Source organism: Pseudomonas sp. PLB05 (assembly GCF_021106615.1).
Classification (GTDB): domain Bacteria; phylum Pseudomonadota; class Gammaproteobacteria; order Pseudomonadales; family Pseudomonadaceae; genus Chryseomonas; species Chryseomonas benzopyrenica.
This window is the reverse complement of sequence record NZ_JAJOHO010000005.1, coordinates 112581-166693: the sequence shown is the minus strand read 5'-3', so window position 1 is coordinate 166693 and position 54113 is coordinate 112581. Positions and strand designations below refer to the sequence as shown.

The 54113-nt window shown below is 66.7% G+C and carries 56 protein-coding genes, 1 tRNA gene and 2 pseudogenes (2 of these 59 cut by a window edge); 24 read left to right on the top strand and 35 right to left on the bottom strand.

All coding sequences use genetic code 11. The features are described from left to right. From LRS53_RS24060 to LRS53_RS20840, 6 genes and pseudogenes are all read right to left on the bottom strand, one after another. A protein-coding gene (locus LRS53_RS24060; RefSeq protein ID WP_371099774.1) for a methyl-accepting chemotaxis protein crosses the window boundary here: on the bottom strand, positions 1-587 show its 5' portion. 139 nt of this gene lie to the left of the window's left edge; 587 of the gene's 726 nt are visible here — the first part of the coding sequence; it begins with the start codon at positions 585-587; its stop codon lies beyond the left edge, outside the window. Then, positions 561-1706: pseudogene (locus LRS53_RS24055) on the bottom strand (methyl-accepting chemotaxis protein); the annotation flags it as partial. The pseudogene LRS53_RS24055 and the gene LRS53_RS24060, both read right to left, overlap by 27 nt. Positions 1707-1922: 216 nt before the next feature. Next, the gene (locus LRS53_RS20855; protein WP_231357181.1) at positions 1923-2252 is read right to left on the bottom strand and encodes an Arc family DNA-binding protein; all 330 of its coding nucleotides are present in this window, start codon (positions 2250-2252) and stop codon (positions 1923-1925) included. A gap of 31 nt (positions 2253-2283) precedes the next feature. Beyond that, positions 2284-2925: a LysE family translocator gene (locus tag LRS53_RS20850; protein ID WP_231357180.1), complete on the bottom strand. Its 642-nt coding sequence runs from the start codon at positions 2923-2925 to the stop codon at positions 2284-2286. A 1-nt stretch (position 2926) separates the two neighbouring features. After that, entirely contained in the window at positions 2927-3697 is a 771-nt protein-coding gene (locus tag LRS53_RS20845; protein ID WP_231357179.1) for a 2OG-Fe(II) oxygenase, read from the bottom strand. Positions 3698-3732: 35 nt separating this feature from the next. Beyond that, positions 3733-4371: a hypothetical protein gene (locus LRS53_RS20840; protein ID WP_064306870.1), complete on the bottom strand. Its 639-nt coding sequence runs from the start codon at positions 4369-4371 to the stop codon at positions 3733-3735. A 95-nt stretch (positions 4372-4466) separates the two neighbouring features. Between LRS53_RS20840 and LRS53_RS20835 the strand changes: the two genes are divergently transcribed. The 3 genes from LRS53_RS20835 to LRS53_RS20825 all read left to right on the top strand — a co-directional run bounded on the left by LRS53_RS20835 (position 4467) and on the right by LRS53_RS20825 (position 7618). Continuing rightward, positions 4467-5450, top strand: a complete 984-nt coding sequence (locus LRS53_RS20835) for a LysR family transcriptional regulator (RefSeq protein WP_231357178.1) — start codon at positions 4467-4469, stop codon at positions 5448-5450. A gap of 200 nt (positions 5451-5650) precedes the next feature. Beyond that, positions 5651-7051, top strand: coding sequence for a sugar porter family MFS transporter (locus LRS53_RS20830; RefSeq protein WP_231357177.1), 1401 nt, complete (start codon positions 5651-5653; stop codon positions 7049-7051). A 78-nt stretch (positions 7052-7129) separates the two neighbouring features. Further along, positions 7130-7618, top strand: a complete 489-nt coding sequence (locus tag LRS53_RS20825) for a UPF0158 family protein (protein ID WP_231357176.1) — start codon at positions 7130-7132, stop codon at positions 7616-7618. A gap of 32 nt (positions 7619-7650) precedes the next feature. On the opposite strand, the gene LRS53_RS20820 is transcribed toward LRS53_RS20825, so the two are convergent. From LRS53_RS20820 to LRS53_RS20795, 6 genes are all read right to left on the bottom strand, one after another. Continuing rightward, positions 7651-8808 (bottom strand): ATP-binding protein, encoded by a 1158-nt coding sequence (locus LRS53_RS20820; RefSeq protein ID WP_231357175.1) that lies wholly within the window; start codon positions 8806-8808, stop codon positions 7651-7653. An 80-nt stretch (positions 8809-8888) separates the two neighbouring features. Then, a complete protein-coding gene (locus LRS53_RS20815) occupies positions 8889-9419 on the bottom strand; it encodes a glycine cleavage system protein R (RefSeq protein ID WP_017639869.1) in 531 nt (176 codons plus the stop codon). Between the two features lie 58 nt (positions 9420-9477). Further along, entirely contained in the window at positions 9478-10536 is a 1059-nt protein-coding gene (locus LRS53_RS20810) for a haloacid dehalogenase-like hydrolase (protein ID WP_231357174.1), read from the bottom strand. Positions 10537-10671: 135 nt separating this feature from the next. Next, positions 10672-11952, bottom strand: coding sequence for an MFS transporter (locus LRS53_RS20805; RefSeq protein ID WP_231357173.1), 1281 nt, complete (start codon positions 11950-11952; stop codon positions 10672-10674). A gap of 219 nt (positions 11953-12171) precedes the next feature. After that, positions 12172-13905, bottom strand: coding sequence for an OPT/YSL family transporter (locus tag LRS53_RS20800; RefSeq protein ID WP_231357172.1), 1734 nt, complete (start codon positions 13903-13905; stop codon positions 12172-12174). Positions 13906-13975: 70 nt separating this feature from the next. Next, the gene (locus LRS53_RS20795) at positions 13976-14890 is read right to left on the bottom strand and encodes a LysR family transcriptional regulator (RefSeq protein WP_173149785.1); all 915 of its coding nucleotides are present in this window, start codon (positions 14888-14890) and stop codon (positions 13976-13978) included. A gap of 112 nt (positions 14891-15002) precedes the next feature. Between LRS53_RS20795 and LRS53_RS20790 the strand changes: the two genes are divergently transcribed. Next, positions 15003-15983 carry an aldo/keto reductase gene (locus LRS53_RS20790; RefSeq protein ID WP_231357171.1) on the top strand — a complete coding sequence of 327 codons (981 nt, stop codon included), beginning with the start codon at positions 15003-15005 and terminating at the stop codon, positions 15981-15983. A gap of 67 nt (positions 15984-16050) precedes the next feature. Continuing rightward, entirely contained in the window at positions 16051-16203 is a 153-nt protein-coding gene (locus LRS53_RS20785) for a hypothetical protein (RefSeq protein WP_017639863.1), read from the top strand. Between the two features lie 97 nt (positions 16204-16300). Here the strand turns inward: LRS53_RS20785 and LRS53_RS20780 are convergent, their stop codons facing one another. From LRS53_RS20780 to LRS53_RS20770, 3 genes are read right to left on the bottom strand one after another with little or no spacing between them, the layout of a single operon-like run. After that, entirely contained in the window at positions 16301-17275 is a 975-nt protein-coding gene (locus LRS53_RS20780) for a DUF3618 domain-containing protein (RefSeq protein WP_231357170.1), read from the bottom strand. Then, entirely contained in the window at positions 17272-17685 is a 414-nt protein-coding gene (locus LRS53_RS20775) for a phage holin family protein (protein WP_093255052.1), read from the bottom strand. Before LRS53_RS20775 ends, LRS53_RS20780 begins: the two co-directional genes overlap by 4 nt. After that, positions 17682-18395, bottom strand: a complete 714-nt coding sequence (locus LRS53_RS20770) for a hypothetical protein (protein WP_231357169.1) — start codon at positions 18393-18395, stop codon at positions 17682-17684. Before LRS53_RS20770 ends, LRS53_RS20775 begins: the two co-directional genes overlap by 4 nt. 373 nt (positions 18396-18768) lie before the next feature. On the opposite strand from LRS53_RS20770, the gene LRS53_RS20765 reads away from it, so the two are divergent. After that, positions 18769-19299 (top strand): Dps family protein, encoded by a 531-nt coding sequence (locus LRS53_RS20765; protein WP_017639603.1) that lies wholly within the window; start codon positions 18769-18771, stop codon positions 19297-19299. On the opposite strand, the gene LRS53_RS20760 is transcribed toward LRS53_RS20765, so the two are convergent. Next, a complete protein-coding gene (locus LRS53_RS20760; protein WP_231357168.1) occupies positions 19281-20534 on the bottom strand; it encodes a XylR family transcriptional regulator in 1254 nt (417 codons plus the stop codon). The genes LRS53_RS20765 and LRS53_RS20760 overlap by 19 nt on opposite strands. Positions 20535-20718: 184 nt before the next feature. On the opposite strand from LRS53_RS20760, the gene xylA reads away from it, so the two are divergent. The 4 genes from xylA (at position 20719) to LRS53_RS20740 (ending at position 25910) form a co-directional block, all read left to right on the top strand. Beyond that, positions 20719-22035: a xylose isomerase gene (gene xylA / locus LRS53_RS20755; RefSeq protein ID WP_231357167.1), complete on the top strand. Its 1317-nt coding sequence runs from the start codon at positions 20719-20721 to the stop codon at positions 22033-22035. Between the two features lie 117 nt (positions 22036-22152). Further along, entirely contained in the window at positions 22153-23154 is a 1002-nt protein-coding gene (gene xylF, locus LRS53_RS20750; protein ID WP_231357166.1) for a D-xylose ABC transporter substrate-binding protein, read from the top strand. Between the two features lie 63 nt (positions 23155-23217). Then, positions 23218-24774 (top strand): D-xylose ABC transporter ATP-binding protein, encoded by a 1557-nt coding sequence (gene xylG / locus LRS53_RS20745; protein ID WP_231357165.1) that lies wholly within the window; start codon positions 23218-23220, stop codon positions 24772-24774. Continuing rightward, positions 24774-25910, top strand: a complete 1137-nt coding sequence (locus LRS53_RS20740; RefSeq protein ID WP_093255041.1) for a sugar ABC transporter permease — start codon at positions 24774-24776, stop codon at positions 25908-25910. The genes xylG and LRS53_RS20740 overlap by 1 nt, the downstream gene beginning before the upstream one ends. Before the next feature lie 386 nt (positions 25911-26296). Here LRS53_RS20740 and LRS53_RS20735 read toward each other — a convergent pair whose 3' ends face one another. After that, complete coding sequence (locus tag LRS53_RS20735; protein ID WP_231357164.1) at positions 26297-26581, bottom strand: hypothetical protein; 285 nt, start codon at positions 26579-26581, stop codon at positions 26297-26299. A gap of 270 nt (positions 26582-26851) precedes the next feature. Between LRS53_RS20735 and LRS53_RS20730 the strand changes: the two genes are divergently transcribed. Continuing rightward, positions 26852-28171, top strand: coding sequence for a Na+/H+ antiporter family protein (locus LRS53_RS20730; RefSeq protein ID WP_160924216.1), 1320 nt, complete (start codon positions 26852-26854; stop codon positions 28169-28171). A gap of 69 nt (positions 28172-28240) precedes the next feature. Then, positions 28241-29182: a GNAT family N-acetyltransferase gene (locus tag LRS53_RS20725; protein ID WP_231357163.1), complete on the top strand. Its 942-nt coding sequence runs from the start codon at positions 28241-28243 to the stop codon at positions 29180-29182. Here the strand turns inward: LRS53_RS20725 and LRS53_RS20720 are convergent. The 5 genes from LRS53_RS20720 to LRS53_RS20700 form a co-directional block, all read right to left on the bottom strand. Further along, on the bottom strand, positions 29179-29409 hold the full coding sequence (locus LRS53_RS20720) for a DUF2934 domain-containing protein (protein ID WP_231357162.1): 231 nt from the start codon (positions 29407-29409) through the stop codon (positions 29179-29181). The two genes, LRS53_RS20725 and LRS53_RS20720, sit on opposite strands and share 4 nt — an antisense overlap. 177 nt (positions 29410-29586) lie before the next feature. Beyond that, a complete protein-coding gene (locus LRS53_RS20715; RefSeq protein WP_231357161.1) occupies positions 29587-30414 on the bottom strand; it encodes an AraC family transcriptional regulator in 828 nt (275 codons plus the stop codon). A gap of 44 nt (positions 30415-30458) precedes the next feature. Then, complete coding sequence (locus LRS53_RS20710; RefSeq protein WP_231357160.1) at positions 30459-30770, bottom strand: AzlD domain-containing protein; 312 nt, start codon at positions 30768-30770, stop codon at positions 30459-30461. After that, positions 30767-31459: an AzlC family ABC transporter permease gene (locus LRS53_RS20705; protein WP_231357159.1), complete on the bottom strand. Its 693-nt coding sequence runs from the start codon at positions 31457-31459 to the stop codon at positions 30767-30769. Before LRS53_RS20705 ends, LRS53_RS20710 begins: the two co-directional genes overlap by 4 nt. A 73-nt stretch (positions 31460-31532) precedes the next feature. Beyond that, entirely contained in the window at positions 31533-32291 is a 759-nt protein-coding gene (locus LRS53_RS20700) for a ParA family protein (protein WP_026083677.1), read from the bottom strand. Between the two features lie 229 nt (positions 32292-32520). On the opposite strand from LRS53_RS20700, the gene LRS53_RS20695 reads away from it, so the two are divergent. Together LRS53_RS20695 and LRS53_RS20690 are read left to right on the top strand one after the other, a co-directional pair. Then, positions 32521-33315 (top strand): OBAP family protein, encoded by a 795-nt coding sequence (locus LRS53_RS20695; protein WP_017639588.1) that lies wholly within the window; start codon positions 32521-32523, stop codon positions 33313-33315. 44 nt (positions 33316-33359) lie between these two features. Beyond that, complete coding sequence (locus tag LRS53_RS20690; RefSeq protein ID WP_231357158.1) at positions 33360-33905, top strand: GNAT family N-acetyltransferase; 546 nt, start codon at positions 33360-33362, stop codon at positions 33903-33905. Here LRS53_RS20690 and LRS53_RS20685 read toward each other — a convergent pair. Further along, positions 33871-34947 (bottom strand): serine endopeptidase, encoded by a 1077-nt coding sequence (locus LRS53_RS20685; protein ID WP_231357157.1) that lies wholly within the window; start codon positions 34945-34947, stop codon positions 33871-33873. The two genes, LRS53_RS20690 and LRS53_RS20685, sit on opposite strands and share 35 nt — an antisense overlap. An 81-nt stretch (positions 34948-35028) precedes the next feature. Then, a pseudogene (locus LRS53_RS20680) lies at positions 35029-35160 on the bottom strand (EamA family transporter); the annotation flags it as partial. Positions 35161-35269: 109 nt separating this feature from the next. Between LRS53_RS20680 and LRS53_RS20675 the strand changes: the two are divergent. After that, positions 35270-35959 (top strand): YoaK family protein, encoded by a 690-nt coding sequence (locus tag LRS53_RS20675; protein ID WP_231357156.1) that lies wholly within the window; start codon positions 35270-35272, stop codon positions 35957-35959. Beyond that, positions 35956-37587 (top strand): ATP-binding response regulator, encoded by a 1632-nt coding sequence (locus LRS53_RS20670; RefSeq protein ID WP_231357155.1) that lies wholly within the window; start codon positions 35956-35958, stop codon positions 37585-37587. Before LRS53_RS20675 ends, LRS53_RS20670 begins: the two co-directional genes overlap by 4 nt. On the opposite strand, the gene LRS53_RS20665 is transcribed toward LRS53_RS20670, so the two are convergent. Together LRS53_RS20665 and LRS53_RS20660 are read right to left on the bottom strand one after the other, a co-directional pair. After that, positions 37580-38221, bottom strand: a complete 642-nt coding sequence (locus LRS53_RS20665) for a LuxR C-terminal-related transcriptional regulator (RefSeq protein WP_231357154.1) — start codon at positions 38219-38221, stop codon at positions 37580-37582. The two genes, LRS53_RS20670 and LRS53_RS20665, sit on opposite strands and share 8 nt — an antisense overlap. 118 nt (positions 38222-38339) lie before the next feature. Then, a complete protein-coding gene (locus LRS53_RS20660; RefSeq protein WP_231357153.1) occupies positions 38340-39743 on the bottom strand; it encodes a NorM family multidrug efflux MATE transporter in 1404 nt (467 codons plus the stop codon). Positions 39744-39848: 105 nt separating this feature from the next. Between LRS53_RS20660 and LRS53_RS20655 the strand changes: the two genes are divergently transcribed. From LRS53_RS20655 to LRS53_RS20645, 3 genes are all read left to right on the top strand, one after another. Next, a complete protein-coding gene (locus tag LRS53_RS20655) occupies positions 39849-40778 on the top strand; it encodes a LysR substrate-binding domain-containing protein (RefSeq protein ID WP_231357152.1) in 930 nt (309 codons plus the stop codon). Positions 40779-40939: 161 nt separating this feature from the next. Continuing rightward, entirely contained in the window at positions 40940-42910 is a 1971-nt protein-coding gene (locus LRS53_RS20650) for a methyl-accepting chemotaxis protein (protein ID WP_231357151.1), read from the top strand. A gap of 128 nt (positions 42911-43038) precedes the next feature. Beyond that, positions 43039-43230, top strand: a complete 192-nt coding sequence (locus LRS53_RS20645) for a hypothetical protein (protein ID WP_027597468.1) — start codon at positions 43039-43041, stop codon at positions 43228-43230. Here the strand turns inward: LRS53_RS20645 and LRS53_RS20640 are convergent. Further along, positions 43227-44717 (bottom strand): YifB family Mg chelatase-like AAA ATPase, encoded by a 1491-nt coding sequence (locus tag LRS53_RS20640; protein WP_184288875.1) that lies wholly within the window; start codon positions 44715-44717, stop codon positions 43227-43229. The two genes, LRS53_RS20645 and LRS53_RS20640, sit on opposite strands and share 4 nt — an antisense overlap. A 62-nt stretch (positions 44718-44779) precedes the next feature. Continuing rightward, positions 44780-45079 (bottom strand): accessory factor UbiK family protein, encoded by a 300-nt coding sequence (locus LRS53_RS20635; protein WP_064306842.1) that lies wholly within the window; start codon positions 45077-45079, stop codon positions 44780-44782. A gap of 394 nt (positions 45080-45473) precedes the next feature. On the opposite strand from LRS53_RS20635, the gene glnK reads away from it, so the two are divergent. The 4 genes from glnK to sutA all read left to right on the top strand — a co-directional run bounded on the left by glnK (position 45474) and on the right by sutA (position 48197). Then, positions 45474-45812, top strand: a complete 339-nt coding sequence (gene glnK / locus LRS53_RS20630; protein WP_003096476.1) for a P-II family nitrogen regulator — start codon at positions 45474-45476, stop codon at positions 45810-45812. Between the two features lie 48 nt (positions 45813-45860). Then, positions 45861-47201 carry an ammonium transporter gene (locus tag LRS53_RS20625; protein WP_026083673.1) on the top strand — a complete coding sequence of 447 codons (1341 nt, stop codon included), beginning with the start codon at positions 45861-45863 and terminating at the stop codon, positions 47199-47201. 172 nt (positions 47202-47373) lie between these two features. After that, complete coding sequence (locus tag LRS53_RS20620) at positions 47374-47793, top strand: secondary thiamine-phosphate synthase enzyme YjbQ (protein ID WP_093255020.1); 420 nt, start codon at positions 47374-47376, stop codon at positions 47791-47793. 71 nt (positions 47794-47864) lie between these two features. Then, positions 47865-48197 (top strand): transcriptional regulator SutA, encoded by a 333-nt coding sequence (gene sutA / locus LRS53_RS20615; protein WP_017639573.1) that lies wholly within the window; start codon positions 47865-47867, stop codon positions 48195-48197. Between the two features lie 263 nt (positions 48198-48460). On the opposite strand, the gene LRS53_RS20610 is transcribed toward sutA, so the two are convergent. Together LRS53_RS20610 and LRS53_RS20605 are read right to left on the bottom strand one after the other, a co-directional pair. Beyond that, complete coding sequence (locus LRS53_RS20610; RefSeq protein ID WP_231357150.1) at positions 48461-48796, bottom strand: hypothetical protein; 336 nt, start codon at positions 48794-48796, stop codon at positions 48461-48463. A 210-nt stretch (positions 48797-49006) separates the two neighbouring features. Next, positions 49007-49219, bottom strand: a complete 213-nt coding sequence (locus tag LRS53_RS20605) for a hypothetical protein (RefSeq protein WP_231357149.1) — start codon at positions 49217-49219, stop codon at positions 49007-49009. Between the two features lie 307 nt (positions 49220-49526). Here LRS53_RS20605 and LRS53_RS20600 point away from each other — a divergent pair, with 307 nt between their 5' ends. Next, positions 49527-49865 carry a cupin domain-containing protein gene (locus LRS53_RS20600; protein ID WP_231357148.1) on the top strand — a complete coding sequence of 113 codons (339 nt, stop codon included), beginning with the start codon at positions 49527-49529 and terminating at the stop codon, positions 49863-49865. 36 nt (positions 49866-49901) lie between these two features. Here LRS53_RS20600 and LRS53_RS20595 read toward each other — a convergent pair whose 3' ends face one another. From LRS53_RS20595 to LRS53_RS20575, 5 genes are all read right to left on the bottom strand, one after another. Next, a complete protein-coding gene (locus LRS53_RS20595; protein WP_173149756.1) occupies positions 49902-50255 on the bottom strand; it encodes a hypothetical protein in 354 nt (117 codons plus the stop codon). Between the two features lie 291 nt (positions 50256-50546). Beyond that, a tRNA-Phe gene (locus tag LRS53_RS20590) sits at positions 50547-50622 on the bottom strand. Between the two features lie 86 nt (positions 50623-50708). Continuing rightward, positions 50709-50981, bottom strand: coding sequence for an oxidative damage protection protein (locus LRS53_RS20585; RefSeq protein ID WP_017639567.1), 273 nt, complete (start codon positions 50979-50981; stop codon positions 50709-50711). Then, positions 50978-52042, bottom strand: coding sequence for an A/G-specific adenine glycosylase (gene mutY, locus LRS53_RS20580; RefSeq protein ID WP_231357147.1), 1065 nt, complete (start codon positions 52040-52042; stop codon positions 50978-50980). The genes LRS53_RS20585 and mutY overlap by 4 nt, the downstream gene beginning before the upstream one ends. Then, on the bottom strand, positions 52039-54113 hold the 3' portion of the coding sequence (locus tag LRS53_RS20575; RefSeq protein ID WP_231357146.1) for an AsmA family protein. It continues 151 nt past the right edge of the window; 2075 of the gene's 2226 nt are visible here — the last part of the coding sequence; its start codon lies beyond the right edge, outside the window; its stop codon occupies positions 52039-52041. Before LRS53_RS20575 ends, mutY begins: the two co-directional genes overlap by 4 nt.

The window sequence follows — 54113 nt, the reverse complement described above, 5'->3', positions numbered from 1 at the left end:
TCCTCGGCTACCAGACTCTGCTCTTCCACCGCGGTGGCGATCTGCTGGTTGAGGCTCTGGATTTCCGCCACCGTCTGGTAGATGACGTCCAGGGCGCGCTCGGCGTCCTGGGCCAGGGTCACGGTGCCCAGGGTACGGTCACGGCTAGCCTGCATGCGCGCACTGGCCTCGGTGGTGCCCTGTTGCAGGGTGGCGATGAGTTCGCCGATCTCCTGGGTGGATTCCTGGGTCCGCTGCGCCAGGGACCTGACCTCGTCGGCCACCACGGCGAAGCCGCGGCCCTGTTCGCCGGCGCGGGCGGCTTCGATGGCGGCGTTGAGCGCCAGCAGGTTGGTCTGCTCGGCGATCGCCTTGATCACGTCGATGACGCTGCCGATGCGACCGCTGGCGGCGTCCAGACGCTCCATGGCAGCGCCCAGGCCCTGCACCTCTTCGGCGGCCAAGGTGATTTCCTGGGCCGCGCGCTTGACCGTACGGCTGCCTTCGCGCGCCATGTTGTCGGCGTTCTGCGCGGCGCTGGAGGCGTTGGCGGTGTTTTGCGCCACGTTGTGTACCGTGGCCGCCATCTCGTTCATGGCGGTGGCCACCTGGTGCATCTCGTCACGCTGCTGGGTGGCGCCACGGCTGGTCTGGACGCCAAAGGCCGAGAGTTCGTCGGCTGCGCTGCTAAGTTGCCCCACGCCGCTGGCGATGCCACCGACCAGCTGGCGCAGGTCAGCGGCCATGGCCTGGGTGGTGCGTTGCAATTCGCCCAGTTCGTCACGGCGGGTCACCGCGTCGCTTGGGGTCAGGTCGCCGGCGGCGACGCGCTTGAGCATGGCCATGGCGGTCGCCAGCGGCTGGGTGATCTGGCGGGCGATCAGCCAGGCGGCGGCGATGCCGATGAGCAGGGCGATCAGGCTGGTCAGCAACAGCTTGAACAGGGCGGCCTGGCGTTCGGCGGCGGCGGACTTGAGCTGGCCCTCGCCCAGTTGATCCAGCAACTGCACCAGCTTGTTGCCCTGCTCCTGCAGGCTGGCGACCGTGGCCTGGGCCTGGCGATTCTGCGCGACGATGGATTCGAAGAAGGCGCGATAGCGGGTCACGTCCTGGGTGGCGCTGTAGAGGCGGGCGGCGGTGTCGCCGTCGATCTGCTTCTGGGCGCTGGCCAGGGTCTGGAGCAAGCCGTCGATGACCTTGAGCGTCGCCTGGGACTTGCTGTCGTCGGGGGTGCCGAGGAAGCGGCGGATGGCCAGGCGCACGCCGACCATCTGCGCCTTCATCTCGGCCACGGCCTTGAGGTCGGCGGTGCTGTAGCTGCCACCCGGGGCGAAGACCAGGTCGAACAACTGGTCGAAGGTCTCAGTGACGTTATCGGAAACCCGGGTCAGCTCCTTCTGGGCCTCGGCGCTGGTCTGATTGGACTGCTGCAGGGCGGTGAAGCGCTCCTGGTAGGTCTTCATCTCCTGCTGAATGCTGTGCAGGATGGCGACGTTGGCCGGGTTGCTCAACAGGCTCAGGCCCTTGGCGACATCTTCCGCGACCACGGCCAGATCGGTCTGCTGCCGGGCGACGCTGGCGGCACTGGGATCGAGCAGGTAGTTCTTCTCGTCGATCCTGACGTCGAGAATGTGGGCCTTGAGCTCACCGCTGTAGCGCGTCTTGGTGATGCGATCGAGCAGGGTGTTGGCGGTGAGATAGCCGAACAGGGCCACCACCGTCACCATGACCAGCAGGGCGCCGAAGCCCAGGGCCAGCTTCTTGGAAATGCCGAGATTGCTCAGCCAGGAGGCTTTGGAAACAGACATGGGAGTACCGGAAGAGAGTGCGAAGACCCCTTTCATCGGCCGTCCCGATCGATACTTGAAGCCGCACGTCAGGGCCACCTGGGTGGTGGCCCCGCTACCGACAGCCGGCGCCAGCCACTGTGTCCCCGGCCCGCGTCAGGCGGTTTCGCGGCTGCTAACGGGTACTGGCAATTCCAGTTCCAGCACCGAGATCAGCGCCTTCTGCTGGCGCTCGTTGAGCTGGCGGAAGCGCTGCAGCAGCAGTTGCTCGCTGGCATTGAGCAGGTCGTCGTCCGCTTCGCTCTGCTGTTGCTCCAGGACCCCATCCTGCACCAGGCTGCGTTCCAGCCAGGCGACGATCTCGGTGTTCATGCTGTGGCGATGGGAGCGGGCCACGGCGGCGATGCGTTCACGCATGCCATCGGGCAGGCGAACGACGAATTTTTCCGTGGGGATTCCAGCGGGAGCGCGGTGGACGTAAGGCATGGCGGACCTCCAAAAAACGGGGTGGCTGACGTCAAAGCGCCGACAACAGCAGTCGACCGGCGAAGAAAACCAGCACCAGGCCCATGGTTCTCTCGAACCAGTGGCCCAGGCGCAGGAAGGTCTGGCGAACGCGTGGACTGGAAAACAGCAGGCTGACCAGGGCGAACCAAGCGGCGTTGACCGCGCACATCCACAGGCCATAGAGGCCCTGGACGGTCAGCGGCGTGCTGCCGCTGACCACGGTGGTGAAGATGGCCAGAAAGAACAGGGTGGCCTTGGGATTGGTGGCATTGGTCAGGAAGCCGGTCAGGAAGGCCCTGCCGGGTGACTGCCGCTGCAGGTCGGCCTGCTGCCACTGGCTGTCGTCCAGCGGTGCGGTGGTGGGCTTGCTGCGGATCAGATTGAAGCCCAGCCAGAGGATGTAGGCGCCGCCGACCACCTTGGCGACCCCCAGCAGCCAGGGCGTGGCGTGCATCAGGGCGCCGATGCCGAGCAGGGTGTAGAGCACGTGCACGGAGATGCCGGCGCCGATGCCCAGGGCGGTGCAGAGACCGATCAGGCGGCCGAATCTCACGCTCTGGCGCACGGTCACGGCGAAGTCCGGCCCCGGCGCCAGTACGGCGAGGAAGTGGATGGTGGCCAGGGCGAGGAATTCGCTCAGGTAGGGGGACATGTCAGCTCCAGTACGTGAGGGGTTTGGCAGCCCCGCGATAACCGACGAAGCACGACAGCGACAGGCGCGGCTGATCGTTGCCGGGGGTCACGGCGTGCATGCGGCGGGAATTGAAAAGGATCAGGTCGCCCGGTTCGGGGCGGATGGTCAGGCAGGGCGGACCAAGGCGATCGGGTTCGATGCCGTAGCTGTCGCCGCGCATGGCATCGAAAGCTTCCGGGGACAGTTCCCGCGACCAGAGTTGCAGTTCGCCGCCGCTGCTGGGCATGGTCAAGTAGACGTTGCAGGCCAGCTGGCTCACCAGGCTTTCGGCTTCCTCGCTGCCCGGCGCATCCTTGGCGAAGATGTCGTGGTGGGCGAGAAAGCGTACCCCGGGCTTCACCACCCGTGACAGGCCGACGTACATCTTGCGGCCCCAGAGGGTCTGCAGGTGGGCGCCGGCGGGCCAGACCTCGTCGAGGGTGCAGCGCACCAGGTCGATGGGATTGAGGTAGGGGCGGCAGCGACGGCGCAATTCTTCCAGGTTGCTGGCGACGCTGGCGAAATAGTCGTCCATCTGCGCGCGCTGGTGTTCCGCCTCATAGAAGGCCATGCCGATACGACCGATGCTGGGGGCATTGGTGTAGGTGGCGAAGCCGTTGCCGAGGATCTGCTGGCCGAGGTCGTCGGCCAGCGGGCGCGGCACGAAGCGGCGCACACGCACGGCCAGCAGGCGTTCTTCGGTGAGACGGAGCAGGCTCTCGGTGTCGAGAGCGTCGAGTTCGAGCAGCATGGCGCCTCCTTTCGACGGGTGAGGTGGGCGGTGGATCAAGCGCCAGCCATGTCGTAGCTCACCAGCAGGCGCCCCTTCTTTTCCTTGACGCCCAGGGCGCTCAAGGCCCCGACGCTGCGCAGGGAGCGCACATGGGTCCCGCCGCAGGCATAGCGCGCCACATCCTCGCCAAAGCGCACCTGGCGCTGGCCGTCGGCCTGCACCTCGATCTGCAGCGGCAGGTCTTCTTCCACCAGGGCGTCGAAGTGCGCCTGCAGGGATTCGGCGTCCAACGCGACGGTTTCCTCCCCCGGGACGAATTCGATGCGGCCTTCACCCGGCCAGTGATGGGCCTTGACCGGCTTCCAGCCATGGGTCTCGCCGATGTGGCCGAGCAGATGCCCGGCGGAATGCAGCCGCGAATGCAGCAGGCGGCGGCCTTCGTCGACCCGCGCCAGCACGCGGCCCGGCGCCAGGGGACGGTTGGTGTGGTGCAGAATGCGCTCGCCGTCCTGGACCACCCGGGTCACCTCGGCCGTGCCGATCCAGCCGGTGTCGCTGGGCTGGCCACCCCCCTGGGGATGGAAGGGCGTGGCCTGCAGTTCAACGACATAACCGTCCCCGTCGGCGGTACAAGCATGGACCTCGACCTCGGCGATCAGGCTGTCGCTCAGGAAATACAGGCGCTCGGTCATTCGTCTTACTACTCTTGGAGAACGAGAAACGTCCTCATTCTAAAGAGTGCGCGCAAGGGTGATAATCCACCCTCTCTCCAAAGGAATTTTGCGCTGTGAGCATAAATCTTCCCCTGCCACTGTTCAGCGAGATGGCCATCTTCGTGCGGGTGGTGGAGAGCGGCAGCTTTTCTGCGGCGGCCCGCCAGCTGGGTCTGACCCCGTCTTCCACCAGTCGCAGCGTGGCGCGCCTGGAGAAGGCCCTGGGCACCCGCTTGCTCAATCGCAGCACCCGCAAGCTGCGTCTGTCGGAGGCGGGGGAGGAGGTCTATCGGCGTTGCAGCGACATGGTTGGCGCCGCCCGGGCGGTGCTGGAGGTCAGCGGTCAGTTCAACCAGGCACCGGCCGGTATCGTCCGGCTGTCGGTGCCCAAGGCGGTGGGCAGCACGGTGATCCATCCGCACATGACCGAGTTCCTGCGCCGTTACCCGGCGGTGGACGTGCAACTGCTGCTGGAAGACCGCCAGGTCGACCTGATCGACGAGAACGTCGACCTGGCCATCCGCATCACCGACCGCCCGCCGCCCGGGCTGGTGGGTCGCCAGCTGCTCACCATCGAGCACCTGCTCTGCGCCACGCCGCAGTACCTGGCCGAGCACGGCCAGCCGGCGCACCCGCGCGACCTGGCCGGGCACAGCTGCATCTACCTGGCGGAAGAGCCGGCCGATTCGCGCTGGAAATTCCGCCAGGGCGCCAAGGTGGTTCACGTCAACGTGCGCGGGCGCTACGCCGCCAACCACACCGGGGTACGGCTGGACGCGGTGCTCAACCACATCGGTATCGGCAGCCTGCCGCTGTTCACCGCCCAGGCGGCCCTGGCCCGCGGCGAGATCGTCCAGGTGCTGCCGGAGTGGTCCTTTCTGCCGCACTACCAGGGTGGCGCCTGGCTGCTCTATCCGGCAACGCGCCACCTGCCGCCCAAGCTCAAGGTGTTCATCGACTTCCTGGTCGAGCGCCTGGGCGATCAGGCGCTGCGCCCGGGACAAGGGGCGGCCGCGCTGCCCGAACAGCGCTTCCAGGAATTGACCATCGGCAGCTAGGGCGCTGCCGATCCGACTTTCGTGATGCTTTTCACAAGTCCTGTTACAACTGGCATCATTAGGTGAAACGATTCACCTAACGTTTCTCTGCCTGCCACATCGCGCTTTTCCCTGGGCCATGCTCCCGACGGCCCGCCTGCGCGGGTGGATCTGGCCGCTGCCGCGATCCTTGCCCTGGCAAAACAAGAAAGGATTTCCCCATGCTCGCTTCATCACCCACGCTCGCCACTCCCGTGGCGGCCACCCCGCGCAAGGGGCTGGTCGTGCTCATCGCCGTGATCGCCGCCCTGGGCGGCCTGCTGTTCGGCTACGACACCGGCATCATCGGCGTCGCCCTGCTCGGCCTCGGCCGCGAATTCGCCATGGACGACACCGTCAAGCAGCTGGTGACCGGCGCCATCATCTTTGGCGCCCTGTTCGGCTGCCTCGGCACCGGGCCGATCTCCGACCGCCTCGGCCGGCGCAAGACCATCATTGGTGTGGCCCTGGTGTTCGCCCTGGGCTCGGTGCTCTCGGCGCTGTCGCCCAACGTCACCCTCTTGATTCTGTCGCGTTTCCTGCTCGGCCTGTCGGCCGGCAGTTCCACCCAGATCATCCCGGTGTACATCGCCGAGGTGGCGCCGCCGGAGCACCGTGGCAAGCTGGTGGTGCTGTTCCAGTTCATGGTGGTGTTCGGCATCACCGTGGCCTATTTCACCGGCTTCGCCCTGGACGAGCACTGGCGCTGGATGTTCGGCCTCGGCCTGGTGCCGGCGCTGATCCTGCTGGCGGGCATGGCGGTGCTGCCGGAGAGTCCGCGCTGGCTGCTGGTCAAGGGGCGTGAACAGGACGCCCTGGCGGTGCTGGAACGGGTGCGGGGTGGCAAGGCCGCGGCCGAGGCCGAACTGGCCGAGATCAAGACCGTGAGCAACGCGCCGGAAGGCAGCTGGAGCGATCTGTTCTCGCCCTGGGTGCGTCCGGCGCTGCTGGTGGGGGCGGGCATCGCCATGTTCTCGCAGATCACCGGCAACAACGCGCTGATCTATTACGCACCGACCATCCTCACCCAGGCCGGTTTCTCCGACCAGACCGCGGTGCTGGCCACCGGCTGCAGCACCATCCTGGTGGTGATCATGACCGTGGTCGGCAGCTTCCTGGTGGATCGCATCGGTCGTCGTCGCTACCTGCTGACGCTGATCCCCGGTTCCATCATCGCCCTGGCCATCATGGGCTATCTGTTCCAGGGTGCCGGTCCCCAGACCGAGGTCGAGCGCTGGACGGTGGTGGCCTGCCTGGCCGCCTACCTGATGCTCAACTGCGGCGGCTTCGGCGTCTGCATCTGGCTGATCAACGCCGAGGTCTATCCATTGTTCGTGCGCGGCAAGGGCGCCAGCGTCGGCGCCTTCAGCCACTGGGGCTTCGACCTGCTGGTGACCCTCACCACCCTGAGCCTGGTGACCCAGCTGGGCGCCGCCCACACCTTCTGGCTCTACGCCGGCATTTCCCTGGTGGCGCTGCTGTTCATCTGGCGCCTGGTACCGGAGACCAAGGGCAAGAGCCTGGAGCAGATCGAGCACGACCTGCGCGAACGGCGCTTCTTTCCCTATCAGCGGAAGGGCTGAACGCCAGCTCCGGTGCTAGGGTCGCAACAGGAGCGGAGCTCTATCTCCGCTCCTGTTCGCCTGTGCCGGAGTCCTGCCATGCGCCCCCTTACCCTTGACCTCGAGCTACTGGCTGCCGCCCTCGACAGCCGGGAGCGAGGTACTCACTTCCTCGATCTTGAAAGCGGCGCCCTGCGCCTGCTCGACCCGGACGACCTCAGTCTGGAAGAGCGCGAGGAGCTGGAAGATCCCGAACGCTACCTGCCGTTGCCGCGGCTGACCCAGGACGACCGCCTGGAACTGCGCGAAGCCTTTCTGCACCAGTTGCGCCATCCCCACGCCCAGCCACTCTTGCGCGCTGCCCTGGAGAGCCGGCGACCGATCCGCACCTTCGACTACGAACTGGAGCTCTTCCCCTCGGTACGCGAGGCCTGGCAGGCCTTCGCTCTGAGTCGGCTCAAGGAGGAGGTACTGGTGCTGCTGGACGAAGCGGGCCTGGAAGCCCTGCCGGCGGATGGCCGAATGCCGCTGCCGGACGACGTGCCCGAGGGCATCCGGCGGCGGTTGGAGAAGGGGCAGGGGCGATAGGGCTTGCCGCCCCGATGGTCAGCTGAACGCCCTTAGTTTGACGAAGCGTCCGGCAGCATGCCGGCGCTACGCATGAGGTCCGGCAGTCCTTGCTCTTCGATGGCGTAAACGCCGCGCTCAGCTTTCCAGATCAATGCCTTTTCCTGCAAAGCAGCCAGGGCCTGCTGTACGTTCTGCGCGTAGGCGGCCTCTTGGGCCTGGGCCTCGCTCATACCGGCGAGCTGTAGCATTTCTGCGTACTTGCCAAGAGTTGCCAATTCGAAAGGCGCATAGTCCTTGCCCTGGACCGCCATCACCTTCAGTACGGCCGCTTGAATCGGTGTGAGGCTGCGAATCACGGCTAGAGCGCTCTCGGACATCTCTCGCACGTGCTCGTCGACGGCTTCAGCAAAAGCGACATTGCCCACTGCAGCATCATCGATCATTGAGTATTCGAGTACCTCACGGGCCGCTTGCAATGCCTCGGGGCGATAGCCCGCTTCGACGAATTTACTCCAGACTACTTCTGGATCAAGGGTGAAATCGAGCCTGGACTGCGCGCAGAACCAGTCCACATAGCCTCTGTCAAGATGGGGAAAGTTGACCAGGGGCGCATTGAAGAAGGCTTGGTCGCGGCTGTTTCTGAGCATTGCCAGCTTGTCCCGGCTGGAACCGGTGCAGATAAGTCTCAGGCCGTGATGGTGTGAGCCGTTCAATTCGTCGCGAGCCGCCTTGAGGGCGAAGAGCGTGTTGCTGCCAGCCGCTGTGGTCACGGCATGCTGAGCTTCGTCGATAATGAGCACTATCGGCTTGCCGAGACTGTCGGAAAGCGCTGCCAGCGCAGCGGCCAGGGTTACGCCCTTGGCTTTGCCAATGCTGCCGGTATCTATCTCGACCCCACCCACCTTGAGTTTCACCACGCCGCTTTGCTTGGTCAGCTTGGCGATCAGACCAAGATTGCGCTCGATGGCAACCTGAACCGCTTGATTGATCAACTCAGCCGGATCAGTCTGTCGATTCGACCAGAGATCGACGTAGATCACCTCGGCACCTGCGAGCTGGAGTGCGGGCGCCAGATCTTCCCGCATGAAGGTGGTCTTGCCGGTTCGCCGTGGCGCCGCCAAAAACAGACCGGGATGCAGCGGGTCTGCCATGATCTTGGCAGCATAGGTAGTAGCCATGGCGTGTCGGTGATAGAAACGCTCGGGCATCGACAACTCCCAATTCAAGGCGATTAAAGTCGATTATAGATCTTTATAGATCTTTATAGATCGCTGCCCTGAAGCCTACTTTAGTGCTGGTCATGTCCGTGCCGATAGAGCTTGAGCTCCACCATCAGGTCGTCGGTGAGGGTTTCCAGATGGGCCTGCAGGGTTTCGAGGGCCAGGTCCGCCGGCAGTGCCAGCAGGGCGGTGGCATGGAACAGCACCTCGCTGCTCATGGGGGCCGGGCGCGTCTCGGTGGACAGCCGTTCGACGTTGACCCCGACCTGATGCAGCGCCCGGGTGATGTCGCGGACGATGCCGACGCGGTCGTTGCCCAGGAGGTCGAGCTGCACCAGCGGCGCACCCACCGCAGCCGGCTGGCCGGGTTCGCCGACCAGGATGCGCAGACCGGGAATGGCCAGCTGTTGCAGGGCCTCCACCAGGCCATTGCGCAATTCCGGCTCCACTTCCACCGAAAGGATCCCGGCGAACTGGCCGGCCAGATGGGCCATGCGGCTTTCCAGCCAGTTACCGCCCTGGGCGGCCACGCAGTCGGCCAGGGCTTCCACCAGACCGGGGCGATCGGGGGCGATGACGGTCAGGACCAGGTGTTCCATGGCGGGCTCCAGGGCGGTCAGAGAGAACCCCGAGTCTAGCCCGCCCTGGAGCGCGGGCCTACTGGATATCCTCGGGTTTGACGATCACCCAGTGCTGGTCGGCGTTGACCGCTACCCCGGCCTTGGCCTGGCCCTCGGCGTTGCTCTTCATCATCGCCTCGATCTGGGTACGGTACTTGGCCTTGCGGTCGATCCACAGGTGGATGCCACCCTTGGCGGCGTCCACGCCCTGGAACAGCATGGGACCGTCGCTGACCGGGGTGTCGCCGCCGACCAGGATGGGCTTCTTCCAGGGATCGATGTAGGTGAGGATGGCCGCGTACTTGCCGGCGAACCAGGTGGCCGGGGTCCAGAGGTAGGGGGTGACCTGCAGCCTCAGGTTGGCCTGGGGATCGTACTTGCCTTCGGCGATCTGCTTGCGGGCGGTGGTCAGGGCGCCGGTGGCCGGGTCCTTGAGCAGGGTGGTGACGCCAATGACATTTTCCGGCTTGACGCCATAGCCGTAGCGCAGATCGGCGGCCACCATGCGCACCAGCTCTTCGTGGGCGGCGCTGATCACATAGACCTCGATACCGTTCTCCATCAGCTTGCGATAGAGCTCCTGCTGGCCGGTGAAGGGCTTGGGTGGATTGATCTCCACCGTCTCGACCTTATCGTCCTTGCCGTAGTAGGTGGCGGGGATCGGCTTGCCGTAGGCCATCAGCTCGTCGACATAGCCCTTGAGCTGCTGCAGGGTGAAACCGGAAAACACCTGGGCGACCCAGGGATAGCAGACCAGGTCATCGATCTCGCAGAGCCGGTAGTAGTAGCTGTTGAGGCTTTCCTGGTGGCCGCCGACGTCCTTGAAGGGGATCAGCTTGAGCGAAGGATCAAGGGTCTCGCGGGTCAGCACGCCCTTCATTTCCAGGAAGGGCAGCAGGGCTTCCTCCAGGTCGTAGCGATAGCTGGTGTTGTCCATGTCGAACACCGCGTAGTTGCCCTTATTAGCATTGGCGGCGATCAGGGCATCGAGTTGGCGGGCGGCGTCGGCTGGCCAATGGGTCAGCTCGGTGGCAGCGGCGGTCAGCGACAGCAGACCACCGGCCAGACCGGCGAGAAGGCGGGGAAGGGTGGGCATCGGCGGGCTCCGGCACAGCGACCGCCCAGTGCGGTCGCCTGCCGCAACCCTAGCAAAAAGCTGTTACAGATCAGGGTGAGGGACGACCTGGCCAGATGCTAGAGCGGCACAACGTGCCGCTCTGCGACAACCTCCTCAGGCGGTAGCAGCCTTGAAGCGCGGCTGGGCGTTGCCCTTGAACAGCGTCAGGGTCGCGACCAGGCCGAGCACGGCGGCCAGGGTCAGCCACATGCCGGGGGCGGCCTTGTTGCCGGTCTCCTGGATCAGCCAGGTGCAGACCATGGGGGTGAAGCCGCCGAAGGTCGCGGTGGCCAAGCTGTAGGCCAGAGAGAAGCCGGTGGTGCGCACATGGGCTGGCATCACCTCGGTCAGGGCCACCACCATGCCACCGTTGTAGGTGCCATAGAGGAAGGACAACCACAGCTCGACCATCAGCAGGCGCGAGAAGCCCGGGGCGTGGGTCAGCCAGATCATCGCCGGGTAGGCGGTGAGGATGGCCAGCACGGTGGCGAAGATCAGCAGCGGACGCCGGCCGACGCGATCGCTCAGGGCGCCCATCACCGGCAGCCAGATGAAGTTGGACACGCCCACGCAGGCGGTCACGATGAGGCTGTCCAGGGCGGTCAGGTTCAGCTCGTGCTTGCCGAAGGTCGGGGTGTAGGCGGTGATCAAGTAGAAGGAGGCGGTGGTCATGGAGACCATGGCCACACCGGCCAGCACCACGCCGAAGTTCTGGCGGATGGAGGTCATGGTCTCGCGGAAGGTCGGGCGATGCTTGCGCGCCTCGAATTCCGGGCTTTCTTCCAGGGAGCGGCGGATCATGAACAGGAAGGGCACGATCAGGCAGCCGATCAGGAAGGGAATGCGCCAGCCCCATTCACCCATCTCGGCGGGCGACAGCCAGTGGTTGAGCAGCGCGCCCAGCACGCCGGTGAAGACCACCGCGACCTGCTGACTGGCGGACTGCCAGGAGACGAAGAAACCCTTGCGGCCCGGAGTGGCGATTTCCGACAGGTAGACGGACACGCCGCCCAGTTCGACGCCAGCGGAGAAGCCCTGCAGCAGGCGGCCGAGCAGCACCAGCAGCGGGGCGGCGACGCCGAGGGTGGCATAGCCCGGCACCACGGCGATCAGCAGGGTACCCAGGGCCATCAGCGCCAGGGTGACGATCAGGCCGTGACGCCGACCGTGCCGGTCGATGTAGGCGCCGAGGAAGATGGCCCCCAGGGGACGCATCAGGAAGCCGGCGCCAAAGGTGGCCAGCGACAGCATCAGGGAGGCGAGTTCGTTATCGCCGGGAAAGAAGGTCTTGGCGATGGCCGTGGCATAGAAGCCATAGACCATGAAGTCGTACATTTCGAGGAAGTTTCCGCTGACGACGCGGAACACGGATTTGGCTTTCGAGGTGGTGGCCATGACTGCTAGCTCGGATTGGGTTTGTTATGGAGACAGCTTGCGCAAGGCGCCCAGACCTCTCGTGGGTGGGTCGCACTATTTGTAACCTTATGTGTTGCAAAAGCGCGCTGGCAAGCTGAATCGGACCGCAACCCCCGAATTTCACGGGTTTGAAAGGTTATTGAAAGCTTCGCGACATTACGTCTGGAAATTATTGTCCAGTTGACAAGATGTCGCAGTTCAAGATGAGAGCATCTGCCAGAAGGCCGCACCGACACCGGCCAGGCTTTCCCCGGCGATGAGCCCCGCCGCGGCTGCTAGGGCGAAGCGCTCGGCCAGGCGCGGCGCCCGCCAGCGCACCAGGGCGGTGAGCAGGGCGCCGAGGGTCATCATCAGCGACACCGAGGCCGGCAGGATGAAGGCCAGGCCCAGGGCCGCCGAGCTGGGCAGCCAGTGCGCGCGTCTTGCAGGCAGCAGGGCTTCGGCCAGACCCAATAGCACGCCGGCCAGGGCGCCCAGGACGATGCCCAGCCGCATGGCGCCATCCAGTGCGCCCAGGCCCTGGGTCAGGGTTTCCGCCACCGCCTTCCACTGGGCCACCGCCGGGGCCGGCCAGGCGGCGCTGAGCAGGAGCGCCTGGGGGTCGGGAATCAGCAGCCGATAGGTGAGCACCCCGGTCACCGCGCCCAGGGCGATGCCCAGGCACTGAGCCACCACCTGCTTGGCGGGCGTGGCGCCGATGGCCTGGCCGACCTTGAAATCGTTCATCAGGTCGGTGCTCTGGCCAGCCGCGCCACCGGCGGTGTTGGCGCCCATCAGGTTGATGTTGACCTGGCCAGGGGCAGCCAGGCCAAAGGTCAGCTGCGACAGCTGGCCGATGGCGCCGATGGGGGGAATGCCGGTGGCGCCCACCACCCGCGCGGCCATGGCGGCGAGAAACAGCGCCAGGGGCAGGGCGAGCAGGGCCAGCCAGGGATCGATGCCGAACAGCCGCACCTGCAGCACCACCACCAGCAGAGCCGCCACCAGCAACAGCGCCAGTGGCCAGGCACGGGGTCGCTGCCAGCCCTGGCGCTGCCGTTCGCCGCGCGGAAGGGTGATCAGCCGTACCGCCAGGGAAGCCAGGGTGGCGCTGACCATCAGGCTCACCCCCGGCCAGAGCAGCCATTGCACCAGGAAGGCGTATTGCGGGCCGCTGGCGTCCGCCGGCAGCGCGGCGACGCCGCTGGCCAGCAGCCAGGGCGCTACACCGCCCCAGGCCAGCAGAGTGCCGAACAGCAGCGACAGTCCGACCCTGAGGCCGATGATGCCGCCAAAGCCGAGCAGCAGCAGCGAGGGATCGAAGCTGAAGGTCAGCCGCTCCAGGGCGGGCGAAGGCGCCGCTCGCGGGAGCATCCAGGCGAAGGTGTCCACCAGTTTGACCGCCGCCGACAGCGTCAGGGCGCCCAGGAGCACCCGCAGCCGGGCCAGGGCCTCGGCGCCGCTGGCATAGACCTGGCGCAGCGCCTCCAGGGTGGCCAGGCCCTCGGGGAATCTCAGACTGGTATCGGCCAGCAGCAGGGGGCGCAGATACCAGGCCACCCAGATGCCGAGAAAGCTCACCGCGAACACCCAGCCCATCAGCGGCAGGGTCGGCAGTTCCTGGCCGGTCAGCAGCGTATAGGCGGGGATGGGCGCCACCAGGCCGCCGGAGACGATGCTGGCGGCCGCCGAGGCCACGGTCTGGTTGATGTTGCTCTCGTGCAGCGTCCAGCCCGGTTGCTGCAGGCGGCGACCCAGGCGGTGCCAGAGGCCGTAGCTCACCAGCAGGGCGATGATCGACATGTTGAACGACCAACCGATCTTGAGCCCGGCATAGACGTTGGCCGGGGTCAGCAGGATGCCCAGCAGCGCGCCGGTGAGCAGCGCCCGCGGACTGAGTTCGCGTTCCACGGGCAGCGGCAGGTCGGTTGCGGCGGCGTTGGCAGCGGGCAAGGGGGCCTCCTCGGTCAGGCGATCACGGCGTGGTCAGGGGACCTCACTCCGCGCCGGTTGGTTCGCCCGTTCAGGGATGCCGCTCGATCCAGGTCTGCCGCACCGCCTCGATCAACTGGCGCAGCCCTGGCGGGGGCTGGCGCCGACTCGGGTAGTAGATGCACAGGGGCGCACCGGGCGAGGCCCAGTCCGGTAGTACCTGCTCCAGGCGGCCGTCGCGCAGCTCCGTGGCCACCCGCCATTCCAGACAGTAGGCCAGGGCCAGGCCATCGAGGGCGGCCTGGATCGAGGTCTCGGTCTCGTTGACCGTGAGCGGGCCCGGCACGTCCAGTGTGCGGGTCGTGGCGCCGCTGCCCAGTTCCCAGCGATAGAGGGCGCCATTGCCCAGCCGCAGCCGCACGCAGCGGTGCTCGACGAGATCGTCCGGCCGCTGCGGCCGACCGTGGCGGGCCAGGTAGTCAGGGGCGCCCACCACGATCCAGCGCAACTCGTCGGTGAGCGGCAGGGCGACCATGTCCTGGGGCACGGTGTCGCCATAGCGGATGCCGGCATCGAGGCCGTCGGCGACGATGTCCACCGGACGATCCTCGACGCTGATGTCCAGCTGCAGTTGCGGATAGGCCGCCAGTAGCCGAGGCAGGGTCGGGGTCACCAGCAGGCGCGCCGCATCCCGCGGCACGCTCAGGCGCAGGCGACCGACCGGGGCGTCGCGGTGCTGGTCCAGCTCGCCCAGGGCCTCGCCGATGAGGGTGAAACCCTGTTCGAGCTTTTCCGCCAAGGCCGCGCCGGCCAGGGTCGGCACCACCGAGCGGCTGGTGCGATTGAGCAGCTTGACCCCCAGGCGGGTCTCCAGTTGGCGCAGGGCATGGCTCAGCGCCGAAGTGGTGACGCCCAGTTCGATGGCGGCCTGGCGAAAGCTGCGCCGGCGCACCAGGGCGACGAAGACGTTGAGATCGGCCAATTCGCCGCGATTCAGCGTTGGCATGCATAACCCTCACGCGATAAGGATCAAGAGTTCGTTGAGCCCCATTCAACGCCTTTTGAATTAGCCTCACAAGGCTAACCCTTCCGACTGGCGTCTTCGCCTGGAGCTCCCTATGACTGAAACCCTGCGCATCCCCGGTATCGATACCCCTGTTTCCCGTATCGGCCTCGGCACCTGGGCCATTGGCGGCTGGATGTGGGGCGGTACCGACGAGGCCCGCTCCATCGAGACCATCCGTGGCGCCGTCCAAGGCGGCATCAACCTGATCGACACCGCCCCGGTGTACGGCTTCGGTCGTTCCGAGGAGATCGTCGGCAAGGCCCTGGAAGGTATCCGCGACCAGGCGGTGATCGCCACCAAAGTGGCCCTGGAGTGGCCCAACGAAGAGGTGCGTCGCAACGCCAGCGCCGCGCGCATCCGCCAGGAGGTGGAGGATTCCCTGCGGCGCCTGCGCACCGATCGTATCGACCTCTATCAGGTGCACTGGCCCGATCCCCAGGTGCGCCACGAAGAAACCGCGCGTGAACTGGAGCGCCTGCGCCAGGAGGGCAAGATCCTCGCCATTGGCGTGAGCAACTATTCGCCCGAGCAGCTGGAAGCCTTCCGCCAGTTCGCCAATCTGTCCACCGTGCAGCCGCCCTACAACCTCTTCGAGCGCGCCATCGAGGCCGATGTGCTGCCCTATGCCCAGCGTCACGGTCTGGTGGTGCTGGCCTATGGCGCCCTGTGTCGTGGGCTGCTGTCCGGACGCATGAATGCCGAGACCCGCTTCGACGGCGACGACTTGCGCCAGGGCGATCCCAAGTTCCAGGCCCCGCGCTTCGCTCAGTACCTGGCCGCGGTGGAGGCCCTGACCGCCTTCGCCCGCGAGCGTCATGGCAAGTCGGTGCTGGCCCTGGCGGTGCGCTGGATCCTCGATCAGGGGCCGACCATCGCCCTCTGGGGTGCGCGCAAGCCCGAGCAGCTGCAGGGGTTGGACGAGGCCTTTGGCTGGCAGCTGTCCGCCGAGGACCTGGCGGCCATCGACGCCCTCCTCGCCGAACACGTCAAGGATCCGGTGGGCCCGGAATTCATGGCGCCGCCCTTACGTTGATCTGCTGGCGCGGGCACCCTGGCCTCGCGCCGTTGCCTAACCTACTCAGCCACAAGAGGTGAGCATCATGGCCAAGCGCGACGATCTCGACCATAAGCCGGAAAACGCCGGCAAGGTCGGCGAGACCCACAAGGAACTCAATCAGGGCGGTGAAGAACAGCGCCCGCAGAATGACAAGCGGCCCGAGCAGCCCAAGGAAAATCCGGATCCGGGTTACTGAGGCGGGTACTGAAACGAGCAAAGGCGCACGGGCCAGACCTGTGCGCCTTTGCTGTTTGTGGCCGGGGTCCTTTGCTGACCCCGGCGGTCTTGCCGGGTTAGACGCTGCGCGGCGGGGTGGCCATGCCGCTCTCGTCGCCTACGGCACCAGGCGTATTGCCGTGGGCAGCGGTACGACCGACGTTCATGCCCGCGGTCGCCTGAGTGGCTCCCAGGGTACTGCCGGTGCCAGCGGTTGGGGAGCCTGCCATGGACTCGACGCCTGCGTCGGGATCGTTACCCAGGTGGCTGGACGACGGTCCTGTACCAGCGTGCTGATCCCGGTCATGACGAGTCTGGCGCGCATCGCTCGCCACGTCGCGCCCCGCTGCCTTGACCTGCTCATAGCCGCTGCTCGCCGCTTGCTTGGCCTTGGCGGTCAGCTTGTCGCTGTGCTTGCCCAAGGCGCGATCCTCGGTCTCGGTGCGCGGCAGCGAGGCTCCCAGCAGCGCACCGAGGGCGATGCCCAGTGCGCCTACCACCAACGGTTGTTCGCGCAGCAGGGTATCGAAGGTGCCCTTGAGCTGTTGCGCCTGGGCACCCAGGGCGTCCTTGGTCTGAGCCGCGGTATCGCTCAAGCGCTCACCCGTCTGAGAGGCCTTGGCCGATACGCTTTCGCCCAGGCCGGTCACCTTGTCGCGTACATCGTGACTGCCACGGTTCAGGGAGTCGCGGGTATGGCCGGCACTGCTGGCCACTGAATCCATGGCCCCCGCCAGCTTGTCCTTGAGCGGGGTGCCCGGCGCGGCCGGCGCCGGGGTGCGGTTCTGGCCCAGGGCCAGCCACAGCAGACCCACTGAGGTCAGCACCGCCGGGACCGGATTGGCCTTGAGGGTATTGCCCAGATTATGGGCGAACTCACCGCTGTGCCCCTTGGTGTAGGACAGTGCCTGGTCGAACAGCTGGCCGGGCGACAGGCGGCTTTCCAGCGCGCCCACCAGGTCTTCGATGTGTCCGCGCTTCTGGTCGATCTCGCGTTCGAGCTCCTCGGGATTCTTTCTGGATTCCTGATCGATCTGGTCGGTGATGCTCATTGTGCGGCCCTCCGTACGGCGTCCTTGTCCTTCTGCAGGCTGTTGACGGTGCGATCAGGGGTGAAGTGGGACGGCTCGAATTGCTTCTTGCCCGACTGCAGCATGATGAAGCCGATCACCATGACCACGGCGCCCACCAGCAGGGCGGCGGCCCAGGGCGTGAGGTACTGGGAGAGGAAGTAGACGACACCCATCAGCAGCACGATGAAGCCGGCCAGCAACACGATGGCACCCGCGGCGACCCCGGCCACACCGGCCTTGGTGGTGCGCAGGGATTCGCCCAGTTCGGCCTTGGCCAGCGCCAGTTCCTTGGTGAACAGCGCCGGGACCTCATGGACCAGCTGCTTGACCAGACCGACGACCGAGGTATCGCCTTCGGTGGGGCGCGGAGTGGGATTCTCGTTGATCATGGCTGCTTGCCTCCGCTCAGGGTGGGTCGATCCAGCTGGCTGGACGAGGTACCGGTGTTCAGGCTGCTATCGCTGCGGGCCGGATTGATCGCCGCGCCGCCGATGGGGTCGCCGCCACGGGTCGTGGTCGGGGTATGGAGGTCAGGACCCTTGGGAATGTTGTTGGTGTGGATGACATCGGCACCCGCCGCCGGCTCCGCCAGTTCGTTTTCCGCCGCGACCGAGGGCGTGGTCAGCGAGGGCACCTCGTCGGGGCCGCTGACGCGCGAACTGCTGCCGGTATCTGGCTTGCTGGAAGCCTTGAGAAAACGCGACAGCCCGAAGCCGATGGCGATGCTGCTGGTGAGGAACAGGGCCGGATTGTCCCGCGCCAGGGTGCCGGCCTGGTGCAGCAGCTGCTCGGCGCTCTTGCCGCGCAGGTCCTCGGCCAGGCCGGTCAGGCTTTGCGCCATGTCGCTGACATAGTGCGCCAGGCCCAGGGTGTCCTTGTCTTCCAGTTCGTCGGCGGCCGCCTGGGCGCTCTGGGCGATGGCGCCGAGCTGGTCGGCCGCGCTATCGCGATAGTGTTCGTAATGCGCAGCGCCTTCTTGCTTGGCGTCTTGCACCGTGTCCCGAGCGACCTCCTTGAGGTCGTGCAGATGGGCTTCTGCCGTAGAGCCGTCCTTGGCCTGCGAGGGGTGTCCCTGAGCGGAATCGAGAGGCGTCGTCATACGCTGGTACCTATGTGCAGAACCTTGTCTTGGCCGGCAGAGAACTCTCGGCGACCGTTCGTGTGCCTTGCCTTTAGGTGACCGGGTAGAAGGAGTGACGGTTCTCCCACAGCGCCGGTTTGATGGCGGAGCTGACAAACGGTTTTGCCTACAGAGCAAGCTACAAGCGCAACGGCAGCGGTGGCGGGTGGGCTCTAGGGCGGGCAATGAAACGCAGTCGCAACAGCGGCAACCATTCGTCATGCCCATGGTGGCGATATGCAAATTCGATGAACGAATTTTCGCCTGGCGCGGTCGATTTCTGCAGACGTTGATGTTCGCGCCAACCCAAGCGAACCCCTTTTTTCTCTCACGTCCTGACAGGAGATCTCTCATGGCCGTTGCCAATGCCAAGCAAGAACTCAAGACCGTTTCCAGCGTCAAGCAGAAAGCCCATCAAGGCGAAGACGCCACCCTGCAGAACCAGCAGGCCGTAGGCGAAGCCCTGGCCGTGCTGCTGTCCGATGTCTTCGCGCTGTACATCAAGACCAAGAACTACCACTGGCACATGAAGGGCTCGCATTTCCGCGACTACCATCTGCTGCTGGAAGAGCAGGCCACCCAGCTGTATGGCATCACCGACCTGATCGCCGAGCGTGCGCGCAAGATCGGTCAGCCTACCGTGCGCTCCCTGGAGCAGATGGTGCAACTCAAGCGTCTGGCCAGCAGCGATGCCACCGATCTGTCGGCGGATCAGATGCTGACCGAGCTGCACGACGACAACCAGTCGCTGGCCGCCTACATGCGCACCACCCACACCCTGACCGACGACGCCAATGACGTCTCCACCACCAGCCTGCTGGAAGAGTGGATCGACCAGGCCGAAGAGCGCGCCTGGTTCCTGGGTCAGACCGTCGGCAAATAAGCCACGGTCGCTTCCCGAAAGCCCGTCTCTGGACGGGCTTTTTCATGGGCGTCTTTCAGCGCCACGGGGCGCTGCTGATACTGCCGCGGCGTACAGCCGAATTCGCGCCGAAACACCGCGTGCAGGTACTGCGCCGAGGTGAAGCCGCAGCGTCGGGCAACCTCGGCTAGGCTCGGCGCCTCTTCCTGCAGGGCGACGGCGGCCGCGGCCAGCTTGAAGCCGAGGATCTCGTCATGAACGCTGCGGCCGAGTTCGCGGCGAAAGGACGTCTCCAGCGCCGAGCGAGAGATGCCGACATAGCTGGCGACCTGCTCGGTCTTGATGCCCTGGCAGGCGTATTGCCGGATGAAGTGCAGGGCGCGCATCACCTGGGGATGGCGCACCGCCTGGTGGCGACTGGAGGCCTGGACATTGATGCCCTCCGGCGGGATCAGCACCCGCGGCGCACCCAGCTCGACCCCGTGCAGCCGCTGGTGCAGCAGGCGCGCCGCCTCGCGACCGATGGCCTCGGTGCCCTGGATCACCGAGGTCAGAGGGACGCGGGTCAGGGTGCGCGCCAGGGGATCGTTGTCGATCCCCACCAGCGCCACCTGTTCCGGCACCGGGATGCCGGCGGTGAGGCAGGCCTGCAGGAGTTGCCGCGCCCGGGCGTCGGTGACTGCCAGGATGCCCACCGGCTTGGGCAGCGCCTCCAGCCAGGCGATCAGCTGTTCCACGGCCGTGTCCCATAGCGGCGCGCTGGTCTCCAGGCCGCTATAGATTTCCACCGGCAGGCCATCGCGGCGGAGCAGGGCGGCAAAGGCCGCCTCGCGCTCGCCGGCCCAGCGATTGGTCTCGGCGGCCGGCAGGCTGAAGCAGGCGAAGCGGGTCAGCCCGGATTCGATCAGGTGGTCATAGGCCAGTCGCACCAGGGCGGCGTTGTCGGTGGCCACATAGGGGATGCCGGGCGGGTAGTCCCCAGGGGTCGCGTAGGAGCCGCCGACGGCCACCACCGGCAGGGTGCTGTGAGCCAGGGCGGCGCTCACCGCCGGATCGTCGAAGTCGGCGATGATGCCGTCCCCCTGCCAGCGCTCGATGCCCTTGAGTCGACAGAGGAAATCCTCTTCCAGGAACAGATCCCAGCGCGCCCGGGTGCCGCTCAGGTAGTTGCCGATGCCGGCCAGGATGCCGCGATCGTAGATCTTGCTGCCGTTGAACAGCAGGGCGACGCGGTGGACGGGCGGCTGGCTGGGCATGGCGGATTTCCGGCAGGAAGCGCGGGCGGGGCTCCAGACTACGACCGGCGCCTGGACTCCTCAAGCGGCAAAATCGCACCTGGCTCTGGTGATTTTCACAATAGGCAGTCCAGGTGGCGGCGCTACCATCGAGACAAACCGGTACGCCGTATCGGGTGCGACAGATAAGAACAAGGACAACGTCATGGCTTATTTCCCCAATGTCGAAAAGGTCCGCTACGCCGGGCCCGACAGCGATTCCCCGCTTGCCTTCCGCCACTACGAGGCCGATCGCCTGGTCATGGGCAAGCCCATGCGCGAGCACCTGCGGATGGCGGTCTGCTACTGGCACACCTTCGTCTGGCCGGGTAGCGATGTCTTTGGTCAGGGCACCTTCCAGCGGCCCTGGCAGGCAGCGGGTTCGCCCCTGGAGCAGGCCCGCGCCAAGGCCACCGCGGCCTTCGAATTCTTCAGCAAGCTGGGTGTGGACTACTACTGCTTCCACGACACCGACGTCGCCCCCGAAGGCGCCAGCTTCACCGAGTACCGCGAGAACTTCGCCCGCCTGGTGGACGATCTGGAGCGCCACCAGAGCGAGTCCGGCCTCAAGCTGCTGTGGGGCACCGCTAACTGCTTCAGCCACCCGCGCTACGCCGCCGGCGCCGCCAGCAACCCCGATCCGGAAGTCTTCGCCTGCGCGGCCACCCAGGTCTGCACCGCGATGAACGCCACCCACCGCCTGGGCGGCGAGAACTATGTACTGTGGGGCGGTCGCGAAGGCTACGAGACCCTGCTCAACACCGACCTCAAACGCGAGCGCGAGCAACTCGGCCGCTTCATGCAGATGGTGGTGGAACACAAGCACCGCATCGGCTTCCAGGGCGATCTGCTGATCGAGCCCAAGCCCCAGGAGCCGACCAAGCACCAGTACGACTATGACGTGGCCACCGTCTTCGGTTTCCTGCAGCAATTCGGGCTTGAAAAGGAGATCAAGGTCAACATCGAGGCCAACCACGCCACCCTGGCTGGGCACAGCTTCCAGCACGAGATCGCCAGCGCCGTGGCCCTGGGCGTCTTCGGCAGCATCGACGCCAACCGCGGCGATCCGCAGAACGGCTGGGACACCGACCAGTTCCCCAACAGCGTCGAGGAGATGACCCTGGCGATCTACGAGATCCTCAAGGGCGGCGGCTTCACCCGTGGCGGCTTCAACTTCGATGCCAAGGTCCGGCGCCAGAGCCTGGACGACGTCGACCTGTTCCACGGCCACGTGGCGGCCATGGACACCCTGGCGCTGTCCCTGGAACGCGCCGCAGCACTGTTGCAGGACGACCCTCTGGGTAAGTTCAAGGCCGAGCGCTATGCCGGCTGGGACCAGTCCCTTGGTCAGCGCATCCTGGGTGGTCAGCTGAGTCTGGAACAACTAGCCGAGCACACCTTCAGCCAGGGCTTGGCGCCCCAGCCGGTGAGCGGTCGCCAGGAGCTGCTCGAAGGCGTGGTCAATCGCTATCTGTATCGCTAGCGACCGCGCGAGCGGGTCGGCAGAAATGCCTGCCTGACCCGCTTGTGCCAGCCCGCTGAATCGTTACACTCGAATCCGTTCGCCCGCTCCACAACAACAATAACCAAGGACGCCACCATGAACTTCAAGACGACCCTGCTTGCCGGTCTGCTCGCCCTCTGCACCACCGGTTTCGCCCAGGCCGACGCCCAGCATCCCAAGATCGGTTTTTCCATCGACGACCTGCGCCTGGAGCGCTGGGCCCGCGACCGCGACTATTTCGTCGCTGCCGCCGAGCAACTCGGGGCCAAGGTCTATGTGCAATCCGCCGACGCCAACGAACAGCGCCAGCTGTCGCAGATCGAGAACCTGATCTCCCGCGGCGTGGACGCCATCGTCATCGTGCCCTTCAACGCCACGGTGCTGAACAACGTGGTGGCCGAGGCCAAGAAGGCCGGGGTCAAGGTGATCTCCTATGACCGCCTGATCCTCAACGCCGACATCGACGCCTATATCTCCTTCGATAACGAGAAGGTCGGCGAGATGCAGGCCGGTGGCGTGCTCAAGGCCCAGCCCAAGGGCAACTTCTTCCTGCTCGGCGGGGCGCCCACCGACAACAACGCCAAGATCCTCCGCCAGGGCCAGATGAAGGTCCTGCAGCCGGCCATCGACAAGGGCGACGTCAAGGTCGTCGGCCAGCAGTGGGTCAAGGAGTGGAACCCGACCGAGGCCCTGGCCATCGTCGAGAACGCCCTGACCGCCAACGACAACAAGATCGACGGCATCGTCGCCTCCAACGACGCCACCGCCGGCGGCGCCATCCAGGCCCTGGCCGCGCAGAAGCTGGCCGGCAAGGTGGCCGTGTCCGGTCAGGACGCCGACCTCGCCGCCATCAAGCGGGTGATCGCCGGCACCCAGACCATGACCGTCTACAAGCCGCTCAAGCTGATCGCCTCCGAGGCAGCCAAGCTGTCGGTGCAACTGGTGCGCAACGAGAAGCCGGCCTTCAACTCCAGCTACGACAACGGCACCAAGAAGGTCGACACCCTGCTGCTCACGCCCACCGAGCTGACCAAGGACAACGTCGACCTGCTGGTCAAGGACGGCTTCTACACCCAGGCCCAGATCGACGGCAAATAACCACTGGCCACCGGCTGGTCGCCTGACGCCTGGCGTCGGGCGGCCCCTGGGCAAGGAGCGGCCATGGCCGACTATCTGCTGGAAATGCACGGCATCGCCAAGAGCTTTGGCGGAGTGCGGGCGCTGGACGGCATCGATCTCAAGGTGCGTCCGGGCGAATGCGTAGGGCTGTGCGGCGAGAACGGCGCCGGCAAGTCCACCCTGATGAAGGTGCTCTCGGCGGTCTATCCCCACGGTACCTGGGAAGGCGAGATCCGCTGGGACGGGCGGCCCCTGGAAGCCCAGTCCATCGCCGAATCCGAGGCGGCCGGCATCGTCATCATCCACCAGGAACTGACCCTGGTACCCGATCTGTCCGTGGCCGAGAACATCTTCATGGGCCACGAACCGCGCCGCTTCGGCGGGCGGCTGGACTATCCCACCATGCTGCAGCGCTCGGCCGAGCTGATGCGCCGGCTCAAGGTGCCGGACATGAACGTGGCCCTGCCGGTGTCCCAGTACGGCGGTGGCCTGCAGCAACTGGTGGAAATCGCCAAGGCGCTGAACAAGAACGCCCGGCTGCTGATCCTCGACGAACCGACCTCGGCGCTGACCACCTCCGAGATCGCCGTGCTGCTGGACATCATCCGCGACCTCAAGGTGCAAGGTGTAGCCTGCGTCTACATCTCGCACAAGCTCGACGAGGTGGCGGCCATCTGCGACACCATCACGGTGATCCGCGACGGCAAGCACATCGCCACCACCCCCATGGCCGAGATGGACATCGACCGCATCATCACCCAGATGGTCGGCCGCGCCATGACCAACCTCTATCCGCAGATCCCCCGCCAGATCGGCGAGGTAATCTTCGAGGCGCGTCGCTTCACCTGCCTGGACGTCGACAATCCCCAGCGCAAGCGCGTCGACGACGTCTCCTTCGCTGTGCGCGCCGGCGAGATCCTCGGCATCGCCGGGCTGGTGGGGGCCGGGCGCACCGAACTGGTCTCGGCCATCTTCGGTGCCTACGACGGCCGCTACGAGGGCGAGGTCTGGCTCCATGGCCAGCGCATCGACACCCGTACCCCACTGAAATCCATCCGCGCCGGCCTGTGCCTGGTGCCGGAGGATCGCAAGCGCCAGGGCATCATTCCCGACCTGGGGGTGGGCTCCAACATCACCCTCACGGTGTTGGACAGATTCGCCCACCTGAGCCGCATCGACAGCGAAGCGGAACTGTCCTGCATCGACGCCGAGATCGCCCGGCTGCAACTCAAGACCAGCAGCCCCTTCCTGCCCATCACCGGCCTTTCCGGTGGCAATCAGCAGAAGGCGGTGCTCGCCAAGATGCTGCTGGCGCGGCCCAAGGTGCTGATCCTCGACGAGCCCACCCGCGGCGTCGACGTCGGCGCCAAGTTCGAGATCTACCGGCTGATCGGCCTGCTCGCGGCGGAGGGCGTGGCCATCGTCATGGTCTCCTCGGAGCTGGCCGAGGTGCTCGGCGTCTCCGACCGGGTGCTGGTGCTCGGCGAAGGCCGGCTGCGCGGCGATTTCCCCAATGAGAATCTGACCCAGGAGCGGGTACTGGCCGCCGCCCTGGGTACCACCGAACGGGCGGTCGCCCAAGCCCGGGAGCACTTCTGATGCACGCCGTGAAACAGCTGTTCACCCGTTACAAGATGCTCGCCCTGCTGATCGCCGTGGCCCTGATCTGGCTGTTCTTCAGCTGGCAGACCGAAGGCGGCTTTGTCACCCCGCGCAACCTTTCCAACCTGCTGCGGCAAATGTCCATCACCGGCATCCTCGCCTGCGGCATGGTGCTGGTGATCATCGCCGGCGAGATCGACCTGTCGGTGGGCTCGCAACTCGGCCTGCTCGGCGGAGTGGCGGCGATACTCGACGTCACCTACCACGTGCCCCTGCCGATCACTCTGCTGGCGGTGGCCGCCGGCGGTCTGCTGATCGGCCTGATCAACGGCTACCTGAGTGCCTATCGGGGGATACCGTCGTTCATCGTCGGCCTCGGCGGCATGCTGGCCTTTCGCGGCGTGCTGCTGGGACTCACCGGCGGCGTCACCGTCGCGCCGGTATCGCCGGAGCTGGTCTACCTCGGCCAGGGCTATCTGCCGCCGGTGGTGGGCAGCGTCCTGGGCGTGCTGCTGTTCGCGGTGGCCGTGGTGCTCACCTGGCGCCAGCGCAGCAAGCGCAAGACCCTGGGGCTGAGCCTGGCGCCACTATGGCGCGACGTGCTGCGGGTGGTGGTGATCGGCGTGGTGCTGGTGGCCTTCATCCAGACCCTCAACCGCTACGACGGCATCCCGGTGCCGGTGCTGATCCTGCTGGTGCTGCTCGGGGTATTCAGCTACATCACCAGCCAGACGGTGTTCGGTCGGCGCATCTATGCGGTGGGCAGCAACCTGGAAGCCACGCGGTTGTCGGGCATCAACGTCCGGGCGATCAAGCTCGGCATCTTCGGCCTGATGGGCGTGATGTGCGCCCTTGCCGGCCTGGTCAACACCGCTCGCCTGGCCGCCGGCTCGCCCTCGGCCGGCACCATGGGCGAACTGGACGCCATCGCCGCCTGCTTCATCGGCGGCACCTCCATGCGCGGCGGCTCGGGCACCGTCTATGGCGCCTTGCTTGGCGCCCTGGTGATCGCCAGCCTGGACAACGGCATGTCCATGCTCGACGTGGACAGCTACTGGCAGATGATCGTCAAGGGCAGCATCCTGGTCCTGGCGGTCTGGGTCGACGTCAGCACCCGCACCAGCCGGCGCTGAGCGGGATGGCCAGCGGGAGATGAGGCTGCGCCGTCATGCACCCTACGGCAGGCTAGCTATTGCTCCGAATGACCCCCTCTTCCCTTGGGAGAGGACCGGGGTGAGGGCCGACGCCTCACGGATCGCAGCCATGGGCCGCTCCTACAGGGGAGGCATCCCGCGATTACTCCTCTGTCTGCCTCGCACTGTGTTGCCCCCTCTCCCTTGGGAGAGGGCCGGGGTGAGGGCCGACGCCTCGTGGATCGCGGCCATGGGCCGCTCCTACAGGGGAGGCATCCCGCGATCACTCCTCTGTCTGCCTCGCGCTGTGTTGCCCCCTCTCCCTCTGGGAGAGGGCTGGGATGAGGGCGGCTCAACAGGCGCTTGATCCCCCCTGCGATCTCCGCTCAGCTCTCGAACCGCTGCACCCGTGGACCGCGCTGGCGCAGGTCGGCGAGGCTTTCCGGACTCAGGGTGCCGATCGCACGATCGAGGTCGCGCTGTAGATCCTTGATCACGGTGGCCAGCGTGGTCTGGCATTCCAGGTTGCACAGGGGGATCGCCTTGGTGACCGTGACCGCGCGGGCCGTGTCGGTGACGGTGAACAGCAGGGTGCGGTCGGCGCGGCGGGGGACGGCCAGGCAGGAATGCGGGCTGAACGCGGTAATCAGCATATCAATGGCGTTTTGCATGGGCAGCTCGTCCTTGTTGTGACCGTGAAAGCGTGCGACTCAGACGTCACCGTGCGCTGAAAGGTTCAGTCCAGAGCGATTGCGCGATGCCCCTTTCATCCTATGAGCCTGCCCCGGCACTTAATCGGTCTTGGTGGCTGACGTAGTTGCAGGCAGCTGCCGCCGCCGTGCTCGGGGGTAAGCCAGGCGCCGCGCCATCCATCCCCGGCCTTTGACGCCCGTGCCGGGCTGCGGCAGAGTGCGCGCCCTTCTGGTGGTGCGGAGCTGGCGATGAATGCGGTGGTGGTAGCGGTAGGACTCATGCTGGTCTTGAGTCTGGCCCGGGTGCACGTGGTGGTGGCGATGATCGCCGGCGCGGTGGCCGGTGGCCTGGTGGGCGGCCTGGGGCTGGAGGGCACCCTGCTGGCCTTCAACGCCGGCCTGGGCAATGGCGCCAAGGTGGCGCTCTCCTATGCGCTGCTGGGCGCCTTCGCCGTGGCCATCAGCCAGTCGGGTTTGGCCCACATGCTGGCCGATCGCGCCCTGGCGCTGATGGAGCGTCAGGCTGCCCAGGGCGGACGCTCGCTGCGCTGGGCATTGCTCGGCCTGCTGCTGGCGGTGTCCATCGCCTCGCAGAACATCCTGCCCATCCACATCGCCTTCATCCCGCTGCTGGTGCCACCGCTGCTCTATGTGCTGACGCGCCTGGAGCTGGACCGGCGGCGGCTGTCCTGCGTCATGACCTTTGGCCTGATCGCCCCCTACATGTTCCTGCCGGTGGGCTTCGGCAGTCTCTATCTGCACGACATCCTGCTGGCCAGCGTGGCCCGCGCCGGGGTGGACGTCAGCGGCGTCGATCCCAGCCGCGCCATGTTCTTGCCGGCCCTGGGCATGGTGGTCGGCCTGCTGCTGGCGGTCTTTGTCAGCTATCGCCGACCGCGCCAATACGACCTGAGCCTAGTGGCGCGCACCGAGCGGGCCGACCGGCCCTACAATGGCCGCACCCTGCTGGTGGCGCTGATCGCCGTGATCGCCGCCTTTGGCGTGCAGCTCTGGCTGGACTCCATGATTCTTGGCGCCCTGGTCGGCTTCGTGGTCTTTACCGCCACCGGCGTGGTGCGCTGGCGCGAGGCGGACGATCTGTTCAGCGAGGGCGCGAAGATGATGGCGGTGATCGGCTTCATCATGCTGACCGCCGGCGGCTTCGCCGAGGTGCTCACCGCCACCGGCCAGATCAAGGACCTGGCCGCCACCGCCGCCGGCCTGATCGGTGACAACCGCGCCCTGGGCGCGCTGCTGCTCCTGCTGCTGGGCATGCTGGTGACCCTGGGCATCGGCTCGTCCTTTTCCAGCGTGCCCATCCTCGCCGCCATCCTGGGTCCGCTGTGCCTGCACCTGGGCTTTTCGCCGCTGGCCATCGTCTGCCTGATCGGCACCGCCGGTGCCCTCGGCGACTCGGGTTCGCCGGCCTCGGATTCCACCCTGGGCCCCACCTCGGGCCTCAACGTCGACGGCCAGCACAGCCATATCTGGGACACCGTGGTGCCGTCGTTCCTGCACTTCAGCCTGCCGATGCTGCTGTTCGGCTGGGCCGCGGTGCTGCTGCTGTAACTGGCGATTGCCGCCTGGGCGAAAAGCCCCGGCTGGGCGGGTCCAAGGCGTACAGCCAAGGAGCCGCCCATGTCCAGCCCCGCCTTCAATGTCGAACCCCTCACCGCCGCCGACCTGCCCGCCACCACCGAGGTGGTGCGCCTGGCCTTCGCCACCTGGATGGGCGCCGCCGAGCCAGGCGAATTCTGGAACGACCGCGACTATGTGCGCAGTCGCTTCGCCGCGCCCCACACCGCCTGGTTCAAGGCCCTCGACGGCGAGCGACTGGTTGGCGCGGTCTGCGTCACCCGCTGGGGGCGCCACGGCATCCTCGGGCCGCTGGCCGTGCATCCGGACTATTGGGACGCCAAGGTGGCCAAGGCGCTGATGGGCGCCGCGGTCGAGCAACTCGATGCCTGGCAGCTGGTGCATGCCGGACTCTTCACCTTTCCCGACAGTCCGCGCCACCTGGGGCTCTACCAGGGCTTCGGCTTCTGGCCGCGTACCCTGACCGCGGTGATGGCGCGTCCGCTGCAAACACAGGCGGCACCGCCTGCACTGCGCTTTTCCCTGTCGGCCGAGCCCGACCGGCTGCTGGCAGCCTGCGCCGAGGTGGGCCGGGCCAATGCGCCAGGGCTGGATGTCTCCGCCGAAATGGCCGCGGTGCGTGAACAGCAACTCGGCGAGAGTCTGCTGCTGCAGGACGCGCAGGGCCGGGCGGAGGGCTTCGCCGTCTGCCATTTCGGTCCCCACAGCGAGGCGGGCACCGGGGTCTGCTATGTGAAGTGCGCGGCGGTCCTGCCCGGTACGGGGGCCGAGGCGCGCTTCGCCCGGCTGATCGCCGCCTGCGACGGCCTGGCCCGGGACCATGGCCAGCAGCGCCTGCTGGCCGGCGTCAACACCGCCCGCCTGGGGGCCTACCGCTGGCTGCTGGCGCAGGGATTTCGCAGCGAGATCCTCGGCATCACCCTGCACCGGGGCGAGGCTCATTACGATCATCCCAAGGTCTGGTTGCTGGACGACTGGCGTTAGGCCTTGGTGCTGTCCTCAGCGGTCTTCTTGCGCGACCGGCTGCGCGGCTTGGGTGCCGGCGGGGCGACGCTGCTCTGGATGCCGCCGACCTGGGTCAGGTTGTCGTCGGGCTGGTCTTCCAGTTCGCGATTGGCCCGGAACCAGTGCTCGAAATCCTGGCCATGGGGACGACCTTCGCGTTCCCAGATTTCATAGGCGCGCTGGCGGATGCGTTCTTCGAGTGTCATACCGGTAACCTCTGGCAAAAGGCAAGGGAGAGCGGTCGGCAGGACCGGCGCTCATCCTGACTAGGCCCGGGACGACAGTGGAAAGTTTCTCCAAGATCCCAACCATCCCGGCCCTCTTGCCGCTTGCAGGGCTCTGGCATGCCGCTTCAGCGGCCAAGACCGTTCGTCGGTACCCGGCTAGCCCTGCCAGGCGCGGCGATAGGCGCCCGGTGCCACCCCGTAGGCCTGCTTGAATTGGCGATTGAGATGGCTCTGGTCGGCGAAACCCAGCTGCAGGGCCACTTCCAGCGGCGCCCAACCGGCGCGCAGCAGGCCCTGGGCGCGGGTCAGGCGCTGCTGCTTGAGCCAGGCGTGGGGCGGCAGGCCCGTGGCCCGGCGGAACACCCGCAGGAAATGAAAGGGCGACAGCCCCACCGCCTGTGCCAGCTCTTCGAGACTGGGCGGTTGCTGCAGGCGCGCGCCGAGCAATTCGCGGGCATGCTGCACCGCCAGGGGTTCGTGGCCGGGTTCTGCCAGGGCACCCAGGCGGGCATGGCGCCCGAACAGCAGCAGCAGCGCCTCGCGCCAGACGGTCTGCTGTTCCAGGGCCTCGGCGTCACCATCGGCCAGTCGATGCAGCTGGCTGAAGGCCGCGCTCACCTGGGGATCCTGCAGCACACTGGTGGCGAAGGCCGGGGTGGCATCGAGCGGGCGTCCCAGCTCGGCGAAGACCGGCGCCAGCTGCGCCAGCGTCGGATAGAAGCCGCGGTACTGCCAGCCTTCCTCTACCGCCGTCGCCCCGGTGTGCAACTCGTCCGGATTGATCAGCACCATGCTGCCGGTCGCGGCCAGGTGTTCGGCGCCGCGATGACGAAAGCGCTGGGCGCCGCGTTCGATCACGGTGAACACATAGCCTTCGTGCACATGGGGGGCGAAGCGTTGGCGGCGGTACCGGGCATGCAGCAACTCGACACCGCCCAGTCCGCGCGCCGTCCAGAGGCGGGCGTTTTCTTGTGGTCCGTTCATGAGACTCTCAGGGCATCGACCGTGCCCGATTCCACCTTACCGCGCTACAGCAACCAGCGCAGTAGATAGAACACCCCCATGCTCAGGATCACCGTGGTCAACACCTGCCGGGTCCACAGCATCAGCCCCACCGCGGCCAGGCCCGCGAGCAGATAGGGATCGACCAGGGTCGCGACCAGCGACTTTTCGCCCGAGAACAGGAGAGGGCCGCAGATGGCGGTGAGCATCCCCGGCACGGCGAATTCCAGGAAGGTGCGCAGGCGGCGCCCCAGGTGTAGCGGCAGGCGCGGTTCGAGAAAGAGATAGCGATTGAAGAAGACCAGGGCGGCCATGCCCAGCACGGTGGCGAGGATCATTGCAGGCGCTCCCGCAGACGCCGCACCAAGAAGCCCACGCTCATGCCCGCCAGTCCGCCCAGCACCAGGGCGCCCTGCCACTGCAGGTGATGCAGCCAGACCGACACCAGCAGCGCGGTGAGCACGCAGGCGACCGTGGCTAGGTCACGCACCAGGGGCACCACCAGGGCGATGAAGGTGGCGGCGATGGAAAAATCCAGGCCCAGGGCGCCCAGGTTGGGCAGCACTCGCCCCAGCAGCAGGCCGGCCAGGGTGAAGAGATTCCACAGCAGGTAGAAGCTCAGGCCCATGCCCAGGGCGCGCCAGCGGTCGAAGCCCGCCGGTTGTTCGGCATGGTTAAGGGCGAAGAATTCGTCGGTGAGCAGAAAGCCGAAGCCCAGGCGCCAGGGCAGTGGTTGGGGCGCCAGCACCCGTCGCATATGCAGGCCATAGAGCAGGTGCTGGGAGGTCAGCAGCAGGGTGGTCAGTAGGATGGTGGCCAGGCCCGCGCCGGCCTTGAGCATGCCCAGGGCCACCAGTTGCGCCGCGCCGGCGAACACCAGCAGGGAGAAGGCCTGGCCTTCCAGCACGCTGAGGCCGGTCTCGATGGCCAGGGCGCCGACCAGGATGCCCCAGGGCGCGCAAGCCAGCGACAGCGGCATGATCTGCCAGGCGCCCTGCAGGAAGGCGCGGCGGCGGGAAGCGGTCATCGGCAGGGCTCCGGATAGCGGGGAAACCCCAGAGTGACGCCCCGCGCCCCGGCCTGTCTTGAACGTTCTTGCGCTACTTCTCCAGCAGGGCGAAGAGTTCCAGGTACTGCTTGGTCAGCTTGTGGCCAGGGTCCAGATGGATCAGCGGACGATGCTGCTGGTGGGACTCGCGCATCTTCACCGAGGCCATCAGCGGCGCCGCCAATACCGGCAGGTCGCGCGCCTGGAGTTCCTCGATCAGCTGGCGTGGGGTGCTGGCCTGGGCGTGGTACTGGTTGATGACGATGCCTTCGACGGTGAGCCTGTCGTTGTAGTCCTCGCGGATCTCGTCCAGCTCCTCGATCAGGTCGTACAGCGCCTGCTGGGCGAAGACATCGCAGTCGAAGGGGATCAGGCAGCGATCGGCGGCGATCAATGCCGAGATGCTGTAGAAGTTCAGCGCCGGCGGGGTATCCAGGTAGATGCGGTCATAGTCTTCGCCGAGCTTGTCGAGGTACTTGGCGAGCTTCTGGATCTTGTACTTGGATTCGAGCTTGAACTGCAGCTCGGTCAGCTCGCCCGAGGCGGCGATCAGATCCAGATTCGGCCAGGCGGTGGCATGGATGTTGGCCTGGGCCTTCTTGCCGCCGCTCAGGGTCTGCTTGAAGAAGTCGGCGATGCCGTGGGGCAGGTCGTCGCCTACCTGGCCGGTGAGGTACTGGCTGGAGTTGGCCTGGGGATCGAGGTCCACCAGCAGGGTGCGATAGCCCTCGTGGGCGCTGATGGCCGCCAGGTTGCAGGCGATGCTGGACTTGCCGACGCCACCCTTCTTGTTGAAGACCACGCGGCGCAGGGCATGACCGGCTGGAGAGCTGTGTGCGTTCATTGAGTCGTCCCGACAGAAATGGAAAGCCAGAGGCACAAGGCCCGATCGACCGTTTCGCTTATACCGAAACGCCACGCTCGGACGATGACGAATTTATGGCCATTGCATGACAGCTGTATGACGAGACTAGCGCAACGGTGGAACCTTGGCGCCTGCTCGCCCTTCGAACTCGGCAAGCTTCCGCCGAGAATCCACCATGAATACCCGTCGACTTTCCACCTTGCTGCTGCTCGCCTGTGCTCCCCTGGCCCAGGCCGCCAACGATACCCAGTCGCCGGTACCGGTACCGGGTGCCCCTGCCCAGACCGATACCCGGGTGCTCGAAGCCGGCGCCGATGTCTTGCAGCGCAAACCGCCCATCGCCGCCCTCAACACTTACCTGGACGGCTTCCATTTCTACAATGGCCATCCCCACGGCCAGATGGAAGCCCACCACTATTGCAGCGTCCTGGGCGAAGAGATGTTCCAGTGCGTGATCTACGACGGCAACGTCGCCGACGCCAAGCTGATGGGGGTCGAGTACATCATCAGCGAGCGGCTGTTCAAGACCCTGCCCGAGGCCGAGAAGGCGCTCTGGCACAGCCATGTACACGAGGTGAAGTCGGGTCAGCTGGTCGCACCCGGCGTGCCCCAGGTGGCCGAGCACCGGCTGATGGACAAGCTGGTGCACACCTATGGCAAGACCTGGCACACCTGGCATACCGACCAGGATCTGCAGCTGCCCCTGGGCGTCCCCCAACTGATGATGGGCTTCACCGCCGACGGCCAGCTCGATCCCAAGCTGCTCGCCGAACGTGACCGCCGCCTGGGCATTTCCAGCACCGAAACCAAGGCCGCCCGCGCCGATCTGCCAACCCCCACGGTCGCCCCCGGCGCCGACGCCTGGCAACAGGGCAAGGTCATCCAGCTGCAGGACCCCACCGGCCAATTGCACAACCACGATGGCGAGCACACCGAGCAGGGCGTCAATACCAGTTCGAACAAGCCCTGAGGCTTGGGTTAGGCTCCGGTCAGGTAACCCTCTGGAGTCCGCCCATGTCCTTGCCCACGTTGTATACGCCCCGCCTGCTGCTGCGCCCCTTGCAGCTGGAGGATGCCGGGGTGATCCAGCGGATCTTTCCGCAGTGGGAGATCGTGCGGTACCTCTCGGCCAGGGTGCCCTGGCCCTATCCCGCGGACGGTGCCCTGAGTTTCGTCCGTGATCTGGTCCTGCCCGGCATGGCCGCGGGTACTCACTGGTGCTGGACGCTACGGCTGCAGGCGCGACCGGACGAGCTGATCGGCTTGGCCAGTCTGCAGGAGGAGCCGGACAACCAGCGCGGCTTCTGGCTCGATCCCGGATACTGGCGGCAGGGTTTCATGAGCGAGGCCTGTGTCGAGCTCAATCGCTACTGGTTCCAGACACTCGCACGACCGAGTCTGCGGGTGACCAAGGTGATCGCCAACGAAGGCTCCCGCCGGCTGTCGCAGCGCGAAGGCATGCAGCGTATCGCCTGCCTGGAGATGGACAGCGTGAGCGGACGGCTCCCCGCGGAGTGCTGGGCGCTCACCCGGGCGCAGTGGTTGGCGCAGCAGGGGTAGTCACGGGCCCACGCGCCGCCGTCCCACACGCCTGGCAGAAGTGTGCGAAGGCGCTCTTGCGCGTCTGGCAGGCGCCGCAGTGGTCGTGCAGGCCGATGCCGCAATGTGGGCAGAAGTCGATCCCCGCATCCTTGAGGTCCACCGGTCGCTCGCAGCCCGGGCAGACGCCCTTGGCCAGGCGCGCCAGGGCGGTGTCGTAGTGCAATTCCTCGCGGCGCACCGTATCCGGCTGGGCTTCCTTGAGCGCCAGGCGGGCGCGGTAGTCCTGCAGCGCGCGGATGGCATGGCGTCCACCCAGCACCGTCAGCAGGATGCCCACCAGATAGCGCACATAGCCGCCATAGCTGGGCAGATAGGGCACCAGCTCGACGAAAAAGGCGAACAGCGCGAAGAAGATGAAGCCCCAGACGAAGGGCCACCAGGTGCTCTTGCGCTGCCGGACGAACAGCCAGGCCGCCACCGCCAGCAGTGGCAGGGTCAGGGCCAGACGATAGAGAAAGACCCGCAGCTCGGCCTGCTGGCGGGCCTCCAGCCAGGCGGACTGCGCCGACTCGCCAAGGGTGGCCAAGGTACGCTCAGCGGCGTTGGCGCGCTGCTCGGCATCCAGCAGCGCCTGTTCCTGGCGTTCGACCTGCTGCTCGGCTCGGCGCTCACCGGCCTTGAGCTCGTCCAGGGCGCGGCTACGGGCGATCAGCTCGGCGTCCTGCTCGGGGCGCTGGGTGCTCTGGCGGGTGGCCAGCCAGTTGTCGAAGGTCTCGCGGTTGGCCCGGTAGCTGCGCGCCGCCGCGGTCTGCTGCAACTGGGCCTGGTCGAGGGCGTCCTGGGCCGTGCGTCGAGCCTGGTGCGCCTGGCGCTGGTCCCCACGCGCCGTGGCGGTGGCCACCGGGTCCATGAAGTCTTCCAGACCTTGCTGGCGCTCGACCTGGGGCAGATCGCCGACCAGGGTGCCACCCAGGCCGATCAGAAAGCCGGCGAACACCAACGCCAGCAGCCAGAGGCCGCGATTGAACCACTTTTCCGAAAGCCGCAACGATTTGCCCATGGATCCCTCCTGGTCGAAAGAAGGCTCAGCTTAGCCGCTCCCTGGTCCTCTCGCTCAGGCCAGCTTGATCGCCACCACCCCGGCGGCGAGGCCGGCGCCGATCTGGATCAGGCTGGCGGTGAGAAAGCGATCGAGACCGATCTTGAGCAGGGCGTTCCAGCCGGCGTGCAGCAAGGCGGCGAGCAGTACCAGGGCGAACAGGGGCGTGGTCACGAGGCCTCCAGTCTAGCCCAGGGCGCCTTCCAGGAGGCCGCCCATGGCGCCAGAACCCCCGACGCCGCACACTGGCGGTCGTTTTCGCTACCGCGCCAGGATGGCCGCCATGAATCCCTCTGCTGCTCTTCCGCCCCTCGCTCCGCCCGTGACGCCACGCCACGGTGCGGTCGGCCTGGCGCTGGTCGCCGGGCTGTCACTGCTGGCTGGCATGACCGATGCCATCGGCTTTCTCGCCTCCGGCAATTTCGTTTCCTTCATGAGCGGTAATACCACCCGTCTAGCGGCCGATGTGGCGGCGGGTCGTTGGGCTGCCGTGGGGCACCTGGCGTTGGCCATCGCCACCTTCGTGCTGGGCAACGCCGGCGGCGTGCTGCTGCAGCGGCTGACCCGCCAGCGCGCCTGCCTGCTGCTCGGCCTGCTGGCCCTGCTGCTGGCCCTGGCGGCCAGCCTGTCCGCGGGGCGCCTGGCGCTGCTGACCGGGGTGTTCGCCATGGGCATGGTCAATGCGGTGGTGGAGCAGGTCTATGGCCTGCCCATCGGCCTCACCTACGTCACCGGCGCCCTGTCGCGCTTCGGGCGCGGTCTGGGCCACTGGCTGCTGGGCGAACGCCGTCGCGGCTGGCGCATCCAGCTGGTGCCCTGGCTGGGCATGCTGCTGGGCGGGGTGCTGGGCGCTGCCCTGGAGGCGGGCCTGGGTCTGGCGGCCTGGTATGCCTGCGCGGCACTGGCGGCAATTCTGGCGGTGATCTTTCGCCTGATCCCGCGAGCCTGGCAACTGGGTTATCTGGCGTCATGAGCGAAGCGACCCCTGCCCTGGGCGTCAGCGCCCGCGATCCCGAACTCGGCCAGGCCAAGGTTCGCCTGGCCTTCATCCTGCCGGCCTCGGCCTACATCATCGGCGCCTGGGCCTGCGGCCTGTTCGGTAGCGCCATCCTGCTGGCCAACCTGCTGTGCTACGCGCTGTTCGCCGTGGTGGCCATCGGGCTGTTCTTCGAGGTCCGGCGGCGGCCGGGGGTGAAGCCCTGGCGGCGCCTCCTGGCCATGAGCCTGGACTTCAGCGCCATCACCTTTTCCTCCATCACCAGCGGCGAGGCCCTGCTGCCACTGTTCGGCGTGCTGCTCTGGGTCACGGTGGGCAATGGCCTGCGCTATGGGCGTGGCTACCTGTTGCTGGCCACCGGACTGTCACTGACCGCCCTGGCCGCCATCATCGCCGGGATGCCTTTCCTGCAGCGCTATCCCACGGTGGCCCTGATGATGCTGGTGACCGCGCTGCTGGTGCCCGGCTACGTCTATTTCCTGCTGACCCGCATCCAGGATTCGCTGCGCGAGACCCAGGCGGCCAACCTGGCCAAGGCGCGCTTCCTGGCCCAGGCCAGCCATGACCTGCGCCAGCCGATCCATTCCATCGGCCTGTTCACCGCCTGCCTGCGCGATGGCCAGCTGAGCGCCGAGCAAGGCCGGCTGGTCGACAACATCGACCGCTCCCTGCTGGGCGTCGAACAGCTGTTCCGCTCGCTGCTGAACATCTACACCCTCGATCAGCAGCGGGTCAGCCCGCGGCGTACGGTGGTCGATCTGGATACCCTGTTCGGTGACCTGGTGCAGCAGAACGCCGAGGCGGCGCGCTGGGCCGGGGTGGAGATCCGCTGGCGCGCCTGCGGGCTGCAGGTCTACAGCGATCCGGCGCTGCTGCTTACCTCGCTGCAGAATCTGCTGTCCAACGCCCTCAAGTACGCCCCGGGCAAGCCTCTGCTGCTGGCGGTGCGGCGGCGCCAGGGCCAGCTCGCCCTGGTGGTCTACGACCAGGGGCCGGGCATCGCCGCCGAGCACCTGCCGCATCTGTGCGAGGAGTTCTACCGGGTGCGGGAGACACGGGATCGCGACATCGAGGGGGTCGGCCTTGGCCTGTCCATCGTGCAGCGCATCGCCACCTTGCTGGAACTGCAGCTGATCATCCGCTCGCGGCCCGGGCGGGGCACGGCGGTTAGCCTCCAGGGATTGCCACTGGCCGCCGTGCCGCTGGAGGCGCGGCCAAGACCGGCGAGCGGCCCCCAGCACCTGCTCGCCGGCTGGCGGGTGTTGCTCATCGAAGACGATGCCAATGTGCTGCTGGCCACCGCGACCCTGCTGCGCAGCTGGGGCTGCGAGGTCGCCACCGCCACCAGTATCCCCGCCGGCGCCGTGGCCTGCGACCTGGTGATCACCGATTTCGATCTGGATCGCAGTGCCTCGGGTGCCGACTGCATCGCCTATCTCAACCGGCTGCAGGGCCGCCGTATCCCGGCCATCGTGGTGACCGGCCATGACATCCCGCAAGTCCAGCAGACGCTAGGCGATGCCGAGATTCCGGTGCTGGCCAAGCCGGTACGACCGGCGGAGTTGCGCGCCCTGCTGCTGGCCTTTCGCGTCGCGGCTACCTAAGCGGACGCTGGGCGCCGAGGCCGGTCTTGGCGCCAAAGGCGGCCGCTGCGGCGCGGGTGCCGACGCCCAGGGTGCGCAGCAGCGCGGACACATGGATGCGCACGGTAAAGGGCGAGATGGTCAGGATCCGCGCGATCTCCTTGTTGCTCAGGCCCTGGGTGATCAAACCGAGTACCTCCAACTGCCGCGGCGTCAGCGCCTGCAGCCGGTTATCGGGTGCCAGGCTGGTCGGGGCCAGACTCGGCGTGGCGTAGCGCACCACCGGTTGCCCGGCGAGACAGTCGGCGATGGCCTCGGCCATGGCCGTCGGCGGCAGGGCCTTGCCGATGAAGCCATCCACGCCCGCCGCCAGGATGTGCTCGATCACCGTGGCGTCTTCGAGCATGGAGACCACGATCAGAGTGCTGCGCTTGAATTCCTGGCGCAGGGCGCGCAGCGAAAAGCTCAGATCCTGCCCGGGATAAAGCAGGTCCAGCAGCAGCCCGCTAGGCGGCTCGCCCTGGCGCGCCAGTTCCAGGACCTGTTGCAGGCTGTCGGCCTGCTCCACCTGCGCCTGTGGCTGCAGCTGACGCAGGATGCGCACCAGGCCTTCACGAAACAGCGGATGGTCGTCAGCGACGATGAAACGTTGCATCTCTGGCTATCCTGGGGCTCTGGACACCGGTCGCAACGCCGGGGTGGCCCAAAACTTCTAGTCTAGCGCAGGCCCCAAGGGTGGACCACTTGGTAAAACGCCTGCGCCGCCACAGCGCTCAGCCGTTTTGTGCCATGCCGCGCGGCGCGGCCAGTGGCTCCGGCAGGTCCTGCACGGGACCTGCGCCCAGTTGCCGCCGCATCAGCCACTCGAAGGCGCCGGTCAGCAGCAGCGCCGCACAGGCCAGTCCAAATGCCAGGCCCCACCAGACGCCATGGGGGCCGATACCCAACCGGACGCCCAGCAGCCAGGCGCCACTGGCGCCGATCAGGCAGTAGCAGAGCAATCCGCCGTAGAAACCCAGGCGCGCCTGACGGATGCCGCGCAGCGCTCCCTGGGCGATGCTCTGGGTGCCATCGAAGATGACGAACACTGCCGCGATCAGCACCAGCTGCCGCGCCAGCTCGCTGACCGGGCTGTGGCCATCCGGCAGAAACAACCCCACCAGCCAGGCGGGAAAGCTCCAGAACAGCAGGGCGATGCCCAGCATCACCAGCGCGCCGCCGCCGATCGCCAGCCGCCCCACCAGCAGGGCCTCGCGCGGCCGCCCGGCGCCCTGGTGCTGGCCGATACGGATGCTGGTGGCGTAAGAGAGGCCGGCTGGCAACATGAACACCAGATACACCAGCTGATTGGCGATCTGATGGGCCGCCAGGGCGGTGGCGCCGAGGGCACCCATGCACAGCGCCGCGGAGAGGAACAGGCAGGCTTCCACCGCATAGGTGCCACTGATCGCCAGGCCCTGGCCGAGGGTATCGGCGAGGGCGCGACGATCCGGGCGGCGCAGATAGCGGTGCAGGGGATAGGCGGCATAGGCCGGATGGCGAGCGATATACAGCGCCAGGCCCAGGGCTGCGCCATTCATCACCACCGCCGTCACCATGCCGATGCCTGGCAGCCCGGGTTGCGGCAGGCCACCCCAGCCGTGCAGTAGCGCCAGGTTGAACAGGGCATTGAGCACCGCGGCGCCGAGCACGATGGTCAGCACCGGTCCGGGTCGCTCCAGGGCGCTGGTGAAACCGCGCAGGGTCATGAACAGCAGATGGCCGGGCAGGGCGAAGGCTAGGCAGCGCAGGAAGACGCCGGCCGCCTGACGACTCTCTTCCGGCTGGCCGGCCAGGGCCAGCAGCGGTTCGCTGTGCCACAGCAGGGTGCCGGCCAGCAGCGCCAGCACCGCGGCGATCCAGATCCCCGCCGCCGTCACCGCCGCCACGCCTTCGATATCGCCCGCGCCCCGGCGCAAGGCCGCCAGATTGGCCACCGCGGTGATCACCCCCACGCAGATCACCGAGACGAAGGAATAGACCGCCGCCCCCAGGCCACCACCGGCCAGAACTGCCGGGCCCAGGCGGCCCATCATCAGGGTGTCGGTGAAAACCATGGCTACATAGGCCAGCTGCGCACCGATCAGGGGCAGGGCGAGGCGCAACAGCGCGAGCAACTCGTGACGCGGCAGAGACATGGGTGGATCTCGCTGAGCAGGGCCGACTTTGACAAGAACTCATTGTTGGATGCGGTCGCGCCTTCCACAATCGGAAAATAGCCATGCCATCCATGAGTCAGAGTCATGCCCGACGTCCCCTCGCGGCTGCCGCCGCTGTATGCCCTGCGCGCCTTCGAGGCCGCTGCTCGCCATGGCTCCTTCACCCGCGCGGCTCAGGAGTTGTCGCTGACCCAGAGTGCGGTCAGTCGCCATGTGCGGACGCTGGAGGAGACCTTTGGCTGCCGCCTGTTCGAGCGCGCCGGGCGGCAGCTGGCGCTGACCGAACCCGGCAAGCTGCTCTTGCCGGGCCTGAGCGAGGGCTTCGAGGCGCTGGCGCGAGCCTGCGGCAATCTCGCCGTGGCCGAGGGCACCCTGAGACTCAAGGCGCCCACCACCCTGTCGCTGCGCTGGCTGCTGGCGCGGCTGGCGCGTTTTCGCCAGCTCAGTCCGCAACTGGACATCCAGCTCACCAGTGTCTGGATGGCCAGCGACCGGGTCGATTTCGTCCATGAGCCCTTCGATTGCGCGGTGCTGCTCGGCGACGGACGCTTCCCGGCGGACTGGGAAGTGGTGCCACTGTTCGAGGAATGGCTGGTGCCAGTCTGCTCGCCGGCTGCCGCCCGGGAAGGCGTCTGGGACCTGGCGCGCCTGCAGCGGGAGGAGCTGCTGCATCCTACCTTAGACCGGCGCGACTGGCGCCGCTGGCTGCAGGCCATGGGCCTGACCCAGGCGGTGTCCCTGAGTGGTGGCCAGGTGTTCGACACCCTGGAGCTGGGCATGGCCGCTGCCGCGCGTGGCTACGGGGTTTCCATCGGGGATCTGGTGATGCTGGCCGAAGACGTGGCGGCCGGGCTCATCGCCTTGCCCTGGCCCGAGGCGGTGGCCAGCGGCGATGCCTATTACCTGGTCTGGCCACGCAATCGTCGGGGGCAGGCACGCGTTCGCCAGCTGGCTGACTTCCTGCAGCGGGAAGTGGCGTCCCAGAGCCTCCCAGAGGTCGCTCGCCACAAATAAGGCGCCAGGCATCCGTCATTCGCTTTAGTTCGCGATGCTCCAGCCGATAAACTAATCGTTCATCGCTAAGAAGACCGCCGTAGAGCGGTTCGTCCTGATGTAGACCCTTGCCCTCAAATTTCGTACTGCCCTACAGGGATGTAGGTGCTTTGGAGCCCCCTATGGTCATATCCCCGCGTCGTAGTATCGCCCGACAACTTGCCTTGGCCCTCAGTCTGGTACTGATTGTCGTGATCGCCGGCAGCTGTCTGTTCGCCCTGCATGCCTTGAGCGTGTCCATCGAAGGTACCCAGCGCAAGCACCTGGGCAGCGAGGCCCGGCTGCTCTCCGATCAGCAGCAGACCTTTCTCAGTACCCTGAAGATCAGCACCCAGCGGCTGGCCAACCTGTTCGAACGTCGCTTCGATGGTGGCCTGACGCGTGGCAGCGAACGCACCGTCGTCGCCGGCACCGATACCCCGGTGCTGCTCTACAAGGGTGAAGTGCTGAACAACGACTTCACCCAGGTCGATGATTTCACCCGCCTCACCGGCGGTACCGCCACCATTTTTGTGCGCGATGGCGAAGACTTCACCCGCATCACCACCTCGCTAAAGAAGCAGGACGGCAGTCGCGCCATCGGTACCCGCCTGGACCGCAAGCACCCCGGCTATGCCGGCCTGCTCCAGGGCCAGACCTACGTCGGTCGCGCCCAGCTGTTCGGCCGCTCCTACATGACCCAGTACAGCCCGGTGCGTGATGCCCAGGGCCAGATCATCGCCGTGCTCTATGTCGGCTTCGACTACACCGACGCCCAGGCCCAGCAACTGGCCCAGCTGACCCAGCTGCGCATCGGCGAGACCGGCTCCCTGGCCCTGCTCGACGAACAGGGCAACTGGCTGGTGCCACCGGCCAATGCCAAGCAGGCCAACGAGCTCCTCGCCGCCCTCAAGAACGATCCCAAGCAGCGTGAACACAGCTGGCGGGACGGTAATGAAGAATTCCTCAGCGTCAGCACCCCGGTCGCCGGTGAAGGCTGGACCGTGGTCGCCACCCTGCCCAAGGCCGAGCTGGACGCACCGGTACACGCGGTTGGCCTGCGCCTGGCCATCGGCAGCCTGATCGCCCTGGTGCTGGCGGTGGTCGCCTCGGTCGTGCTGCTGCGCCGCAAGCTCAGCCCGCTGGGCCAGCTGGTGGAGCGGGCCCAGGCCCTGGGTCGCGGTCAGCTCAGCGTGCGCGTCGAGGCGCGCAGCCACGACGAGATCGGCGAACTCGCCCAGAGCTTCAACCAGATGGCCGATGCGCTGGCCTCCACCGTCGAGCAGGTTCGTGGCTCCTCGCGCGCGGTCACCGAGCGCTCCCAGCAACTGAGCCAGCTCTCCGACCAGACCCTCAGACGCTCCGCCGAGCAGTCCACCCAGATCGACAGCATGGCCAGCGCCGTGGAGGAATTCAGCGCCACCGCCCAGAATATCGCCGACGGCATGCAGCGCACCGAGCGTCTGGTGCAGGAAAACGCCCAGCAGACCCGCACCGGTACCCAGGCCATGCAGGGCGCCTCGGGCGCCCTGGAGCAGATTGCCGATTCCCTGGCCAGCACCGCCGAACTGATCAAGGGCCTGGATGGCCGCTCCCAGCAGATTGGCGGCATCATCGGCGTCATCAGCGGGATCGCCGAGCAGACCAACCTGCTGGCGCTCAACGCGGCCATCGAAGCGGCCCGCGCCGGTGAGCAAGGCCGTGGCTTCGCCGTGGTCGCCGATGAAGTCCGGCAATTGGCCGGTCGCACCAGCGAGGCCACCCGCGAGATCTCCCAGATGATCGGCGCGGTGCAGGGCGAAACCCAGCGCGCCATGGGCGCCATCGACGAAGGCAATCGCCTCATGGAGCAGGGCCTGGCGCGTAACGCCGATGTGGCCCAGGCGCTGCGCAGCATCGACCAGCAGGTCGCCGAGGCGGTGGAGCAATTCTCCGGCATCGCTCAGGCCACTGCCGAGCAGAGCACCACCGCCACGGCGCTGAGCCGCAACATCCAGGCGATCGCCGTGGACAACGCCGCCCAGCGCGATGCCGCCGAGGTCCTGGCCGGTACCGCTGGCGAGCTGCGGCACTTGGCGGAAGACCTGAGCGCCGAGGTAGGCCGCTTCAGCTAACCGGATCTTTCTAGCAGAACCGAAAGGGAGGCTTAGGCCTCCCTTTTTCATTCCTGCGCACCTTGGCGCTTGCCTGCCTGCAATACTCTGACTACTGTATGCAAATACAGTATAAGAGGAGGGGTGTCATGGGCGTATCCAACGAGGCGGTGCAGGCCGTCGAACGCATGCTGACCACGCTACGGGCGGAGCGCGACGACTATCGCGAGCTGGCCCACCAATGGCGGGCCATGTGCTTCGAGCTGGCCCAGGAAAACCAGGCGCTGCGAGATCGGCTGCAGGAGCCGCCGCGGCACTATGGTCCGCCTGCCGGCGCCTAGTGACTCGCCCGATACTGCAGCGCTTCGGCTAGCTGCGCCCGCTGGATCTCGGCCTGGCCGGCCAGATCGGCCAGGGTGCGGGCTACCTTGACCACCCGGTGCAGGGCGCGCAGGGACAGATTCAGGCGTTCGCCGGCGCCTTCCAGCCAGCGCTGATCGGCTTCGCTCAGGACACATACCTGGTGCAGCTGATCGAGGCCGAGCAGGGCGTTGGGGCGGCCCTGGCGCGCCAGTTGGATGGCCCGGGCCTCGGCGACCTGGCGTGCGGCCTCCGCCGTGGTGAGTTCGGCAGCCGGTGAGGCGCCCAGGCGCAGGTGCTCGCGGGCCACGGTCAGGTGCAGGTCGATGCGGTCCAGCAGCGGACCGGACAGCTTGCCTCGATAGCGCTGGATCTGCTCCGGACTGCAGCGACAGCGGCCGCTGGGGTCGCCCAGGTAGCCGCAAGGACAGGGATTCATCGCCGCCACCAGTTGGAAGCGCGCCGGAAAGCGTACCCGCTCGCGCGCCCGGGCGATGACGATCTCGCCACTTTCCAGGGGCTCGCGCAGCACCTCCAGCACCTTGCGATCGAATTCCGGCAACTCGTCGAGAAACAGCACCCCGCGATGGGCCAGGGTGATCTCGCCAGGGCCAGGGCGGCTGCCACCGCCCACCAGCGCCGGACCCGACGCCGAATGGTGCGGCTGACGAAAGGGTCGCTGCGGCCAGTGTTCCAGCGGCTCGGGTCCGGCCACCGAATGGATGGCGGCCACCTGCAGCGCCTCTTCTTCGTCCAGGGGCGGCAGGAGCCCTGGCAGGCGGCTGGCGAGCAGGGTCTTGCCGGTTCCCGGCGGTCCGGCGAGCAGCAGGTTGTGGGCACCGGCTGCAGCTACCACCAGGGCACGCTTGGCCGCCTGCTGTCCCTGGACCTCGGCGAGATCGGGATAGGGCAGCGGGGTGCGCAGCAGGCCGCTGGGCCGATAGGGCGCCAGCGGCGCCTGGCCGCTCAAATGGCCGGCGAGCTCCAGCAGGTGATCGACCGCCAGCACCGTCAGGCCGCTGGCCAGGCAGGCTTCTTCGGCATTGGCACGAGGCACCACCAGGATACGGCCCGCCGTTCGGGCGGCCAGCGCCGCCGGCAGTACGCCGCGAATCGCCCGCACCGCGCCCGACAAGGCCAGCTCCCCCAGGCATTCGTAGCCGTCGAGGCCTTGCGCCGGCAGCTGCCCGCTGGCGGCGAGGATGCCGATGGCCAGGGCGAGATCGAAGCGCCCGCCGTCTTTAGGGAGATCGGCGGGAGCGAGATTGAGGGTGATGCGGCGACTGGGGAATTCGAAACCGGCCGTGAGGATGGCGCTGCGCACCCGATCCTTGGCTTCGCGCACGGCGGTCTCCGGCAGGCCCACCAGAGTGAGGGCGGGCAGGCCATTGGCCAGGTGCGCCTCGACCACCACCGGCGGCGCTTCCACGCCCACCTGGGCGCGGGTATGAACGAGGGCAAGCGACATGATCTCTCCTTGATCGTGCTTCGCTAGACAGCAGGCCGCACCATCCTGGCGCGCCTTTAAGGTCAGTCGGCGGCGGCGACATCCGTGGCCGGGGTCACCGGCGGCTTCACGTCCTGGCTCCGGCTGTTCTCCAGCTCGTTCAGACGCGCTTCGAGAGCCTCCAGACGCGCACGCGTGCGGGCCAGCACCGCCATCTGCGCATCGAATTCATCACGGCTGACCACATCGAGCTTGCTCAGCGCACCCTGGAGCAGGGCCTTGAACTGGCTCTCGATTTCCGCCTTGGGCAGCGGCGAGTCCTGACCGAACAGCCGGCTGGCCTGCTGAGTCAGGGAGTCGAACAGCGAACGGGTCGTGGACATGGTTATTCCCTGCCTGTAATCAAAGCCCGAGTGTAGCACAGCGGCTCCCGTGCCCCGGACAGCCACGACTGCACCGCTTTGGTGCCATCCCCGTGCCAGAGCTGTTCGCTGTTGGTGCAAAGTCCTGCCCCATGACCGGTGGTCTGCCCTGTCAGGAGGCGCGCCAGGCCTACCGGCCCCGGTAATACGGCCCCCTTCACAAACCTGGCAAGCTTTCTGCTACTGCCGAAGCAGAGACGGGCGTCAGCGGACGCCTGGGGTAGAGGCGCGCTCTGGCCGCTTCTGCCGTAACCACGGCGATTACCACGCCGACGGTTAAACAGACGGTCACTGCGCTAGACTTGGGCCGGGGTTTGTTTTCCTGGGGCAAGTCAACTCAATCGGGAGAAGTTTCATGAAACTAGTCACCGCCATCATCAAGCCGTTCAAGCTCGACGACGTGCGTGAGTCGCTGTCCGAGATCGGTGTGCAAGGCATCACCGTTACCGAGGTCAAGGGCTTTGGCCGTCAGAAGGGCCACACCGAGCTCTATCGCGGCGCCGAATACGTCGTCGACTTCCTGCCCAAGGTCAAGATCGACGTCGCCATCGCCGACGATCAACTCGATCGCGTCATCGAGGCCATCACCAAGGCCGCCAACACCGGCAAGATCGGTGACGGCAAGATCTTCGTGGTGAATCTCGAGCAAGCCATCCGCATCCGTACCGGCGAAACCGACACAGACGCCATCTGACGCGTTAACCGACCGCCCAACCCCACACGAGCCCCAGGAGAAACAACGATGACTCTGCGCACCTACGCAGGGCTAGGAGCCCTCATGTCTTTCGTAGCGCTGCCGGGCCTGGCCATGGCCCAGGAAGCGGCTGCGGCACCAGCAATCAACAGCGGCGATACGGCCTGGATGCTGATCTCGACGGCCCTGGTGCTGTTCATGACCATCCCTGGTCTCGCGCTGTTCTACGGCGGCATGGTGCGTGCCAAGAACGTCCTCTCGGTGATGATGCAGTGCTTCGCCATCACCGGTCTCATCAGCATCCTGTGGATGGTCTACGGCTACAGCCTGGCCTTCGACACCACCGGCATGGAGAAGGGCGTCACCAATCTGAATTCCTTCATCGGTGGCCTGAGCAAGGCCTTCCTGTCCACCCTGGAGCATGATGCCGTCACCTCGGCTACCGCACTGTTCCCGGAAAGCGTCTTCGTCACCTTCCAGATGACCTTCGCCATCATCACCCCGGCGTTGATCGTCGGCGCCTTCGCCGAGCGCATGAAGTTCTCCGCCATGCTGGTCTTCACCGGCCTGTGGTTCACCTTCGTCTACGCCCCCATCGCCCACATGGTCTGGAGCGGTGACGGCGGCCTGATGTGGGACTGGGGCGTACTGGACTTCGCGGGTGGCACCGTGGTGCACATCAACGCCGGTGTGGCCGGCCTGGTCGCGGCCCTGGTCCTGGGCAAGCGCAAGGGCTATCCCACCACTCCCATGGCGCCGCACAACCTGGGCTATACCCTGGTCGGTGCCGCCATGCTGTGGGTCGGCTGGTTCGGCTTCAATGCCGGTTCCGCCGCCGCTGCCAACGGCACCGCCGGCATGGCCATGCTGACCACCCAGATCGCTACCGCCGCCGCCGCCCTGGGCTGGATGTTCGCCGAGTGGATCACCCACGGTAAGCCGAGCGCCCTGGGCATCGCCTCCGGCGTGGTCGCCGGTCTGGTGGCCATCACCCCGGCCGCCGGTACCGCCGGCCCTATGGGCGCCCTGATCATCGGTCTGGTTTCCGGTGTGGTGTGCTTCTTCACCGCCACCAGCCTCAAGCGCAAGCTGGGGTACGACGACTCCCTGGACGCCTTTGGCGTGCACGGCATCGGCGGCATCGTCGGCGCTCTGCTGACCGGGGTCTTCGCCGCCCCGGCCCTGGGGGGCTTCGGCACCGTCACCGATATCGGCGCCCAGCTGTTCATCCAGTTCAAGGGCGTGGCCTTCACCATCGTCTACACCGGCATCGTCACCTTCGTGATCCTCAAGGTGCTGGACGTGGTCATGGGTCTGAGAGTCAACGAGGAAGAGGAAACCGTGGGTCTGGACCTCACCCTGCACAACGAGCGTGGCTACAACCTGTAAGCCGCCGCTCTGGAAAAAGGCGCCGCGAGGCGCCTTTTTCACGTCTGGCGTACGGCCGGAACAACCGTCGTCCTGCTGTGTCTAGACTGCACGCCAGCGGTGTGCAATCACCGCTTTGCTTTTCCGATCGTCGCGCTAGAATGCGCGCCCAGTCAGTCGGCGGGGGTTGTTCATGTGGTTGCAACGGACCTTTTCCCTGCGCGCGCGGGCGCGTGGTTTCCATCTCGTCACGGCTGAGGTGCTGGAGCAACTGCCCGAGCTTGGCGAATGCCGGATCGGCCTGCTGCACCTCTGGCTGCAGCACACCTCGGCCTCGCTGACCATCAACGAGAATGCCGACGGGGCGGTGCGCCGCGACTTCGAGCGGTTCTTCAATCAGCTGGTGCCCCAGGGGCAGGCCGGTTACGAGCACGACTACGAAGGCCCGGACGACCTGCCTGCGCATTTCAAGAGCAGTCTGCTTGGCTGCAGCCTGAGCCTACCGGTCCAGGCCGGGCGCCTGGCGCTGGGAACCTGGCAGGGCATCTACCTGGGCGAGCATCGCGACCAGGGTGGCGCGCGGCGGCTGATCGCGACGCTGCAAGGCGAATAGCCAGGAATTTTTTTTAAGAGGCCGCGTCAAAACGCGCGGTCCGATTTTGCCAAAGTCTGTGGAGGCGGTTTATGAGCGACGAAGATCTGGAGCAGGACGACCTGGAGACCGGGGCGGAAGAAGAGGGCGATAACGAAGACTTCGCTGCCGCAACCGACGACGCCGAGCAAGAGGAAAGCGGCGAAAGCGAAACACCCGCGTCCGGCAGCAAGGCCAAGAAGAAGCGCGAAGCCGAGCCCGAGGAACTGCCTTCGGTGGAAGCCAAGCAGCGCGAGCGGGATGCGTTGGAAAAGGCCATGCAGGACTTTCTGGCCCGCGGTGGCAAGGTGCAGGAGATCGACGCCAATGTGGTCGCCGATCCGCCCAAGAAGCCCGACAGCAAGTATGGCAGTCGGCCCATCTAGGACCACGCCATACCGCCTTCGAAACCCCGCCTCGGCGGGGTTTCGTCTATCTGGCAGTTACAGCAGCGCCATCACCATGATGAAGCCGGTGAAGGCCGCAGCCATGGTCGCAAGGCAGGCCATGCAGATTACATCATCTCTCTCATACATGTTGGCAACGCCCTAAAGCCTAATGGGTGATGGCATTTTGCTCCTTTGGCAAACATCTCCCTGTGTGGCTCATCGCAAAAGGCCACCATCTCGCCGCCGCGATGCCAAGCAGTTCACCAATGCCGGGGTGGTCCGTAATAGGGTCGCGCCTCATAGGCCGGCGGATAGGCGTAGTAGCCCGGCGGTGCCGGCCGCCAACGCGGCGCGGCATAACCCGGTTGCGGATAGGGCTGGTAGTAGCTGTAGGGGTAGCGATCCCTGCGGTAATAGGGGTGGTGCCGGTGATGCCGTCGAAATTCGCCCGCCGGCAGGAATTCGCCGCCCTCGGCGACGGCTGCGGCGCCGCCCGCCCAGGATTGTCCTCGATCGGGGCCTTCGTGGGCGGCGGCCAGGCCGCTGGCGGTCAGGGTGGCGGTCAACAGCAGAATCAACGACGCTCGCGATGCCATGGTGTTCTCCTCGCGGCGCTCGATAGGCCGCGTCACCATGAAACACCTTTGGCGGTCAGCGGACGTCAGGTCAGGTAAAGGTCCGGTAAGCCCGCCCGTCCACTCAGCCCCAATCGAGGCCCTGCATGCCCACGGCGACGATCAGCGCCATGGCCAGCAGGCCGATACCGCACATCAGGATGGTCAGCTCCAGTTGATCCAGGCGTCGCTTCATCCCTGCCACCAGTGCCAGAGGGTAAAGCCGACCAGCGCCAGCACCAGGCCGAGAAACAACCGGTTCAGCCACAAGCTGACGCCGCTCAGCACCTTGAACCAGAGGGGTATGGTCGGCTCGGCGGCACGCGGGCCGGGCTGGTCGATGGCTGGCTGAGGCAGGGCGCCGGACAGGGCAGGGGCGATGAGGGGAATCGAGGGAATCGGCATGCAGTAAGCGCCTCCGTGCGCTTGGTGCGAGGTCTGGTTGACCGCAGCGGCCAACCGGGGGCGAGCGGCGCCCTTGATCGGCGGCCACCCCTGCGATCGATCATCGCCGAAAATCTTGGCGATCGGGTGACGGGCTCCCGAAAAGGTCGGGCGGATCGCACTCTTGAGGGCAAATGGCAGAGCACCTGGGGCCATGGCGGCGACTCCTGGATGGCGCGGATCCCTTCGAGACTTGAGCGCCTGGTCGGACAGGCGCAGTCTGGATGACCTTAGCGCACCCTGGCGTGAGGCCCTGTGGGAAAACGTCATGACCAATCTGTTTCGCGACCTGCCCGATGCCTCCGCCGCGGAGGTGTTCACGACTCTGCTGGTGCGGCCCGGTTGCCGCATCGAACGCATCGTTTCCCATGGCCAGACGACGCCAGCGCAGACGCCCTATCGGCAGGCCCATGAGGAGTGGGTACTGCTGCTGCAGGGCGCCGCGCGGATCGCCCTGGAAGGGCGGGAGGTGGCGCTCGAGCCAGGGGATACGCTGCTCATCCCCGCCCACGCCGAGCACTGGGTGACCTATACCGATCCCACAGTCGCCACGGTGTGGCTGGCCCTTTATCTCGGCGTGGTGGACGGATCCCCGGCACCGGCGTGAAAGCCGTGGTGCCTGGCGCTCTTTCGACACCCGTCGCTAGCGGACCAGGGTCACCGGGCCATGGTCATCGCAGTGGCCGTCATGGACATGATGCAGTCGGCCATCCACCAGGTAGTCGACATGATCGCCGTGGGGCACGGCTTCATGACCACAATCGGGCCCATGGACGTGGTCGGCCGCATGGCCGCTGCTCTGGCCATGGGTGCAGTGATCCGGATTGGTCGCATTGACCTCCAGCACGTGCTCGTCCACGTGGTCACCATGCATGTGGTGCAGATGGCCGTCGTGGAGATAGTCGACGTGGCCCGCGTGCTCGATGGCGGTGTGGCCACAGTTCGGACCGTGCTGGTGGCTGTGATTGGCGTGATGCTTTTGGCTGCAGGTGCTCATGGTGCTGACTCCAGAAAGGGTGGGTGTCGGGCGACGCCGTGCCATTAAAAAGTCTGAAGTGGGTAGAGAGTCAAGATCGTTCGGGCGGGTTTCGCAAAGGATTGAGGCCGTCTAGAACGGGCCTTCCCACCCTTAGGGCAGGAGCAGGAGGGCGGTGCTGGGCCGCAAGGGAAGGGGCGTGACGAGATGGCGAGGCCTGCAGGCTGGCTTGCCCATATCACAGGCACAAAAAAACCGGCGCTAGGCCGGTTTCTCTGATTTCCAGATCCCGCAGGATCTGGAAGCTTGTCTTGGTGCCCAGGGACGGAATCGAACCGCCGACACGGGGATTTTCAATCCCCTGCTCTACCAACTGAGCTACCTGGGCAACGGGGCGCATTAAAAGCGTTTCTCGACCCTGTGTCAACAGCGAGCCCAAAAAAATTTAGATTTTTCGGGCGCTTAGGCGTCGACTCAGGCGCTGGGGGGCACGTAGCCCTCGGCCTGGGCGTAGTCTTCGCCGGACAGGAACTTGTCCATCTCGGCTTGCAGGAACTTGCGATCCTCGGCGTTCATCATGTTCAGCCGGCGCTCGTTGATGAGCATGGTCTGGTGCTTCTGCCACTCTTCCCAGGCCTGCTTGGAGACGTGTTGGTAGATGTCTTCGCCCTTGGCGCCGGGGTAGGGCGGACGATCGAGGGCGGGCAGCTCCTGCTTGTGCTTGCGGCACATCACGGTGCGGGTCATGCGGGTTCTCCTTTGAGCGCCTGCTCGGCGCGCTTGAGCAGTTTCTGCACCGGGGCGGCGAGGCCCAGGCGCGGCGGGGACGCGAGGTTATACCAAAGCCAGTCACCCTCGGCGACGCGGTGCTGGCGGTGGTCCACCTGCACCAGCCAGGGTTCGATGGCCAGTTGGAAATGGCTGAAGGTGTGCACCAGGCCGGGCAGCGCCTGGCGTTCGTCGATGGCAAGGCCCTGGCGTTCGGCGAGGGCTTCGAGTTCGGCCACGTCGGCCACCTCCGGCGGACCCCAGAGACCGCCCCAGAGGCCGGTCGAGGGGCGGCGCTGGAGGAGCACGGCATTGGCGTCGTTGACGAACAGCGGCATCAGGGTGCTGCGCTGCGGCAGTGTCTTGCGTGGCTTGGCGGCGGGAAAGTCGGTTTCCTGGCCCAGCAGGTGGGCACGGCAGCCGGGCTTGACCGGGCACAGTAGACAGCTGGGTTTGCTGCGGGTACAGAGGGTGGCGCCCAGGTCCATCATCGCCTGGGTGTAGTGGCCGACCCGCTCGTGGGGCATCAGTCGGTCGGCCACCTCCCACAGACGGCGGGCCACGGCGGGTTCGCCCGGATAGCCGGGAGTGGCGGTATAGCGGGCCAGGACGCGCTTGACGTTGCCATCGAGGATGGGCGCCCGGATGCCCATGCTCAGGCTGGTGATGGCGCCAGCGGTGGAGCGACCGATACCGGGCAATTCGGCCAGGGCCTCGACGCTGCGCGGGAATTCGCCGCCATGGCGCTCGACCACGGTCTTGGCGGCCTTGTGCAGGTTGCGCGCGCGGCTGTAGTAGCCGAGGCCGGTCCAGAGGTGCAGGACCTCGTCTTCCGGCGCGGCGGCCAGGGCCTCGACGGTGGGCAGCGCCTGCATGAAGCGGTCGAAGTAGCCCAGTACGGTGGCGACCTGGGTCTGCTGGAGCATGATCTCCGAGACCCAGACGCGATAGGGCGTCACGCCCTGTTGCCAGGGCAGGTCCTTGCGGCCGTGCAGGTCGTACCAGGCCAGCACGGCGGTACCAAAGGCGTCGTCAGTCATCGGCGTTGCAGCAGCCCTCGGATGGCGTTCTGGATGTCGGGGCTGATTTTATCACCGAGCTTCTCTTCGATTTTTTCGTTCAGACGATTGCCAGCGGCGCGGGCGATGATCTGGCCCATGGCCTCGCGATCCAGGCGGCAGGCCTTGGCGCCCAGTTCCAGCGGGCCGCGGCACTGCAGCGGCCACTCGATGTCCGCATAGCGCTCGCCGACCCGGCAGCCGGGATCGGCGGCGGCATTGGTGTCGCCCTGCACGGTGATGCCCAGGCGGTAGTCGAGGCCGAGGGTGCGCAGGTCGATGTCGCCCGCGCCCTTTACCGCCAGGCCCGGCACGCTGACGCTGAGGTCCTGGTTGCGGGCCACGCCGTTGACGATGTTGAGGCTGCCGCTCAACTGGCGGAAGGGGGTGTTCTGGCCGCCATGGGGCAGCTCCAGCGGCTTGCGATTGAGCAGGGCGATGCCCTGGCACAGCTGGCTTTCGACGTTGGCGTCGATCAGTTGGCCATTGCGCAGGGCGAAGCGCGCGGTGCCGCCCAGGTTGCCGATCAGAGTGCGCTGGCTGGCACCCGCGCTGCGCAGATCGGCGTCCAGGTCGAGCAGGCCTTCCACCGGCGGCTTCTGGCCCTGGGCCTGGAGGATGCGCTCCACCGGCACGCCCTTGATGCGCTCGCGAGCGGTCAGTTGCGGCTGGGCGCCACGTACGTCGAGGGCGCCATTGGCCTCGAAGCGACCGCCGAACAGCTCGCCTTCCAGGGCGCTGAGCTGCAGCTGGCCATCGGCGGCCCTGGCCTTGAGGCTGGCGCCTTCGAAGGGCAGGCGATTGAGGGTCAGGTGTTGCAGGCTCAGGTCGACATCGGCGTCCAGGCTGCGCAGGCGCTCCACCGGCAACAGGGTTTCCTGGCTCCAGGCGTGCTGGGTCGGCGCCTCGGGCAGCGGCGAGTTGCCCTGGGTGGCGATGGCATCGACCTGGGCGACCTCTTCCTGGCGCGCGCCATTGGCCTGGCGCGCCGCGGCGGCCTTGGCCGGCAGATAGCGATCCAGGTCCAGGGCGTCGCCGCTGACTTGGATACGCAGGGCGCGGCGGGCGATATCGGCGACGGCGACCCGGCCCTTGAGGGTGCTGTCGTCGAGCTGGAAGTTGAAGTCGTCCAGCGCCAGGGCGTTGCGGCTGGCTTGCACCTGGGCATTCATCTCGAAGCGCTGCAGGGTCTTGGCGTCGGCCATGGCCGGCAATTCGACGCCGATACTGTCGAGGAAGGCGCGCAGGTCCAGGCGGGCGATGGAGACGCGCCCGGCCAGTTGCGGATCGGTTTCCAGACCGGTGAGCTTGAGATCGCCCAGCGCCTTGAGGTCGTTGGCGGCGAGCTTGAGGCTGGTCCACTCGGCGGTCTGGGCGCGGCGGTCGACGGCCAGTTGGCCGCTGGCGGAATAGTTGACCACCTTGCCGTTGAAGGGCTCGCCACTGGCGTCGCCGGTCAGCTGGAGATTGTCCAGGGCGTATTGCTGGCTGGCCGGATCGAAGCGGAGTTCACCGTTGAGCAGCACGGTGGCGTTGACCGGCGGCTGGGTGGTGCTGGCGGTGCCGGCCAGCTTGATGGGAATGGGAGTGCCGGCGTAGATGGCACCGGTCTCCAGATCGATGCCCTCGAAGGCATAGCGGGCGCCGCTGCGGGCGTCGCTGTATTCGACGCGGGAATTACGCACGGTCAGGCTCTCGACATTGAGCTTGAGCGGCTGGCGTCCCGTGGTCGGCTCGCCAGACGTGGACGCGTCGGCGGAGGTGTCGGCCGGCGCGGCGCCAGCGTCCGCCTTGGATGCGGGGCGGCCGATTTCGGCCCAGTTGGTACGGCCCTGCTCATCGCGGCTGGCGGTGAGGTCGAGGCCGTCGATCTTGATGTCGCTCATCTCCAGATCACGGCGCAGCAGCAGCGGCAGCAGGCGGACCGAGAGGATCAGCCGCTGCACCTGGGCCAGCTGGCGGTCGGGGGTGGCGGCGCTGGCCAGGGTGGCGTCGTGCAATTCGACGCCCAGCCAGGGAAACAGACTCCAGCCGATGTCGCCCTTGAGTTGCA

Bases quoted from the DNA above. Each gene is read 5' to 3' on its own strand.
- LRS53_RS20850 (WP_231357180.1), bottom strand. From the start codon at position 2,925: ATGTCCCCCTACCTGAGCGAATTCCTCGCCCTGGCCACCATCCACTTC.
- xylF (WP_231357166.1), top strand. From the start codon at position 22,153: ATGAACTTCAAGACGACCCTGCTTGCCGGTCTGCTCGCCCTCTGCACC.
- LRS53_RS20705 (WP_231357159.1), bottom strand. From the start codon at position 31,459: ATGACCGCTTCCCGCCGCCGCGCCTTCCTGCAGGGCGCCTGGCAGATC.
- LRS53_RS20775 (WP_093255052.1), bottom strand. From the start codon at position 17,685: ATGATCAACGAGAATCCCACTCCGCGCCCCACCGAAGGCGATACCTCG.
- LRS53_RS20600 (WP_231357148.1), top strand. From the start codon at position 49,527: ATGACCAATCTGTTTCGCGACCTGCCCGATGCCTCCGCCGCGGAGGTG.
- LRS53_RS20655 (WP_231357152.1), top strand. From the start codon at position 39,849: ATGCCCGACGTCCCCTCGCGGCTGCCGCCGCTGTATGCCCTGCGCGCC.
- LRS53_RS20840 (WP_064306870.1), bottom strand. From the start codon at position 4,371: ATGACCGAGCGCCTGTATTTCCTGAGCGACAGCCTGATCGCCGAGGTC.
- LRS53_RS20640 (WP_184288875.1), bottom strand. From the start codon at position 44,717: ATGTCGCTTGCCCTCGTTCATACCCGCGCCCAGGTGGGCGTGGAAGCG.
- LRS53_RS20795 (WP_173149785.1), bottom strand. From the start codon at position 14,890: ATGCCAACGCTGAATCGCGGCGAATTGGCCGATCTCAACGTCTTCGTC.
- LRS53_RS20725 (WP_231357163.1), top strand. From the start codon at position 28,241: ATGTCCAGCCCCGCCTTCAATGTCGAACCCCTCACCGCCGCCGACCTG.
- LRS53_RS20735 (WP_231357164.1), bottom strand. From the start codon at position 26,581: ATGCAAAACGCCATTGATATGCTGATTACCGCGTTCAGCCCGCATTCC.
- LRS53_RS20805 (WP_231357173.1), bottom strand. From the start codon at position 11,952: ATGGCCACCACCTCGAAAGCCAAATCCGTGTTCCGCGTCGTCAGCGGA.
- LRS53_RS20695 (WP_017639588.1), top strand. From the start codon at position 32,521: ATGAATACCCGTCGACTTTCCACCTTGCTGCTGCTCGCCTGTGCTCCC.
- LRS53_RS20810 (WP_231357174.1), bottom strand. From the start codon at position 10,536: ATGCCCACCCTTCCCCGCCTTCTCGCCGGTCTGGCCGGTGGTCTGCTG.
- LRS53_RS20595 (WP_173149756.1), bottom strand. From the start codon at position 50,255: ATGAGCACCTGCAGCCAAAAGCATCACGCCAATCACAGCCACCAGCAC.
- sutA (WP_017639573.1), top strand. From the start codon at position 47,865: ATGAGCGACGAAGATCTGGAGCAGGACGACCTGGAGACCGGGGCGGAA.
- LRS53_RS20605 (WP_231357149.1), bottom strand. From the start codon at position 49,219: ATGCCGATTCCCTCGATTCCCCTCATCGCCCCTGCCCTGTCCGGCGCC.
- LRS53_RS20585 (WP_017639567.1), bottom strand. From the start codon at position 50,981: ATGACCCGCACCGTGATGTGCCGCAAGCACAAGCAGGAGCTGCCCGCC.
- LRS53_RS20730 (WP_160924216.1), top strand. From the start codon at position 26,852: ATGAATGCGGTGGTGGTAGCGGTAGGACTCATGCTGGTCTTGAGTCTG.
- LRS53_RS20645 (WP_027597468.1), top strand. From the start codon at position 43,039: ATGGGCGTATCCAACGAGGCGGTGCAGGCCGTCGAACGCATGCTGACC.
- LRS53_RS20675 (WP_231357156.1), top strand. From the start codon at position 35,270: ATGAATCCCTCTGCTGCTCTTCCGCCCCTCGCTCCGCCCGTGACGCCA.
- mutY (WP_231357147.1), bottom strand. From the start codon at position 52,042: ATGACTGACGACGCCTTTGGTACCGCCGTGCTGGCCTGGTACGACCTG.
- LRS53_RS20785 (WP_017639863.1), top strand. From the start codon at position 16,051: ATGGCCAAGCGCGACGATCTCGACCATAAGCCGGAAAACGCCGGCAAG.
- LRS53_RS20620 (WP_093255020.1), top strand. From the start codon at position 47,374: ATGTGGTTGCAACGGACCTTTTCCCTGCGCGCGCGGGCGCGTGGTTTC.
- LRS53_RS20710 (WP_231357160.1), bottom strand. From the start codon at position 30,770: ATGATCCTCGCCACCGTGCTGGGCATGGCCGCCCTGGTCTTCTTCAAT.
- LRS53_RS20690 (WP_231357158.1), top strand. From the start codon at position 33,360: ATGTCCTTGCCCACGTTGTATACGCCCCGCCTGCTGCTGCGCCCCTTG.
- LRS53_RS20845 (WP_231357179.1), bottom strand. From the start codon at position 3,697: ATGCTGCTCGAACTCGACGCTCTCGACACCGAGAGCCTGCTCCGTCTC.
- LRS53_RS20665 (WP_231357154.1), bottom strand. From the start codon at position 38,221: ATGCAACGTTTCATCGTCGCTGACGACCATCCGCTGTTTCGTGAAGGC.
- LRS53_RS20715 (WP_231357161.1), bottom strand. From the start codon at position 30,414: ATGAACGGACCACAAGAAAACGCCCGCCTCTGGACGGCGCGCGGACTG.
- xylA (WP_231357167.1), top strand. From the start codon at position 20,719: ATGGCTTATTTCCCCAATGTCGAAAAGGTCCGCTACGCCGGGCCCGAC.
- LRS53_RS20650 (WP_231357151.1), top strand. From the start codon at position 40,940: ATGGTCATATCCCCGCGTCGTAGTATCGCCCGACAACTTGCCTTGGCC.
- LRS53_RS20660 (WP_231357153.1), bottom strand. From the start codon at position 39,743: ATGTCTCTGCCGCGTCACGAGTTGCTCGCGCTGTTGCGCCTCGCCCTG.
- glnK (WP_003096476.1), top strand. From the start codon at position 45,474: ATGAAACTAGTCACCGCCATCATCAAGCCGTTCAAGCTCGACGACGTG.
- LRS53_RS20720 (WP_231357162.1), bottom strand. From the start codon at position 29,409: ATGACACTCGAAGAACGCATCCGCCAGCGCGCCTATGAAATCTGGGAA.
- LRS53_RS20760 (WP_231357168.1), bottom strand. From the start codon at position 20,534: ATGCCCAGCCAGCCGCCCGTCCACCGCGTCGCCCTGCTGTTCAACGGC.
- LRS53_RS20825 (WP_231357176.1), top strand. From the start codon at position 7,130: ATGCGCCCCCTTACCCTTGACCTCGAGCTACTGGCTGCCGCCCTCGAC.
- LRS53_RS20610 (WP_231357150.1), bottom strand. From the start codon at position 48,796: ATGGCATCGCGAGCGTCGTTGATTCTGCTGTTGACCGCCACCCTGACC.
- xylG (WP_231357165.1), top strand. From the start codon at position 23,218: ATGGCCGACTATCTGCTGGAAATGCACGGCATCGCCAAGAGCTTTGGC.
- LRS53_RS20855 (WP_231357181.1), bottom strand. From the start codon at position 2,252: ATGCCTTACGTCCACCGCGCTCCCGCTGGAATCCCCACGGAAAAATTC.
- LRS53_RS20815 (WP_017639869.1), bottom strand. From the start codon at position 9,419: ATGGAACACCTGGTCCTGACCGTCATCGCCCCCGATCGCCCCGGTCTG.
- LRS53_RS20635 (WP_064306842.1), bottom strand. From the start codon at position 45,079: ATGTCCACGACCCGTTCGCTGTTCGACTCCCTGACTCAGCAGGCCAGC.
- LRS53_RS20765 (WP_017639603.1), top strand. From the start codon at position 18,769: ATGGCCGTTGCCAATGCCAAGCAAGAACTCAAGACCGTTTCCAGCGTC.
- LRS53_RS20820 (WP_231357175.1), bottom strand. From the start codon at position 8,808: ATGCCCGAGCGTTTCTATCACCGACACGCCATGGCTACTACCTATGCT.
- LRS53_RS20790 (WP_231357171.1), top strand. From the start codon at position 15,003: ATGACTGAAACCCTGCGCATCCCCGGTATCGATACCCCTGTTTCCCGT.
- LRS53_RS20740 (WP_093255041.1), top strand. From the start codon at position 24,774: ATGCACGCCGTGAAACAGCTGTTCACCCGTTACAAGATGCTCGCCCTG.
- LRS53_RS20830 (WP_231357177.1), top strand. From the start codon at position 5,651: ATGCTCGCTTCATCACCCACGCTCGCCACTCCCGTGGCGGCCACCCCG.
- LRS53_RS20770 (WP_231357169.1), bottom strand. From the start codon at position 18,395: ATGACGACGCCTCTCGATTCCGCTCAGGGACACCCCTCGCAGGCCAAG.
- LRS53_RS20670 (WP_231357155.1), top strand. From the start codon at position 35,956: ATGAGCGAAGCGACCCCTGCCCTGGGCGTCAGCGCCCGCGATCCCGAA.
- LRS53_RS20780 (WP_231357170.1), bottom strand. From the start codon at position 17,275: ATGAGCATCACCGACCAGATCGATCAGGAATCCAGAAAGAATCCCGAG.
- LRS53_RS20685 (WP_231357157.1), bottom strand. From the start codon at position 34,947: ATGGGCAAATCGTTGCGGCTTTCGGAAAAGTGGTTCAATCGCGGCCTC.
- LRS53_RS20625 (WP_026083673.1), top strand. From the start codon at position 45,861: ATGACTCTGCGCACCTACGCAGGGCTAGGAGCCCTCATGTCTTTCGTA.